This is a genomic window from Streptomyces showdoensis (assembly GCF_039535475.1).
GTDB classification, from domain to species: domain Bacteria; phylum Actinomycetota; class Actinomycetes; order Streptomycetales; family Streptomycetaceae; genus Streptomyces; species Streptomyces showdoensis.
On record NZ_BAAAXG010000012.1, the window covers coordinates 1 to 55,800 of the forward strand.

At 74.2% G+C, this 55,800-nt stretch carries 55 protein-coding genes, 1 tRNA gene, 1 pseudogene and 1 riboswitch (1 of these 58 only partly in view); of the genes and pseudogenes, 28 read left to right on the plus strand and 29 right to left on the minus strand.

Translation table 11 applies throughout. From position 1 onward, the window contains the following. Positions 1–108: 108 nt before the first annotated feature. Positions 109–920: pseudogene (locus ABD981_RS06665) on the minus strand (3-hydroxyacyl-CoA dehydrogenase family protein). A gap of 168 nt (positions 921–1,088) precedes the next feature. Between ABD981_RS06665 and ABD981_RS06670 the strand changes: the two are divergent. The 7 genes from ABD981_RS06670 to ABD981_RS06700 all read left to right on the plus strand — a co-directional run bounded on the left by ABD981_RS06670 (position 1,089) and on the right by ABD981_RS06700 (position 10,432). After that, entirely contained in the window at positions 1,089–2,432 is a 1,344-nt protein-coding gene (locus ABD981_RS06670) for a vanadium-dependent haloperoxidase (protein ID WP_345528322.1), read from the plus strand. Between the two features lie 11 nt (positions 2,433–2,443). Then, positions 2,444–2,959: an HPP family protein gene (locus tag ABD981_RS06675; protein WP_046912107.1), complete on the plus strand. Its 516-nt coding sequence runs from the start codon at positions 2,444–2,446 to the stop codon at positions 2,957–2,959. A 5-nt stretch (positions 2,960–2,964) separates the two neighbouring features. Continuing rightward, positions 2,965–3,888, plus strand: coding sequence for a sulfurtransferase (locus ABD981_RS06680; protein ID WP_046912120.1), 924 nt, complete (start codon positions 2,965–2,967; stop codon positions 3,886–3,888). Beyond that, on the plus strand, positions 3,881–4,312 hold the full coding sequence (locus ABD981_RS06685) for a cupin domain-containing protein (protein ID WP_205628325.1): 432 nt from the start codon (positions 3,881–3,883) through the stop codon (positions 4,310–4,312). The genes ABD981_RS06680 and ABD981_RS06685 overlap by 8 nt, the downstream gene beginning before the upstream one ends. Before the next feature lie 422 nt (positions 4,313–4,734). Next, positions 4,735–5,238 carry a cobalamin B12-binding domain-containing protein gene (locus tag ABD981_RS06690; protein WP_046912108.1) on the plus strand — a complete coding sequence of 168 codons (504 nt, stop codon included), beginning with the start codon at positions 4,735–4,737 and terminating at the stop codon, positions 5,236–5,238. Next, positions 5,235–8,522, plus strand: a complete 3,288-nt coding sequence (locus tag ABD981_RS06695) for an FAD/NAD(P)-binding protein (protein ID WP_046912122.1) — start codon at positions 5,235–5,237, stop codon at positions 8,520–8,522. The genes ABD981_RS06690 and ABD981_RS06695 overlap by 4 nt, the downstream gene beginning before the upstream one ends. Then, a complete protein-coding gene (locus tag ABD981_RS06700; RefSeq protein ID WP_123955222.1) occupies positions 8,519–10,432 on the plus strand; it encodes an acetate--CoA ligase in 1,914 nt (637 codons plus the stop codon). Before ABD981_RS06695 ends, ABD981_RS06700 begins: the two co-directional genes overlap by 4 nt. A 99-nt stretch (positions 10,433–10,531) precedes the next feature. On the opposite strand, the gene ABD981_RS06705 is transcribed toward ABD981_RS06700, so the two are convergent. Further along, complete coding sequence (locus ABD981_RS06705; RefSeq protein ID WP_046912109.1) at positions 10,532–11,137, minus strand: TetR/AcrR family transcriptional regulator; 606 nt, start codon at positions 11,135–11,137, stop codon at positions 10,532–10,534. Positions 11,138–11,256: 119 nt separating this feature from the next. Between ABD981_RS06705 and ABD981_RS06710 the strand changes: the two genes are divergently transcribed. Next, positions 11,257–12,156 (plus strand): NAD(P)-dependent oxidoreductase, encoded by a 900-nt coding sequence (locus ABD981_RS06710; protein WP_046912110.1) that lies wholly within the window; start codon positions 11,257–11,259, stop codon positions 12,154–12,156. Between the two features lie 201 nt (positions 12,157–12,357). On the opposite strand, the gene ABD981_RS06715 is transcribed toward ABD981_RS06710, so the two are convergent. After that, positions 12,358–12,942, minus strand: coding sequence for a TetR/AcrR family transcriptional regulator (locus tag ABD981_RS06715; protein WP_046912111.1), 585 nt, complete (start codon positions 12,940–12,942; stop codon positions 12,358–12,360). Positions 12,943–13,083: 141 nt separating this feature from the next. On the opposite strand from ABD981_RS06715, the gene ABD981_RS06720 reads away from it, so the two are divergent. Beyond that, positions 13,084–13,632 (plus strand): carboxymuconolactone decarboxylase family protein, encoded by a 549-nt coding sequence (locus ABD981_RS06720; protein WP_046912112.1) that lies wholly within the window; start codon positions 13,084–13,086, stop codon positions 13,630–13,632. A gap of 150 nt (positions 13,633–13,782) precedes the next feature. Further along, the gene (locus ABD981_RS06725) at positions 13,783–14,796 is read left to right on the plus strand and encodes a LysR family transcriptional regulator (RefSeq protein WP_276205619.1); all 1,014 of its coding nucleotides are present in this window, start codon (positions 13,783–13,785) and stop codon (positions 14,794–14,796) included. A 99-nt stretch (positions 14,797–14,895) separates the two neighbouring features. Here the strand turns inward: ABD981_RS06725 and ABD981_RS06730 are convergent, their stop codons facing one another. The 4 genes from ABD981_RS06730 to ABD981_RS06745 form a co-directional block, all read right to left on the minus strand. After that, a complete protein-coding gene (locus ABD981_RS06730) occupies positions 14,896–15,351 on the minus strand; it encodes a tellurite resistance TerB family protein (protein WP_046912114.1) in 456 nt (151 codons plus the stop codon). A gap of 176 nt (positions 15,352–15,527) precedes the next feature. Beyond that, positions 15,528–16,973, minus strand: coding sequence for a glyceraldehyde-3-phosphate dehydrogenase (locus ABD981_RS06735; protein WP_046912115.1), 1,446 nt, complete (start codon positions 16,971–16,973; stop codon positions 15,528–15,530). Between the two features lie 163 nt (positions 16,974–17,136). Next, the gene (gene metE / locus ABD981_RS06740) at positions 17,137–19,470 is read right to left on the minus strand and encodes a 5-methyltetrahydropteroyltriglutamate--homocysteine S-methyltransferase (RefSeq protein ID WP_046912116.1); all 2,334 of its coding nucleotides are present in this window, start codon (positions 19,468–19,470) and stop codon (positions 17,137–17,139) included. A gap of 163 nt (positions 19,471–19,633) precedes the next feature. Continuing rightward, positions 19,634–19,862: riboswitch (cobalamin riboswitch) on the minus strand. Positions 19,863–19,961: 99 nt separating this feature from the next. Continuing rightward, complete coding sequence (locus ABD981_RS06745; RefSeq protein WP_345528333.1) at positions 19,962–20,720, minus strand: hypothetical protein; 759 nt, start codon at positions 20,718–20,720, stop codon at positions 19,962–19,964. Here ABD981_RS06745 and ABD981_RS06750 point away from each other — a divergent pair. Both ABD981_RS06750 and ABD981_RS06755 read left to right on the plus strand, forming a co-directional pair. Beyond that, entirely contained in the window at positions 20,707–21,099 is a 393-nt protein-coding gene (locus tag ABD981_RS06750) for a hypothetical protein (protein ID WP_345528335.1), read from the plus strand. The genes ABD981_RS06745 and ABD981_RS06750 overlap by 14 nt on opposite strands. Positions 21,100–21,185: 86 nt before the next feature. Then, the gene (locus tag ABD981_RS06755; protein WP_046912118.1) at positions 21,186–22,052 is read left to right on the plus strand and encodes a DUF3592 domain-containing protein; all 867 of its coding nucleotides are present in this window, start codon (positions 21,186–21,188) and stop codon (positions 22,050–22,052) included. 22 nt (positions 22,053–22,074) lie between these two features. On the opposite strand, the gene ABD981_RS06760 is transcribed toward ABD981_RS06755, so the two are convergent. Both ABD981_RS06760 and ABD981_RS06765 read right to left on the minus strand, forming a co-directional pair. Next, entirely contained in the window at positions 22,075–22,698 is a 624-nt protein-coding gene (locus tag ABD981_RS06760; RefSeq protein WP_345528650.1) for a sigma-70 family RNA polymerase sigma factor, read from the minus strand. 123 nt (positions 22,699–22,821) lie between these two features. Then, positions 22,822–23,637, minus strand: a complete 816-nt coding sequence (locus tag ABD981_RS06765) for a hypothetical protein (RefSeq protein ID WP_046908088.1) — start codon at positions 23,635–23,637, stop codon at positions 22,822–22,824. 286 nt (positions 23,638–23,923) lie between these two features. On the opposite strand from ABD981_RS06765, the gene ABD981_RS06770 reads away from it, so the two are divergent. From ABD981_RS06770 to ABD981_RS06780, 3 genes are all read left to right on the plus strand, one after another. Further along, on the plus strand, positions 23,924–25,051 hold the full coding sequence (locus ABD981_RS06770; RefSeq protein WP_123954506.1) for an MFS transporter: 1,128 nt from the start codon (positions 23,924–23,926) through the stop codon (positions 25,049–25,051). Next, complete coding sequence (locus ABD981_RS06775) at positions 25,048–26,166, plus strand: hypothetical protein (RefSeq protein ID WP_046907994.1); 1,119 nt, start codon at positions 25,048–25,050, stop codon at positions 26,164–26,166. Before ABD981_RS06770 ends, ABD981_RS06775 begins: the two co-directional genes overlap by 4 nt. Positions 26,167–26,270: 104 nt before the next feature. Continuing rightward, a tRNA-Trp gene (locus ABD981_RS06780) sits at positions 26,271–26,344 on the plus strand. Positions 26,345–26,432: 88 nt separating this feature from the next. Here the strand turns inward: ABD981_RS06780 and ABD981_RS06785 are convergent. Further along, complete coding sequence (locus ABD981_RS06785; protein WP_240495228.1) at positions 26,433–26,972, minus strand: hypothetical protein; 540 nt, start codon at positions 26,970–26,972, stop codon at positions 26,433–26,435. 12 nt (positions 26,973–26,984) lie between these two features. Further along, the gene (locus ABD981_RS06790; protein WP_046907996.1) at positions 26,985–28,181 is read right to left on the minus strand and encodes an acyl-CoA dehydrogenase family protein; all 1,197 of its coding nucleotides are present in this window, start codon (positions 28,179–28,181) and stop codon (positions 26,985–26,987) included. A 149-nt stretch (positions 28,182–28,330) separates the two neighbouring features. Between ABD981_RS06790 and ABD981_RS06795 the strand changes: the two genes are divergently transcribed. Then, positions 28,331–30,301: a CoA transferase gene (locus ABD981_RS06795; RefSeq protein WP_046907997.1), complete on the plus strand. Its 1,971-nt coding sequence runs from the start codon at positions 28,331–28,333 to the stop codon at positions 30,299–30,301. Further along, the gene (locus ABD981_RS06800; protein WP_046907998.1) at positions 30,298–31,986 is read left to right on the plus strand and encodes a class I adenylate-forming enzyme family protein; all 1,689 of its coding nucleotides are present in this window, start codon (positions 30,298–30,300) and stop codon (positions 31,984–31,986) included. The genes ABD981_RS06795 and ABD981_RS06800 overlap by 4 nt, the downstream gene beginning before the upstream one ends. Before the next feature lie 59 nt (positions 31,987–32,045). On the opposite strand, the gene ABD981_RS06805 is transcribed toward ABD981_RS06800, so the two are convergent. Genes ABD981_RS06805 through ABD981_RS06815 form a run of 3 tightly spaced genes read right to left on the minus strand, consistent with a single transcriptional unit; the run spans position 32,046 to position 34,326 of the window. Beyond that, positions 32,046–32,867 carry a metal ABC transporter solute-binding protein, Zn/Mn family gene (locus ABD981_RS06805; protein WP_046907999.1) on the minus strand — a complete coding sequence of 274 codons (822 nt, stop codon included), beginning with the start codon at positions 32,865–32,867 and terminating at the stop codon, positions 32,046–32,048. Next, positions 32,807–33,694 (minus strand): metal ABC transporter permease, encoded by an 888-nt coding sequence (locus ABD981_RS06810; protein ID WP_046908089.1) that lies wholly within the window; start codon positions 33,692–33,694, stop codon positions 32,807–32,809. The genes ABD981_RS06805 and ABD981_RS06810 overlap by 61 nt, the downstream gene beginning before the upstream one ends. Then, complete coding sequence (locus ABD981_RS06815; RefSeq protein ID WP_046908000.1) at positions 33,691–34,326, minus strand: metal ABC transporter ATP-binding protein; 636 nt, start codon at positions 34,324–34,326, stop codon at positions 33,691–33,693. The genes ABD981_RS06810 and ABD981_RS06815 overlap by 4 nt, the downstream gene beginning before the upstream one ends. Positions 34,327–34,778: 452 nt before the next feature. Between ABD981_RS06815 and ABD981_RS06820 the strand changes: the two genes are divergently transcribed. Continuing rightward, a complete protein-coding gene (locus ABD981_RS06820; protein ID WP_046908001.1) occupies positions 34,779–35,513 on the plus strand; it encodes a DJ-1/PfpI family protein in 735 nt (244 codons plus the stop codon). 25 nt (positions 35,514–35,538) lie between these two features. Here the strand turns inward: ABD981_RS06820 and lysA are convergent, their stop codons facing one another. Further along, the gene (lysA, locus tag ABD981_RS06825) at positions 35,539–36,873 is read right to left on the minus strand and encodes a diaminopimelate decarboxylase (RefSeq protein WP_046908090.1); all 1,335 of its coding nucleotides are present in this window, start codon (positions 36,871–36,873) and stop codon (positions 35,539–35,541) included. Positions 36,874–36,887: 14 nt separating this feature from the next. Further along, positions 36,888–37,373, minus strand: coding sequence for an SAV_915 family protein (locus ABD981_RS06830; RefSeq protein WP_240495229.1), 486 nt, complete (start codon positions 37,371–37,373; stop codon positions 36,888–36,890). Between the two features lie 237 nt (positions 37,374–37,610). Here ABD981_RS06830 and ABD981_RS06835 point away from each other — a divergent pair, with 237 nt between their 5' ends. Continuing rightward, entirely contained in the window at positions 37,611–38,729 is a 1,119-nt protein-coding gene (locus ABD981_RS06835; RefSeq protein WP_046908002.1) for a hypothetical protein, read from the plus strand. 118 nt (positions 38,730–38,847) lie between these two features. Beyond that, positions 38,848–39,507 carry a phosphoribosylanthranilate isomerase gene (locus ABD981_RS06840; protein ID WP_046908003.1) on the plus strand — a complete coding sequence of 220 codons (660 nt, stop codon included), beginning with the start codon at positions 38,848–38,850 and terminating at the stop codon, positions 39,505–39,507. A gap of 267 nt (positions 39,508–39,774) precedes the next feature. On the opposite strand, the gene ABD981_RS06845 is transcribed toward ABD981_RS06840, so the two are convergent. From ABD981_RS06845 to ABD981_RS06880, 8 genes are all read right to left on the minus strand, one after another. Further along, a complete protein-coding gene (locus tag ABD981_RS06845) occupies positions 39,775–40,548 on the minus strand; it encodes a maleate cis-trans isomerase family protein (protein WP_123954498.1) in 774 nt (257 codons plus the stop codon). Next, positions 40,545–41,933, minus strand: a complete 1,389-nt coding sequence (locus ABD981_RS06850) for an MFS transporter (RefSeq protein ID WP_046908004.1) — start codon at positions 41,931–41,933, stop codon at positions 40,545–40,547. Before ABD981_RS06850 ends, ABD981_RS06845 begins: the two co-directional genes overlap by 4 nt. A 35-nt stretch (positions 41,934–41,968) precedes the next feature. Beyond that, positions 41,969–42,709 carry an HAD family hydrolase gene (locus ABD981_RS06855; protein WP_123954499.1) on the minus strand — a complete coding sequence of 247 codons (741 nt, stop codon included), beginning with the start codon at positions 42,707–42,709 and terminating at the stop codon, positions 41,969–41,971. Then, positions 42,706–43,659: a pseudouridine-5'-phosphate glycosidase gene (locus ABD981_RS06860; protein WP_046908005.1), complete on the minus strand. Its 954-nt coding sequence runs from the start codon at positions 43,657–43,659 to the stop codon at positions 42,706–42,708. The genes ABD981_RS06855 and ABD981_RS06860 overlap by 4 nt, the downstream gene beginning before the upstream one ends. Before the next feature lie 108 nt (positions 43,660–43,767). After that, positions 43,768–44,487 carry a DsbA family oxidoreductase gene (locus ABD981_RS06865; protein WP_240495230.1) on the minus strand — a complete coding sequence of 240 codons (720 nt, stop codon included), beginning with the start codon at positions 44,485–44,487 and terminating at the stop codon, positions 43,768–43,770. Continuing rightward, positions 44,484–44,972: a nucleoside deaminase gene (locus ABD981_RS06870; protein ID WP_046908006.1), complete on the minus strand. Its 489-nt coding sequence runs from the start codon at positions 44,970–44,972 to the stop codon at positions 44,484–44,486. The genes ABD981_RS06865 and ABD981_RS06870 overlap by 4 nt, the downstream gene beginning before the upstream one ends. Positions 44,973–44,980: 8 nt before the next feature. Continuing rightward, entirely contained in the window at positions 44,981–45,298 is a 318-nt protein-coding gene (locus ABD981_RS06875; RefSeq protein ID WP_046908007.1) for a DMT family transporter, read from the minus strand. A gap of 73 nt (positions 45,299–45,371) precedes the next feature. Then, the gene (locus tag ABD981_RS06880) at positions 45,372–45,785 is read right to left on the minus strand and encodes a DMT family transporter (protein ID WP_240495231.1); all 414 of its coding nucleotides are present in this window, start codon (positions 45,783–45,785) and stop codon (positions 45,372–45,374) included. Positions 45,786–45,914: 129 nt separating this feature from the next. Here ABD981_RS06880 and ABD981_RS06885 point away from each other — a divergent pair, with 129 nt between their 5' ends. The 8 genes from ABD981_RS06885 to ABD981_RS06920 all read left to right on the plus strand — a co-directional run bounded on the left by ABD981_RS06885 (position 45,915) and on the right by ABD981_RS06920 (position 52,013). Then, positions 45,915–46,370: a MarR family winged helix-turn-helix transcriptional regulator gene (locus ABD981_RS06885; protein WP_046908008.1), complete on the plus strand. Its 456-nt coding sequence runs from the start codon at positions 45,915–45,917 to the stop codon at positions 46,368–46,370. A gap of 367 nt (positions 46,371–46,737) precedes the next feature. Continuing rightward, the gene (locus ABD981_RS06890) at positions 46,738–48,195 is read left to right on the plus strand and encodes an AMP-binding protein (protein WP_046908009.1); all 1,458 of its coding nucleotides are present in this window, start codon (positions 46,738–46,740) and stop codon (positions 48,193–48,195) included. Further along, positions 48,192–48,461, plus strand: coding sequence for an acyl carrier protein (locus ABD981_RS06895; protein WP_046908010.1), 270 nt, complete (start codon positions 48,192–48,194; stop codon positions 48,459–48,461). Before ABD981_RS06890 ends, ABD981_RS06895 begins: the two co-directional genes overlap by 4 nt. Positions 48,462–48,591: 130 nt before the next feature. Then, positions 48,592–48,966: an ectoine synthase gene (locus ABD981_RS06900; RefSeq protein ID WP_046908011.1), complete on the plus strand. Its 375-nt coding sequence runs from the start codon at positions 48,592–48,594 to the stop codon at positions 48,964–48,966. An 85-nt stretch (positions 48,967–49,051) separates the two neighbouring features. Continuing rightward, a complete protein-coding gene (locus ABD981_RS06905) occupies positions 49,052–50,203 on the plus strand; it encodes an acyl-CoA dehydrogenase family protein (RefSeq protein WP_240495232.1) in 1,152 nt (383 codons plus the stop codon). 18 nt (positions 50,204–50,221) lie between these two features. Continuing rightward, positions 50,222–50,941 (plus strand): transglutaminase-like domain-containing protein, encoded by a 720-nt coding sequence (locus ABD981_RS06910; RefSeq protein WP_046908012.1) that lies wholly within the window; start codon positions 50,222–50,224, stop codon positions 50,939–50,941. A gap of 12 nt (positions 50,942–50,953) precedes the next feature. After that, the gene (locus ABD981_RS06915; RefSeq protein WP_046908013.1) at positions 50,954–51,763 is read left to right on the plus strand and encodes a maleate cis-trans isomerase family protein; all 810 of its coding nucleotides are present in this window, start codon (positions 50,954–50,956) and stop codon (positions 51,761–51,763) included. 4 nt (positions 51,764–51,767) lie between these two features. Beyond that, positions 51,768–52,013 carry a DUF6253 family protein gene (locus ABD981_RS06920; RefSeq protein ID WP_046908014.1) on the plus strand — a complete coding sequence of 82 codons (246 nt, stop codon included), beginning with the start codon at positions 51,768–51,770 and terminating at the stop codon, positions 52,011–52,013. Between the two features lie 113 nt (positions 52,014–52,126). Here ABD981_RS06920 and ABD981_RS06925 read toward each other — a convergent pair whose 3' ends face one another. From ABD981_RS06925 to scpA, 5 genes are all read right to left on the minus strand, one after another. Next, entirely contained in the window at positions 52,127–53,464 is a 1,338-nt protein-coding gene (locus ABD981_RS06925) for an esterase-like activity of phytase family protein (RefSeq protein ID WP_046908015.1), read from the minus strand. A gap of 162 nt (positions 53,465–53,626) precedes the next feature. Continuing rightward, positions 53,627–53,842, minus strand: a complete 216-nt coding sequence (locus ABD981_RS06930) for a DUF397 domain-containing protein (protein WP_046908016.1) — start codon at positions 53,840–53,842, stop codon at positions 53,627–53,629. 109 nt (positions 53,843–53,951) lie between these two features. Then, complete coding sequence (locus ABD981_RS06935; protein ID WP_046908017.1) at positions 53,952–54,317, minus strand: hypothetical protein; 366 nt, start codon at positions 54,315–54,317, stop codon at positions 53,952–53,954. 103 nt (positions 54,318–54,420) lie between these two features. After that, complete coding sequence (meaB, locus tag ABD981_RS06940; protein WP_046908018.1) at positions 54,421–55,410, minus strand: methylmalonyl Co-A mutase-associated GTPase MeaB; 990 nt, start codon at positions 55,408–55,410, stop codon at positions 54,421–54,423. 4 nt (positions 55,411–55,414) lie between these two features. Then, a protein-coding gene (gene scpA, locus ABD981_RS06945) for a methylmalonyl-CoA mutase (RefSeq protein WP_046908019.1) crosses the window boundary here: on the minus strand, positions 55,415–55,800 show its 3' portion. Its footprint extends 1,831 nt past the window's final position; the window shows 386 of its 2,217 coding nt (coding positions 1,832–2,217); its start codon lies beyond the right edge, outside the window; the stop codon is at positions 55,415–55,417.

Here is a 55,800-nt window from a genome sequence, read left to right on the forward strand (position 1 = left end):
CCTCCGTTGTTGTTGTTGAGAGAGATCACTCACGTGTGATATGAGGGGCGATGGTGCGGGGGGCGGTCGGACCCCTGTGCGGACTCCGCACCGACCCCCCGAGCGGAATCAGTACGTGTAGAAGCCCTGCCCGCTCTTGCGCCCGATGTCACCCGCGTCCACCATCCGGCGCATCAGCTCCGGCGGGGCGAACTTCTCGTCCTGGGTCTCGGTGTAGATGTTGCTGGTGGCGTTGACGAGGATGTCGACGCCGGTGAGGTCGGTGGTGGTGAGCGGGCCCATCGCGTGCCCGAAGCCCAGCTTGCAGGCGATGTCGATGTCCTCGGCGGTGGCCACGCCGGACTCGTACAGCTTGGCGGCCTCGACGACCAGCGCCGAGATGAGGCGGGTGGTGACGAAGCCGGCGACGTCGCGGTTGACGACGATGCAGGTCTTGCCGACGGACTCGGCGAACTCCCGCGCGGTGGCGAGGGTGGCGTCGCTCGTCTTGTAGCCGCGGACGAGCTCGCAGAGCTGCATCATCGGGACCGGCGAGAGAAGTGGGTGCCGACCACGGACTCCGGGCGCTCCGTCACCGCGGCGATCTTGGTGATCGGGATGGCGGAGGTATTGGAGGCGAGCACGGCGCCGTCCTTGGCGACCTTGTCGAGGGCGCGGAAGATCTCGTGCTTGACCTCCAGCTTCTCGAACACCGCCTCGACCACGATGTCGGCGTCGGCGACGGCCTCCAGCTCGGTGGTGGCGGTGATCCGCCCGAGGGCGGCCTCGGCCTCGGCGGCGTCCAGCCTGCCCTTGGCGACGAAGCGGTCGTAGGAGGCCTTGACGGAGTCGGTGCCCCGGGTCAGCGCGGCGTCGGTGACGTCACGCAGGACGACGTCCCAGCCTGCCTGGGCCGAGACCTGCGCGATACCGGACCCCATGAGTCCGGCCCCGATGACGGCGAGCTTCCCGCCTCCGCCGCCGCGGCCGGCGCCTTCGCGCTCGCCTCGGGGACCAGTACGGCCTGGGCGGCGGCCCCCGTCGCACGGTTCGAGGCGGAGACCCGCACCGGCCGCAGGGCCCCCGGAGCCGCCGCCGAGCCCAGCGTCGTGGTGCGCTGGAACCAGGCCGCCATGGACGCGATCCTCGGCCGCTACCAGGCCGCCGGAAACCGCTTCGGCCCCGCCACCGTCAACGCCCGCGCCCTCGCGATCATCCACAACTGCATCTACGACGCCTGGTCCTGTTACGACCGCGTCGCCACCGGCACCCGCTTCGGCGGCTCGCTGCGCCGCCCCCGCGCCGAGCGCACCCTCGACAACAAGAACGAGGCCGTCAGCTACGCCGCCCACCTGGCCCTCCTCGACCTCTTCCCCGAGTACAAGGTCGCCATCGACTCGATGCTGCGCAGCCTCGGCTACGACCCGGCGCTCACCGACCCGCGCCGCAACAGCCCCGCGTGGATCGGCCGCCGCACCGCCCAGGCCGTCCTCGACTACCGGCACGCCGACGGCGCCAACCAGCTCGGCACCCCCGCATACACCGACACCACCGGCTACGTCCCGAAGAACCCGCCGCAGACCGCCGGCGCCTTCGACCCGTCGATCGTCGTCGCGCCCGAGCACTGGAGCCCGCTGATCGTCGGCGGCAAGACGCAGCGCTACCTCACCCCGCAGTTCGCCGTCATGAAGCCCTTCGCGCTCAGCCGCCCCGACCAGTTCACGGTCGCCGCGCCGCCCGCGTACCCCTCGGTCCGGATGACCGCCGCGATCGAGGAGCTCCTCGACATCAGCGCGAACCTGACGGACGAGCAGAAGTGCATAGCCGAGTTCTGGCTGAACGACGACGTCACCCCGCCCGGTGCCCAGCAGATGTGGGGCCGCTTCGTCTCCGCCCGCGACGGCCACGACGTCGACGAGGACGCCAAGCTGTTCTTCGGCCTCAACATGGCCGAGTGCGACGCCGCCATCGGCTCCTGGGCGGTCAAGGCACAGTACGACTTCGCGCGCCCCTCCACCCTCATCCCGTACGACCGCCGGGGCGAGCAGGTCCGCTCCTGGGGCGGCCCCGGTCAGGGCACCGTCACCATGAACGGCGTCGACTGGCAGGCCTACGTGGCCGTGCCGCCGTTCCCGGCCACCGTCTCCGGGCACAGCACCTTCTCCGGCGCCGCCGCCGAGTTCCTGCGCCGCTTCACCGGCACCGACGCCTTCGGCGACTCCTACCGATTCAAGGCCGGCGCCTCCACCGTCGAGCCCGGACTGACCCCGCGCACCGACACCGTCCTCACCTGGCCCACCTTCAGCGAGGCCGCCCGGCAGGCCGGCATCTCCCGGGTGTACGGCGGCATGCACTGGAGCTTCGACAACGAGCCCGGCATCGAGATGGGCCACCGGATCGGCAAGGTCGTCCACCGCCAGGCCCAGTGCTACTTCACCGGCACGCACCGCTGAGGAGACGAACGATGACCCAGACCCAGAACGCGACCCCGGCCCGGACGGGCAGCGGCGCCCCGCCCTTCCCGGGCGCCAAGGCCACCGTCCTCGGCACCCTCGTCACCGTCGTCTCGCTGCTCGTCCTCGTGGCGCTCGGCGAGGCCACCGGCCACCTCCTGATGATCGCGCCGCTCGCCGCCACCGCGATGATCATCTGCAGCACGCCCGCCCTGCCGCCCGCCCAGCCCCGGGGCGTCCTCCTCGGCCAGGTCGGCTCCGGCGTCCTCGGCCTGGCCGCCGTCGCCCTCTTCGGCCACTCGCTGTGGGTCGCGGCCGTCGCCGCCGGCCTCAGCGTCGGCCTGATGCTGCTGCTGCGCGCCATCCACGCCCCGGCCGCCGCCACCGCCGTCCTCGCCGTCCTCCAGGACCCGGCGCCGCTGCGCTTCCTCGTCCTGCTCACGGTCGGCAGCGTCCTGCTCGTCCTCGTCGGCCTGATCGCCTCCAAGGCCGGCGTGATCGCCAAATACCCGACGTACTGGTGGTGAACCCGATGACCCGAGACACCCTCCTCGTCAGCACCGAGGCGCTCCAGGACCACCTCCGGCAGCCCGCCGGCACCGTCCCCGGCCTCGTCCTGGTCGAGATCACCGACGGCGGCAACGACGGCGGCGGCCGCGAGGGCCGCATCCCCGGCGCCGTGCGCCTCGACTGGACCGGCGACCTCCAGGACCCGGTACGCCGCGACGTCATCGGCCCGGAGGCCTTCGCGGAGCTCCTCGGCCGGCACGGCATCGGCGCCGACGACACCGTCGTGTTCTACAGCGGCAACAACAACTGGTGGGCGGCGGCCGGCTACTGGCAGTTCCGCCTCTACGGCCACCGCGAGCTGCGGATCCTCGACGGCGGGCGGGCCCGCTGGGAGGCGATCGGCGGCGCCCTCACCCGCGAGGCGCCCGAACGGCCCGCCACCCGCTACCCCGTACCGGCAGGGGCGGACGAGTCCATCCGGGCCCGCCGCGAGGACGTGCTCGACCACATCGGCCGCCGCACCCTGCTCGACGTCCGCTCCCTGGAGGAGTACCTCGGGCAGAGCAACACCCCGCCCGGCGTCCCCGAGGACGTCGGCGTCCGCTGCGGCCACGCCCTCTCCGCCGAGCACCTGCCCTGGCACACCGCCATCCACCCCGACGGCACCTTCCGCGACGACGAGGAGCTGCGGGCCGCCTACGGGGCGCTGCCCGCCGACCGCGCCACCGTCGTCTACTGCCGGGTCGGCTGGCGCTCCGCCCACAGCTGGTTCGTCCTGCACGAGCTGCTCGGCCTGTCCGACGTGCGCAACTACGACGGCGCCTGGCGGGAGTTCGGCTCCCTCATCGGCGCGCCCATCGTCAACGGCCCGCAGCCCTGGGGCCCCGACGGCATCCCGTCCATCGTCGCCCAGCGCGCCCCCTCGGAGGTCACCGCCCGTGCCTGACGTCACCGTCTTCCGCGATGTCCTGCGCAACGGCTTCGACCAGACCGACCTGCCCTGGGTGCCGTGGACCGAACCCGGCCGCGAGGGCGTCGAGTTCGTCGTCCTCTGGGGCCCCGGCCACGCCGGCGAGGAGGACTCCGCGTCCCTCCTGCTCCGCTTCCCGCCGGGCGCCCACGGCGACTTCCACGAGCACCTGGGCCACGAGCTGATGCTGGTCCTCGACGGCACCCTCGACCACAGCGACGGGCGCCGCTTCCACCGCGGCGACCTCGTGATCGAGGAGCCGGGCACGCGCCACCAGATGTCCAGCGCGACCGGCTGCACCGTCCTCGCCGTCCGGGCCCGCCCGGCCTCGCCGCGCACGCCGCTGGCCGGCGAGATCACCACGGGCGTGGGCGCGGGCGCCCCCGCCGACGCGGCCTGACGAAGGGCCTGACGGAGGGCCCGACGGAGGGCCGGCGAAGGGGCTGGTCCTGCCGACCGACCGGGGGCCGGCACCTGGGCGCCCCGACCGCGGGGCTCCGGCCCCGGGGCCCCGAGCCCGAGGACCGGTCCAGGGGACCGGTCCCGGTCCGGTACCCGAGCCGCACGTTCGATCCCGGGGCCCGTCCGAGCGCCCGTTCCGGGGCCCGGCCGTCACGGCCGGGCTCGCCGGGGGCCTCCCGTACGCGCCCGTGCGACGCCGCGCGCCACGTCACCGCCCGTACGGCACGCACGACCCGTACGCCACCGCGCCACCCACCCCGCGCGCCGAGCGCCCTTTGCGCACCATCCGCGCGCCCCGAACCACAGCCACCACCCGCACCTCCCGCACCACCCCGCATCCGCACCGTCATTGGAGTCGCCATGCACCCCTCGTACAGTCCGGACAGCGACAGTCCGCGCAGGGTCCTGCTCACCACCGGATCGTCCGACGCGCACACGTGGAACCTCGTCCACCTCCAGCTCTTCCTGGAGGAGCACGGGCACTCCGTGCTCAACCTCGGACCGTGCGTGCCCGAGCGGCTGCTCGTCGACACCGCCCGGATGACCCACCCGGACCTCGTCGTCCTGTCCTCCGTCAACGGACACGGCCACCAGGACGGCCTGCGCGCCGCGCGGGCCCTACGCGCGGACAAGGGGACCCAGGGCATCCCCATGGTCATCGGCGGCCTCCTCGGCATCTCGCCCGAGGGCGCCGAACAGCGCACCGCCGAACTGCTCGACGCCGGCTACGACGAGGTGTACGCCGACGGCACCGCCCCCACCGCGCTGCTGAAGCGGCTCGCGGCAACCGGCGGGACCGACAGGGGAACCGGGGCCCCCACCGCCCGGCTGAGAGGCGCGTGTACCGGGCGGGCCGCGGCGTGACCCCTGCCGCGCAGCCCGATCTCGGCGCGTTCGTCCAGGAGGCCGCCCAGGCCGGAGAGCTCGTCGTCCAGCCCCGGATGGGCATGGTCGCCCCCGAGGACATGGCCGCCGGCGTCACCGCCGTCGCCGACCTCCCCGAGCGGACCGTGGCCACCCTGACCATCGACAGCTACACCCGCGTCGGCGACCACGCCGCCGCCACCGCCGCCCTGCGCACCGGTCATCCGCTCAACGGCTTCCCGCTGGTGAGCCACGGGCCCAGGACCACCGCCCGGGTCGCCGCCGCAGCAGGCCGCCGCACCCCGGTCCAGGTCCGGCACGGTTCCGCCGACCCGATGGCCATCTTCCGCACCATGACCGCCGCCGGACTCGCCGCGAGCGAGGGCGGCCCCGTCTCGTACTGCCTGCCCTACGGGCGCACCCCGCTCGCCGAATCCGTCGCCGCCTGGCGGGACTCCGTGCAGTTCCTCACCGAGGAGAGCCGGAACCAGGGCCGCCGCGCCCATCTGGAGTCCTTCGGCGGCTGCCTCCTCGGCCAGCTCTGCCCGCCGTCGCTGCTCGTCGCCGTCTCCGTCCTGGAGTGCCTGTTCTTCGCGCAGAACGGCGCCGCCAGCGTCTCCCTCTCGTACGCCCAGCAGACCCACGCCGCGCAGGACGCCGGCGCGCTCGCCGCGCTGCGGCTGCTCGCCGACGAGCTGCTGCCGCCCGCCGTGGACCGGCACATCGTGCTCTACACGTACATGGGCGTCTACCCGCGGACCGTGCCCGGCGCCCGGCTGCTGCTGCGCCGCAGCGCCGAACTGGCCGTACGCGGCGGGGCCCAGCGCCTGATCGTCAAGACCGAGACCGAGGCGCACCGCATCCCCACCGTCGAGGAGAACCTGACCGCGCTGAGGGTCGCCGCCGACGCGGCCCGCGCGGCCCGGGCCCGGCCGCACGCCCTCGGCCCGCCGGGCGGCGGCCCCGCCGGGGCGGACACGGAGGAGATCCTGGCCGAGGCGCGCGCCCTGGTCGGCGCCGTCCTGGCGCTCTCCGACGACATCGGCGTGGCGCTCCTGAAGGCCTTCGACCGGGGACTGCTCGACGTGCCGTTCTGTCTGCACCCGGACAACCGGGGCGAGGCCCGCTCGGCCGTCGCCGCGGACGGCCGGCTCCAGTGGACCGATCTGGGCGCGCTGCCGCTGCTCACCACCAGCCGGAGGACCACGCCGATGACCTCGCGCCAACTCTCCGGGATGCTCGGCCGGGTCGCCCGCGAGCACGACCTGGCGGCCGAGACCGACCCGCCCCCCGAGCCCGCGCCGCCGCCGGTGCAGCGCTGCCTCGCGGACCCGGTCCGCCCGCCGCTGCGGGTGGCCTTCGCGGGGATGGGACCGCGCGGCCTGTCCGTCCTGGAACGGCTCGCCGCCCACTGCGCCGCGCACCCTCCGGGGCGCCGGATCGAGGCGTACGCGATCGATCCGCACGAGGCGGGGGCGGGCAGGATCTGGCGCACGGACCAGTCGCCGTGGTTCCTGATGAACACCCCGGCGCAGGAGGTCACCATGTTCTCCGGCCCGGCCGACGCCGGCCCGCACCGGCCCGGCGCGGGGCCCAGCCTCGCCGAGTGGTGGGCGGAGGACGACCCGGAGCACGCGGAACCGGAGGGGTACGCGCCGCGCAGGGTCTACGGGCGCTACCTCGCGTACGTGATGGAGCGCGTCGAGGCGACCCTGCCGCCGTGCCTGACGGTGCACCGCGTACCGGCCCGGGTGATCTGCGCCGACCGCGTGCCGGGGGCCGAAGGGGCCGCAGGCGCCACAGGGGCCGAAGAGGCCGGTGGGGTCGCCGGGACCGGGGGCGGCGGGATCCATCGTCTGCGGCTCGACCGGGGCGACGTGCTCACCGTCGACCGGCTGGTGCTCACCACCGGCCACCCGGTCAACGAACCCGACGCGCAGCAGCGCGCGTGGCAGGAGTTCGCCCGCACCCACTCCACCCCCGCCCGGCCGGTCCGGTACGTGCCCGGCGGCTCCGCGAACGAGATGCCCCTCGCCGACATCCCGGCCGGCGCGAGCGTCGGCGTCATCGGCATGGGGCTGACCTTCTACGACGTGCTGGCCGAACTCACCCTGGGGCGCGGCGGCACCTTCACGGACGGCGGCGACGGGCTGGTGTACCTGCCGAGCGGCAAGGAGCCCCGGATCCTGGCCGGTTCGCGCGGCGGGGTGCCGCTGCTGACCCGGGGCGTCAACCAGAAGGACCCCCTGCACCGCTACCGCCCGGTGCTCTTCACCCCCGAGCGGATGGCCCGGCTGCGCGCCGGGCACGCGCCGCTCGACTTCGAGCGCTCCGTGCTGCCGTGGCTGCTCGCCGAGGTGAACACGGTGCTGCTCGCCACCCGGATCCGCCAGGTCCACGGGCCGGACGCGGCACGGGAGTTCACCGAGCGGGCGGAGGAGGCGCTGGCCCTCGCCCCCGAACTCCCGGTGCTCCAGCGGCTCGCCGCCGGATACCGGATCGACCCGCTGCCGCTGACCGGACTCGACGCGCTGGCCCGGCCGTTCGGCGAGCGCCGGTTCGGTTCGCCGGCCGAGTTCCACAAGGTGCTCACCGAGTGGCTGCGCGCCGACCTCGGCGACGCCCGGCTCGGCAACGCGGACGGCCCGATGAAGGCGGCCGCGGACGTCCTGCGGGACGTCCGCCAGACCATCCGCTCGGTGGTGGACTTCGGCGGGCTCACCCCGGACTCGCACCGCTGGTTCCTCACCACGTTCGGGCCGGTCGCCTCGCTCGTGTCGACCGGTCCGCCGCAGCTGCGGTCCGAGCAGTTCCTGGCGCTGCTGGCGGCCGGGGTGCTCGAACCGGTCGGCCCGGGCGCCCGGTTCGGGACCGATCCCGTCGAGGGCCGCTTCACGGTCGAGTCGGCGCGGGTGGAGAACTCCTGGACGCCCCTCGACGTCCTGATCGACGCCCGCGTCCCCGGCACGGACCTGACCGCGGACCGCGACCCGCTGATCCGCGGCCTGCTGGCCGACGGGCGGGTGCGGCCCTTCGTCAACGCGACGGAGCGGCACGAGGGCGACGGCGCGGAGTTCGCGACGGGCGGCATGGACTGCACGGACGCGCCCTTCCACCCGGTCGGCGCGGACGGCGAGCCGGACCGGGCCACCCATGTGCTCGGCATCCCCAGCGAGCACACCCGCTGGTTCACCCAGGTGGGCAGCGGGCGTCCGGGCCCCTGGGGCTCCTTCACCAAGGACGCCGACGCGATCGCCTCGGCGCTGATGGGAGCGGCGGAATGAGCACCACCGGGAGCGGCGCGACGGCCACCACCACGGGGGGCGGTGGAACGGCCACCCCTGGGAGCGGTGGAACGGCCACCCCTGGGAGCGGTGGAACGGCCACCCCTGGGAGCGGCGGGACGGCCGCCCCCGGGAGCGGCGGGACGCCCGACGGTGCCCGGCACGGCGCCGCCCACGCCGAGCACCGCGCGACGGCCGCGCACGAGGAGTACCGGGCCGCCCGGGACCTGCTGCTGCGGCTGCGCGGCGACCGCGAGACGGCCTCGGCCGCCTTCCGGTGGCCGCGCGCCCGGCACTTCAACTGGGCCCTGGAGTGGTTCGACGTGGTCGCCGAGGGGAACGAGCGGACCGCCCTGGAGATCCTCGGCCGCCCGGCGCCGGACGGCACGGTGCCGGTGGCCGACCGGGTCACCTTCGCCGAACTCGCCGCCCGCTCCGACGAGGTGGCGGTGACCCTGGCCGAGGCGGGGGTGGTGCGCGGCGACCGGGTGCTGATCCTGCTCGGCACCCGTACGGAGCTGTGGGAGACCCTGCTCGGCTGCATCAAGCTCGGCGCGGTCGTCGTCCCCGGCTACCAGGACCTCACCCGCGACGAGGCCGCCGACCGGATCGCCCGGGGCGGCATCCGGCACGTCGTCTGCGCACCGGAACTCGTCTACCTGCTGGGCGAGTTGCCGGTGCCCGGCCTGCGGATGGCGCCGGGGACGGCGGGGCTGCCCGGCTGGACCCCGTACCCCGAGACCCGCGACACCGCCCGGCGCCGTCCCTTCCTTCCGGCCGGCCCGACCCGCTCGGCCGACCCGTCCTTCTGCTACTTCACCTCCGGCACCACCTCGCTGCCGAAACTCGTCGAGCACTCCCACGCCGGGTACGGCGTCGGCCACCTCTCCAGCCTCTACTGGAGCGGGCTGCGCCCGGGCGACCGGCACCTCAACCTGTCGGCGCCCGGCTGGGCCAAGCACTCCTGGTCCAGCTTCTTCGTCCCCTGGACGGCCGGCGCCACCGTCGTCGCGCCCCCCGACGGCGGCCTCCCGCCGTCCGTGCTGCCCGGCGTCCTCGCCACCCAGCGGATCAGCAGCCTCTGCGCCCCGCCGAGCGCCTGGCGGGCGATGCTCCCGTACGTGGCGGAGGGCCGGGGCGCGCCCCGGCTGCGGGAGGCGACGGCGGCGGGGGAACCGCTGACGGCGGAGGTCACGGACCGGATCGAGGCGGCCTGGGGGGTGCGGGTCAGGGACGGCTACGGCCAGACGGAGGCCACCGCCCTCATCGGCCGCGCCCCCGACACCCCGCCCCCGCTCTCCCCGCTCGGCCACCCGCTGCCGGGCTACCGCATCGTGCTCCGCGACCCGGAGACCGGTCTCGCGGGGGACGCGGGGGAGGTGTGCGTGGACCTGACGGAGCGCCCGCCGGGCCTGATGCGCGGGTACGTGGACCGGACCGCGGACGCCGACGCCGCGGGAGCACCCGGCACCGGGGGAGCGCCCGGCGCCGACGACCGTACGGCGGCCGTCTTCGCGGACGGGCTCTACCGCACCGGCGACCGGGGCGAGCGCTGCGCCGACGGGTCGATCCGGCTGCTCGGGCGGATGGACGAGGTGTTCAAGTCGTACGGGCACCGGGTCTCCCCGATGGAGATCGAGGCCGTCCTGCGCGCGCACCCGGCGGTGGCCGACGCGGCCGTGATCCCCTGCCGGGACGCGTACGGCGGCCTCGCCCCGTACGCGGTGGTCGAGACCCGCAACGCGTACCAGCCCGAGCTCCTGGAGCGGGAGTTGATCGCCCTGGCGGCGAAGCGCCTCGCCCCGGTCTTCGTGCCGCAGGGCGTGGACGTGGTCCCGAGCCTGCCCCGCACCCGCTCGGGCAAGGTGCGGCGGGGCGCGCTGCGGCCGGGCGGCGGTGTCGTCGCCTAGGCGGTGTCCCCGCACCTCGTCCCCGGGGCCGGACCGGGCCCACGGCAGCCGTCACGCCCGCATCACTCCTGATGCGGGCGTGACGCGTGAGGGCGGCGCTCAGGCCCGGCCCGCTCCGGAAGACAGGGCCTGGACCTCGGACGCGCGGACGAGGAGGGCGAGTTGGCGCCCGGCCACGTGGAGGGGCTCCTCGCTGCGGGCCACCTGGGCGGTGACCTCCGCGCCCTCCAGCGCCGAGATCACGACGCTCGCCAGTTCCCGGGCGCTCTCGGGGGAGAAGCCGCCGCGCAGCAGCTTGTCGTGGACCAGCTGCTGCCAGTCGCGCAGGGCGTCGCCGCACGCCCGCTGGATCTCCGAGTCGGTGCCCAGCGTCTCCAGGGCCGCCGCGGTGACGGGGCAGCCGTCGATCCAGCCCGAGTCCCGCAGCTCGTCCGCGAGCCGCCGGGTGCAGGCCACGATCGCCTCCGCCGGCTCCTCCTCGCTGTCCAGCGCCGTCCGCAGGAGGCTCCCGAACTCCTCGCTGCTGTGCCTGATCGCGGCGACGGCGACGGTCTCCTTCCCGCCCGGGAAGAAGTGGTAGACGGAGCCGAGGGTGGCCTGGGCCTCCTGGGCGATCTGCTTGATTCCCGTGCCGACGTAGCCCTGGCGCTGCAGGAGTCGCGCGGCGGCGACGACGATCCGGTCCCGTGTGCTGCTGGTCTGCATGCGCCCACCCTATCCGGCGACTAAGTAGAGCGCTCGTTCTAGAGCTGTGCTACGTTCTCACCACGCGCTAAATAGAGCGCTCGTTTTAGTCCTTGTGTGAGTGAAGAGCGGAGACCGTCATGCCCAGCACCACCCCTCGCACCACCCCGCGCCGGTCCGTCACCGTCATCGGCCTCGGCCCCATGGGGCAGGCCATGGCCGGCTCCTTCCTGGACCGCGGTTACGACGTCACGGTCTGGAACCGCACCGCGTCCCGCGCGGACGCCCTGGTCGCCCGCGGGGCGACGCTCGCGGCGGACGTCAGGGGGGCCCTCGACGCCAACGAGCTGGTGATCCTGAGCCTCACGGACTACGGCGCCGTGTACGCCACGCTCGGAGCCGCCGAGAGCGCCCTGTCCGGCCGGGTCCTGGTGAACCTCAGCTCCGACACCCCCGAGAAGGCCCGGGCCGCCGCCCGCTGGGCGGCCGAGCGGGGCGCCGTCCAGCTGACCGGCGGAGTGACCGTGCCCCCCTCCGGCATCGGCCGGGCCGAGTCGTCGACCTTCTACAGCGGGCCCCTGCACGTCTTCGAGGAGCACCGGCCCGCCCTGGAGGTCATCACCGGCCGGGCCGACCACCGGGGCGAGGACCCGGGGCTCGCCGCGCTCATGTACCAGATCGGCATGACCATGTTCTGGACCTCGATGCTGAGCTACTGGCAGGCCGTCGCCCTCGCCGACGCCAACGGCCTGAAGGCGGCGGACATCCTGCCGCACGCCGTGGAGACCGCGAACTCGCTCCCCGGCTTCCTCGCCTTCTACGCCGAGCGCCTCGACGGCGCGCGGCACGACGGCGACGTGGACCGGCTCGCCATGGGGACGGCCAGTGTCGAGCACGTCCTGCACACCCACGGGGACGCGGGCGTCGACACGACGCTGCCGGCCGCGGTGGTCGAGCTGTTCCGGCGCGGCATGGACGCCGGGCACGCGGCGGACAGCTTCTCCTCCCTCGTGGAGCTGATGAAGAAGGCCGCGGCCTGACGGGCCGCCGTCGGCCGCGTCGAGGCGGGGTGCGGCCCGCCCCGGCGGTGGGTGGCCTTCACGGGGCCGTCGCCGCCCCCCGACGGTGGGCGGCCTTCGCGGGCCCGTCGCCGCCGGGGCGCCGACCGGCCGGGGCGGCGTCCCGGGCCGGGGTCCCGGGCACCGTCAGGCCGGGTCCCGGATCGGCGTCCCCGGCGGCCGTCAGGCCGGGTCCCCGGCCGGCTCCCGGTCCGCCGTGCGCAGCAGGACCGTGGCGACGGCGCGGGCGCGGACCGCGGCCTCGGTGGTGCCCTCGCGCAGGGCGGTGACGATGGCGCCGTCGCCGAGCAGGGCGAGCTGGCGGGCGAGGGCCTCGTGCTCGCGGTAGCCGCCCTCGGCGAGCAGCCCGTCGAGGCGGGCGATGACCTTCTCCTTGTGCTCGGCGGCCACGTGGTGGGCCGGGCTCTCGGGGTCGGCCGTCTCGACCATCGTGTTGATGAAGGCGCAGCCGCGGAAGTCGGCCGAGGCGAAGCGCTCGGCGAGTCCGTCGAAGAGGGCGAGCGGCAGTTCCTGCGGCTCGCGTCCGCTCGCCTCGATCCGGCCGTCGAGCCAGGCCCGCCACATGCCGTCGCGCCGCCGCAGCACCTCGACGACCACGTCGTCCTTGCTGGGGAAGTGGCGGTAGAAGGAGGCGCGGCCCACCCCTGATTCGGACAGGATCCGCTCGATGCCGACGGCCCTGATGCCCTCCTCGTAGAAGAGCCGCTCCGCCGCGCTGAGGAGCCGTTCTTTCGCGTTCGTGGCCATACCAGACGGTACCACTCGGTTCCGTCACGGCGGGATCCCCGTAGCGGATCGAGCGCCTCCCGTTGCGCAAGACGGAACCGATCAGTACCGTCAGGATGGTACCGATCGGTTCCGTCCTGCGTTCGGCTCAAGGAGAGCTCCATGCCCCGCCTGCCCCAACTGACCGTCGACACCGCCAACGAGGAGCAGCGCGAGCTGCTCGAAGGCACCCTCAAGCAGCTCGGCAAGCTGCCCAACCTCTACGCCGCCCTCGCCAACGGCCCGGCCGCCCTGCGCGGTTACCTCGCCCTGCGCGAGTCCCTGGTCGGCGGGAGCTTCAGCGCCCGGCAGCGCGAGCAGCTGGCGCTCTACATCGCCCAGCGCAACGACTGCACCTACTGCGTCTCCGCGCACACCCTGCGCGGCGGCAAGGTCGGCCTGTCCGAGCAGGAGCTGCTCGCCACCCGCCGCGGCACCGACGCCGGCGACCCGCACATGGACCAGGTGCTGCGGATCACCGGCGCGATCATCGAGAGCGGCGGCCGGGTGAGCGACGCCGCCCTCGCCGACGCCCGCGCCGCCGGTGTCACCGACGCCGAACTGGCCGAAATCGTCGGACATGTGGCGCTCAACGTGCTGTCCAACTTCTTCAATCACGTTGCGCAACCGGACTTGGACTTTCCGTTGGTCCCGGCCCAGCTCGCCGAGTAGAGTCCTTCGCGGCCGACCAGGGGTGCCGGCGCGCGAACGGCGTGCCGGCACCCCTGTGGTGTGACAGACCGACTGGGGCGATCGAACGGGTGGCGTGACCTGCCATCCGAGTGCCAGCTGCCGCCGGGGGGCGGCAAGGGGGTTATTCACGTGGACATCGACGCAAGAACCCTTCGTACCTTCCGTGAGGTGACCCTGACCGGGTCCTTCACTCAGGCGGCCCGCCGCCTCGGGTACTCGCAGTCCAGCGTCACGGCGCAGATGCGCGCACTGGAACGGCAGGTGGGCGAGCCCGTCTTCGAACGGCTCCCCAACGGCGTGCGGCTCACCCGGGCCGGCACCGTCCTGACCGAGTACGCGCGCCAGATCCTCACCCTCGTCGGCGAGATGGAGACGGCCCTGCGCCGCCCCGCCGCCAACCCGCCCCGGATGACCGTCGGCATCGTCCCCGCCCTCGCGTACGGGCAGCAGCTCGCCCGGGTCACCCACATCGGCCGCCGGCTGCTCTCCGGCGTCCAGCTGGCCCTGCGGGTCATGGGCACCGCCGAGATCCACGACGCCTTCCGCGCCGGATCGATCGACGGCGCCCTGGTGCTCACCGTCGTCGAGTCCGACGACCCCACCGCCCTGCCGGCCGGTCTGCCCGACCAGCCGCGTGCCGAGCGCCCCGACGACTTCACCGAAGTGCGCCTCCAGGAGGTCGAGTTCGTGCCCGTCACCGGCGTCTCCCGGGCCCGGGGCCGCGCCTCGGCCGGCCGCCAGGTGGTCATCGCGGACCCCGACTGTCCCTCGCAGCGCTGGCTGCCCGAATTCCTCCGGCTCCGCTCCGACGGGCCGCCCGAGATCCACGAACTCGGCTCCATGGCGGGCGTCCGCGCCGCCGCCCAGTCCGGGCTCGGCTGCGCGATGCTGCCCATGGCGCTCGCCGCCTCCCCGCGCGAGGCCACCGGACTGCGCCCGCTGCCCGGCGTCCCCCGGATGCGGTGGAACGCCTCGCTCGTCTCCGCCCGCGCCGACGACCGTCCGGCGCTCGACTGGGAGAACCTCACCGAGACGCTCCGTCAGGCCACCGCGCTCGCCTGCGCGGTCTACCCGGACCGCCGAGAGGACCCGGCCGTGCTCCCCGCCCTCGACCCGGGCGTCGCGGGCCGTCCCACCCCCTGAACGGGTGCCACGGCACACCGCACCCTCCCCGGACCCACACCCCCGACCGGGCCCAGAGGGCTGCGGTGCGCCGTGGCACCTCTCCCGTCGCGCCCCGCGCTACAGGTCGAACTCGTGCGGCGGCAGGTCGAGCGCGAAGCAGGCCTCGCGGACCACGGCCTGCTCGGTCTTGTCGAAGTCGCCGTCGGCGCCGCCGATGACGATGCCGATCTGCACGACCGCGCGGGCCTCGGCCGGCTTCTTCTTCGCCTTGGCGATCTCCTGGAGCACGCTGACCTTGCCGAAGTCGAAGTCGGCGGCCAGCTTGTCGAGGTTGGCGTCGAAGCGGCGCTGCAGATCGGTCGCGTCGAAGTTCTGCAGCACCTCGTTCGTGGCGATGAGCTGGGCGACGCGGCGGCGCTCGGACGGGTCGATCGACCCGTCCGCGGCGGCGACCAGGGCGCACATCGCCATGCTCGCGTCGCGGAAGGCGCCGCTCTTGAGGTCGTTCTTCTTCGCGACCAGCTGGGTCTGCATCGTCGATGCGGACTCCTTGATGCGGTCCCACAGGGCCATGTGAAAGCACTCCAGACGTCGGTTGTTTCTACTGGCTTGTAGAACGTACCAGCGGAGCCGGAGGTTCCCGTCCGCTCCCGTGAACGCCGAACGGCGGTGGGGCCTTGGCCCCACCGCCGTTCATGCCGTGCAGTGTCCTGCGGTCCCGCGGTCCCGCGGTCCTGCGGTTCTCCGGGTCAGACCGCCGGAGCCGGGAAGGTCGGGTACTCGACGCCCGAGACGTGCTGGACGACCCGGATGACCTGGCAGGAGTAGCCGAACTCGTTGTCGTACCACAGGTACAGGATCGCGTTGTCGCCGTCGACCTTGGTCGCGCCGGCGTCCACGATCGACGCGTGGCGCGAGCCCACGAAGTCCATCGAGACGGCGTCGGGGGCCGTGGTGAAGTCGATCTGGCGCTTCAGCGGCGAGTGCAGCGAGACGTCGCGGAGGTACTCCAGGACCTCCTCGCGGGTGGTCTCGCGGCCCAGGCGCAGGCTGAGGATGGCGATCGAGACGTCCGGGACGGGGACGCGGATCGAGCTGCCGGTGATCGGGGCCTTCAGCTCCGGCAGCGCCTTGGCGACGGCCGAGGCGGCACCGGTCTCGGTGATCACCATGTTGAGCGGCGCGGAACGCCCGCGACGGTCGGCCTTGTGGTAGTTGTCCAGCAGGTTCTGGTCGTTCGTGAACGAGTGGACGGTCTCCACGTGACCGCGCAGCACGCCGTACTCGTCGTCCATGGCCTTCAGCGGCGGGACGATGGCGTTGGTGGTGCAGGACGCGCAGGACAGGATCTGCTCGTCCGGCTTGATCGTGTCGTGGTTGACCCCGTGCACGATGTTCGGGACGTCGCCCTTGCCCGGAGCCGTCAGCACGACCTTGTCGATGCCGGGGCGCAGGTGCTTGGACAGGCCCTCGCGGTCGCGCCACTTGCCGGTGTTGTCGATGAGGATGGCGTTCTCGATGCCGTACGCCGTGTAGTCGACCTCGGAGGGGTCGTTGGCGTAGATCACGCGGATCGAGTTGCCGTTGGCGACGATGGTGCTGTTCGCCTCGTCGACGGTGATGGTGCCCTGGAACTGGCCGTGGATCGAGTCCCGGCGCAGCAGCGAGGCGCGCTTCACCAGATCCTGGTCGCCGCCGCCGCGGACGACGATGGCGCGGAGGCGCAGACCGTTGCCGGAGCCGGCCTTCTCGATGAGCAGGCGGGCCACCAGGCGACCGATGCGGCCGAAGCCGTACAGGACGACGTCACGGCCGTCACCGCGCGCGATCTTGTTGGCGCCGATGGCGCCCGCGACGGCGTCGGCGGTGAAGTCCGCCACCGACAGGCCGCGGTCGTCGGCCTTGTACTCGGCGGCCAGCATGCCGATGTCGATCTGGGACGGGCCCAGGTCGAGGGTGGTCAGCGCCTCAAGGAACGGCATCGTCTCGGTGACCGAGAGCTCCTCGCCGTCGATCTGGCGGGCGAACCGGTGGGTCTTGAGAATGCTCACCACCGACTTGTTCACCAGGGAGCGGCTGTGCAGGAGGACGGTGACGTCCTGCTCCCGGTGCAGCCTCCCGATGATCGGGATCATGGACTCCGCGATCTCCTCGCGGTTCTTCCAGTTTGTGAACGAGTCCTCGTTGACAGTCACAGAAAGCATCTCTCGATCGAGCTAGGCAGTGCTCATATGCTAACCCGACGGTCCTCCGGTCCTTCAAGGGGTCCCCGGGGAGGCGGTCGTCACGTCCCCGGGAACCCTTCACCCCTGTCGCCTCACGGCACCGTGGTCACGGCGCCGCCGTGACGGCGCCCCCTCACCGCGCCGCCGCTCCCTCCCCCCGCGCCGCCAGCTCCGCCCGGACGGTGCGCGCCGCGGCCACCAGGTTCTCCAGCGCCGCCCGCGTCTCCGGCCAGGTGCGCGTCTTCAGGCCGCAGTCCGGGTTGACCCACAGCCGGTCGGCGGGGATCGCCGCGAGCCCCGTCCGCAGCAGCTCGGCCGCCTCTTCCGGGCCCGGCACCCGGGGGGAGTGGATGTCGTACACCCCGGGACCCGCCTCGCGCGGGTAGCCGTGGCCGGCCAGCTCGCGCGCCACCTGCATGTGCGAACGGGCCGCCTCCAGGCTGATCACGTCCGCGTCCAGCTCGTCGATGGCGCCGATGACGTCACCGAACTCGGCGTAGCACATGTGGGTGTGGATCTGGGTGTCCGGCCGCACCCCGCTCGTCGCGAGCCGGAACGCCTCCGTCGCCCACGCCAGGTACTCCGCCCGCCCCGCCGCGCGCAGCGGCAGCGTCTCCCGCAGCGCCGGCTCGTCCACCTGCACGACCGAGGTCCCCGCCGCCTCCAGGTCGCCGACCTCGTCCCGCAGCGCGAGCGCCACCTGCCGGGCCGTCTCCGCGAGCGGCTGGTCGTCCCGGACGAACGACCAGGCCAGCATCGTCACCGGCCCCGTCAGCATCCCCTTCACCGGCCGCGAGGTCAGCGACTGCGCGTACGCCGTCCAGCGCACCGTCATCGGCGCCGGCCGCGACACGTCCCCGGCCAGCACCGGCGGCCGGACGTACCGCGTGCCGTACGACTGCACCCAGCCGTGCCGAGTCGCGAGATAGCCGTCCAGCCGCTCGGCGAAGTACTGCACCATGTCGTTGCGCTCGGGCTCCCCGTGCACCAGGACGTCCAGGCCCGCCTTCTCCTGGAACGCCACCACCTCCCGCACCTCCGCCTCGATCCGCCCCTCGTACGCGGCCGCGTCGATCCGCCCCGCGCGCAGGTCGGCCCGGGCCGAGCGCAGCTCCGTCGTCTGCGGGAAGGAACCGATCGTGGTCGTCGGCAGCAGCGGCAGCCGCAGCTGCGCCCGCTGGGCGGCGGCCCGCTCGATGTACGGCTGCGCCCGGCGGGCGTCCTCCTCGGTGACCGCCGCCGTCCGCGCCCGCACCGCCGGGTCGCGGGTCAGCGCGGAGGCGGTACGGGAGGCCAGCGCGGCCCGGTTCGCGGCGAGCCGGGCGGTGACCGCGCCGGGCCCCTCGGCGAGCCCCCGGGCCAGCGTCGCGACCTCCTCCGACTTCTGCCGGGCGAACGCCAGCCAGCGCGCGACCTGCGGATCGACCTCCCGCTCGGCCGCCGCGTCCAGCGGCACGTGGAGCAGCGAGCAGGAGGCGGCCACGTCGACCCGGCCGGCCAGCCCGAGCAGGGTCGCCAGGGTGGCCAGCGAGCGCTCCAGGTCGTTGATCCACACGTTGCGGCCGTCCACGACGCCGGCGACGAGCCGCTTGCCCGGCAGCCCGCCGACGGCCGCCAGGTCCGCCAGGTTCGCCGCGGCCGGACCGGTGAAGTCCAGGGCGAGGCCCTCGACCGGCGCCTTCGCCAGGACCGGCAGCGCCTCGCCCAGCCGGTCGAAGTACGAGGCGACGAGCAGCTTCGGCCGGTCGGCGAGCGCACCCAGGTCGCGGTACGCGCGGGCGGCGGCGTTCAGCTCGGCCGGGGTGCGGTCCTGCACCAGGGCCGGCTCGTCCAGCTGCACCCACTCCGCGCCCGCCGCCCGCAGGTCGGCCAGCACCTCCGCGTACACCGGCAGCAGCCGGTCCAGCAGGGTCAGCGGTACGAAGTCGGTGGGGGCGTCCGCGGCCGGCTTGGCCAGCAGCAGGAACGTCACCGGCCCGACGAGCACCGGCCGGGCCGTGAGGCCCAGCGACAGCGCCTCGGCCAGCTCGCCGACCTGCTTGCGGGAGTCGGCGGAGAACACGGTGTCGGGGCCCAGCTCCGGCACCAAATAGTGGTAGTTGGTGTCGAACCACTTGGTCATCTCCAGCGGGGCCACGTCCCGCGTCCCGCGCGCCATGGCGAAGTAGCCGTCGAGCGGGTCGGCGGCGACGGCGGCACGGTGCCGGGCGGGCACGGCACCCACCATCACGCTGGTGTCCAGGACGTGGTCGTAGTACGAGAAGTCGCCGGTCGGCACCTCGCGGACGCCGTCCCCGACGAGCTGCCGCCAGGCCGCGCGGCGCAGCCCGGCCGCCGTCAGCCGCAGCTGATCCGCCGTCACCCGGCCCTGCCAGTAGCCCTCGACGGCCTTCTTGAGCTCCCGGTCCGGGCCCTGGCGCGGGTACCCGTACACGGTGGTGGTCGTCGTGGTGGTCGTGCTGGTCACGGAACTCTCCTTCGCGAGTCGTGTGGGGGGACCCCGGATGGACCCGCGAGGGCGCGCACGCACGAAGGAGGCAAGCAAGAGGCAGGGGACACCGCGTGGAAGAACGCCGTGCCCGTCCTGTCGCCGACCCGCCCTCGAGGTCACCGGAATCTCCGCGCGCGGTCGTCACGCACGGGCAGTGGCAGGTCTTCGGACTCGCGAGCACGTCTCGTCGGACGAGACACCTACTGGCCGTCGCTTCCCGGACCGTACGGTCCAGTGCTGTTGACGGCGGTCGTTCCCACTCACCGCTGCGGGGCAGTCCCGGATTCCCACCGGGTTCCCTCTTGCGACGCATCCCGCCTGGCGGACGGGGCGAACCAGCTGCAACGGCCACCCTACGCGCAGCACATGGCGGACGTGCAAGGTTTCCGGGCGACGACCTGGTGACGGGGTGCGCGGGGGTCGGCTTGGTCCGGCCTCGGGGCCGGCCGATGTGGCGCGGCGGACGCCTACCGGTCGCCGCCCGGGCCCGACACAATCCCCGTATGACGATCACGCCGGTCACCACGAGCGCGCCGCCGACGCGCCGTAGCCCCCTCGACTTCGTCCGCGGGTTCCTGACCGGCGCCGTGATCGGGAGTTCGCTCGCCGCCCTCGTCGTCGGCGTCGTCGTCGAGAGGGTCCCGCTGTTCGTCGCGGGGCTCGTCGTGCCCGTGGTCTACGGGCTGCTGATCCTCCTCGCCGGGGCACCGAAGCGCGCCCGCGAGGCGGCCGTCGTCCCCCGTACCGCCCTCGCGATGATCGAGGAACGGCGCGCCACCGGCGGGGACACGAGCGACGTGCCCGTCCGCTTCGACCTCACCGTCGCACCGGACGACGGACCCGCCTACCGCGTCGTGTTCGTCCAGGACGTCAACCTCGTCGACCTGCCCGACTACCGGCCGGGCGGCATCCTGGTGGTCCGGTACCCGCCGGACCGGCCCTGGCAGGTGAAGATCGTGAAGCGGCCGACCCCGGAGTGGGAGGACCGCGCGGCCACGGCCCGCATCGACTCGGCGCCCGGGCCGGCCCTGGCCGCCGCACCCCCGGAGACCAGCGCCGTCGGCTGCGTCACGCTCCTCGCCCTGCTGCTCGCCGCCGCCGCCGTGGTCTTCCTCTTCCGCGCCGAACTCTTCGGCCCGGACCCGGCCGAGCGGCCCCCCCGCGCCCGCCGGCCCCACCGCCTCCGCCACCTCCTCCACCACCGTCGTCTCGGTGGGCTCCGGCACGGTCTCCCTCGGCCCCGGCCAGTCGATGCTCGACGAGGGCGCCCTGCGCCGGGCCGTCGACGGGCTCACCGGGGGCGAGGAGAAGCGCCGGGCGCTCACCGTCGTCGTCCAGGACCGGCAGCTGACCGTCGTGTTCGCCCCCACGGGTTCGCAGGCCCTCGGCTTCGACCCGGGCGCGCTGCCGTATTCCCGCGTCCCCGCCCTCGTCCGGGAGGCCAGGACCACCCTCGGCGTCCGCGCCCCGCAGACCTGGCAGCTCACCGCCGAGCGCCTGACCGGCGCCCTCACCCTGCGGATCGGCGTGACCGGCGCCGACGGCGCCGCCGTGCTGGAGGCGGACGGCGACGGCACGGTGGTGCGGCGGATCCCGGCGCACTGAAGCGATACGCCGAAGAGGCGCGGACGAGACATCGACGAGACGCCGACGAGACGCCGACGAGGCATGCGGTACCGAAGGGAGCACGGATGGGCTGGCACGGTTATCTGGCGTTGTGGTGCGCGGTGTTCGGCACGGTGGCGCTGGTCGGGTACGGGCGGTCGCTCGCCGGGGTGACCGGCGCCCAACGGGCGGTCCGGGTCACCGGCCGGATCGAGCGGGTCACCGAGCCGCGGCACGGCAGCTCCGGCCGCGAGGGGATAGCGGTCGTCGTCACCTTCCGGGACCCCGCCACGGGGGAGGAGTTCACCGTCACCAACGACGGCGAACGCGGCGATCTGATCCGCGCCGCCTGGCTGGGGCGTGAGGTCGGCATCCGCTACCCCCCGGGCCGGCCGCACGCCTTCCGGTTCGTCAGCGACCTCGAGGACGGCCGGCGCGGACTCGGCTGGCCGAACTTCGCGGCCTTCCTGGTCTACGCGGGCCTGGTCGTCGTCGCCGTGGTCGACTGGGGCTGGCCGTGGGCCCTGCTCGGCTTCGGCGTGCCCTGGACCCTGCTGGGCGTCGCCTACGCGCCCGGGTCCCTGCGCGTCACGCGCGAGCGCGCCGCCGCACTGGCCTCCGTGGCCCCCGTCCCCGGCCGGGTGATCGCCGTGCTCGAGGACGTCACCGTCGACGAGGACGGCGACACCCTCACCCACCGCCGGCCGGTCGTCTCCTTCACCACGCACGAGGGCACGGCCGTCATCGCGTACTGCCCCGACGGGCTGAGGGACCCCGCCAGGGCGTTCGGACGCGAACTCACCGTCCACTACCGGCCCGACGACCCGGCGGTCTTCACCCCGGACCTCGCGAGCGAACACCGCTCCCGCAGGCTCGACTTCGGCTGCAGCGTCGTGGCCGTCCTGGCGGGAGTGGCGGCGCTCGTGGTGGGCGGTGTCGCGCTCGCGTCCTGAAGCGGGCCGGAGCGACGTCCTGTCAGGCGGCGGCCAGTGCGGGCCTGTCGGCTGTTGTTTCTTCGGTGTTGAGGAGTGTGAGGAGGGCGGCGCGGGCGCGGGCGACGCGGGAGCGGATGGTGCCGACGGGGCAGCCGATGGCTTGGGCGGCTTCGGCGTAGGGCAGGCCGAGGAGCTGGGTGAGGACGAAGGCGTCGCGGCGTTCGTCGGGGATGGTGTCGAGGAGTTCGGTCAGGGCGATGCCGTCCTCGAAGCCGGGCAGGTCGCGGGGCTGGGCGTGTTCGGCGGCGGTCTGCCAGTCGTCGTGGTCGCACAGGCGGGGGCGGGCGGCGGCGTGGCGGAGGCTGTCGACGACGGTGCGGCGGGCTATGGACAGGAGCCAGGTGCGGGCGGAGGAGCGGCCCTGGAAGCGGGGGAGGGCGGCGAGGGCTCTGAGGAAGACCTCCTGGGTGAGGTCGTCGGCGGCCTGGCGGTCGGCGCTGAGGTAGGCGACGTAGCGCCAGACGTCGCGGTGCAGGGCGCGGACGAACTGGTCGGCCTTGGCGGGGTCGCCGTCACGGGCGGCCAGGGCCAGCAGGGTGGTGGCCGCGTCGGATTCGGGGGAGTGGTGGGGGCTGTGTGCCGGGTGGATGCGGGCAGGTGTCATCGCCACGGGTCCTCGGGTCCTTGAGAGGGAGGCAGGAAGGGGGTACGGCCGGCACCAGGGCGCGGCCGGGGCCCGAGCGGCGGCCGCGGGGCGGCCGGCGGGCTCGGGGGACCGGCTGTCGGATCAGACGACAGCGACTGCCTGGGGAGGACCCCGGGAGACCAGGGAATGCGCGAGGTGGAGCCGCCGCGGCACACGCGCGTCACCCGGACGCACCGGACGCACACGCGGCCGGCCCACCACGACCGGCACCACGGCCAGCAGCAGCGACAACGGCCGGAACAACCCCGCCGGCAACGCCCGCAACAACCGGAACGCCCCCCGCTCCCCGTACGCCAGCCACACACCGCTCAACAGCGCGGCCAGCACGTGCGCCGCGAGCATGCCGAAGGACGAGGAGAGCGAGAAGTCCGTCAGGTCGGCGGCATGCGCCAGGGAGGAGACCATGGACGCCATGTCATGGGCGTCGGACGCGACCGGGAGGTGGGCCATGGCCACATGACCCGCGTCGCCCACCTGGACGACGTCGACGCCGAGGCCGGGCAGGTGCGCCATGTCGGCGGGACCCATGTCGGCGGGACCCATGTCCGGGGCCCCCATGGCCGGATGCGCCATGTGCGCCGAGGACAGGGTGCCGGAGGCGGCGGACACGGAGCCGCCCCCGCTTCCCGTACCGGCACCCGACCCCGACCCCGCACCCATGCCGGTGTGCGCGGCGCCGCCGCCCGACTGGGCCCAGGAGAACACCGAGTGCAGCACCGTCTGGACCGCCACGGCAGCCGCCGTCACGGCGAACAGGCCGCGCTCGCGGGCGGCCGTCGCCCAGGCCGCCGCCGCGGTCGCCGCGAAGGCCGCGCCCAGCACCCAACCGGCCACGGGACGGCCCGACATGAGGATGTGGCCGGTGGCGGCGAGCAGCACGCAGACGGCCGCGAACAACGCGGCCCGTACCCCTCGCGCTAATCGGCCCGGTCTCATGGCGTGCCCATCCTTGCACCCCTCCCCGTCGACCCGCCCGCCCCCTCGTCGCGTGCGGAACATGCCGCGGAACATGCCTACGCGAGATGTGGTCCGTCCCACAAGAGGGCCCGGGAACTCCCCGGGCGCCCCGTCCGACTCCTCTCCCCGGAAGCGGCCGGAGACACCGGGCGCGGGTACGGGGGAGGGGTGGCGGTTGAGCGACGAGCGCCCGGCGCGCGGGCTGACCGCGCTGCTGACGACGGCCATGGCGTTCTCGATGATGCAGCTCTTCCTGCTCGGCGCGCTCGGTCCGCGCCTGGTGGAGCGGCTCGGCGTCTCCGAGACCCTGCTCGGTCTGACCACCACCGTCGGCTTCGGCACGGCCGCCGTCCTGTCGCCGCTCGGCGGACGCATCGTCGACCGGGTCGGCCCGCGGCGCGCGCTCGTCGCGCTGCTCGCCGTCTCGGCGCTCGCCCTCTCGCTCATCGGCGCCGCGCCGGGACCGGGACTGCTCCTCGCCGCCGTCGCCCTCGGCGGCGTCCCGCAGGCCCTCGCCAACCCGGCGACCAACAAGGCGATCCTGGCCGCGGTCCCGCCGGCCCGCCGCGGCGCGGTCACCGGGACCAAGCAGTCCGGGGTGCAGCTGGGCGCCTTCGCCGCCGGGCTGCCGCTCGCCTCCGCCGCGGGCGTGCTGGGCTGGCGGGGCGCCGTGTGGGTGGCGGCCGCGGCCGCGGCGCTCGCCGCCGTGTGGGCCTGGCACAGGGTGCCTCCGCACATGGCTCCCGCACCCACCACCCCCGGCGGCCCGGCGACCACGGACCGCCGCCCCGTGATCTGGCTGGCCGCCTTCTCGGTCTTCCTGGGCGCGGGCATCGCGTCCGTCAACACCTACCTCGCGCTGTACGGCGCCGGGCGGCTCGGGATGGGCCCGGCGGTGGCCGGCGCGCTGGTCGCCGTCCTCGGCGTCGCCGGCATCGCCGGCCGGGTCGGATGGTCCCGCGCCGCCGTCCCCGGCCGCGCCCCGTGGCTGCCCGGGGGGCTCGCCGCCGGAGCGGTGGCCGCCGCCGTGCTCCTCGCCCTCGCCGAACGGGCCACGCCCCTGGTGTGGGCGGGAGCCGCGGCGGTCGGCGTGTTCGCGGTCGCGGGCAACGCCGTCTCGATGGTGCTGGTGCTCCAGCGCTCCGCCCCCGGCCGCGCCGGGCAGGACTCGGCGCTCGTCGCGGCGGGCTTCTTCGCCGGGTTCGCCGTGGGGCCGCCGCTGTTCGGGACGCTCGCGGCTCGCGGCCGCTACGACCAGGGCTGGGCGCTCGTCGCGGCCGAGTTCGCCGTCGCCGGCGCGGTGGCCCTCACCTGGGCGCTGCGGGACCGACGTACGAGGGAGCGGGTGGCATGATCGCCCCGGACTGGGCCGAGTCGGCCCTCGCCCTGCTCGTCCACCGGGTGGGCCGGACCGCCGAACAGGTCGGCTCCCGCTTCCCGTTGTACGCCGAACCCGGCGACGGGCGCTGGACGACGACCGGCCGCGGCTCCTGGACCGGCGGCTTCTGGGCCGGCCTGCTGTGGCTGCGCGCCCGGCACCGGGCCAGCGGCAGCCCCTCCGACACCCTCGCCGCCTCCGCCTGCACCGCCCGCCTCGCGCCCTGGGCCGAGGCCGACACCGCGACCCGCGGGCTCATCCTCTGGTACGGGACCGCCCTGGCCTTCGACGACAAGGGCGCCGACGCGCTGCGCGACCGCGCGGCCCGGACCGTGCTGGGCGCGTGGGAGCCGCGGCACGGCCTGGTCCCCTGGGGCGCGGCGCTCGGCGGGGAACGCCTGCGGGCCCGCGCGGACGGCGTGCCCGGCCTCGTCCCGCTGCTCGCCGCCGCCGGCCCCGAGGGCGAACGGGCGGCCGACGCGCACCTGCGCCGCCACCTCGACCTGTGCCTGCCCGGGGACGGCCGCCGCCCCCAGCCGTCCTGGCGCTACGACGAGACGGCCGCCACCTGGACCGCGGAGCCCGAGCCCGGTCCCGGCTGGACCCGCGGCGAGGCCTGGCTCCTCCTCGCGGTCGCCGACGGCCTGCTGCGCGTCGGCAGCCCCGGGGGCACGCCCGCCCCCGGCCACGGAACGGGCGCGGCGACCCTGGCCGATGCCGCCGAACAGCTCCTGTGCACGGCCGAGTTCCTCACCGGCCCGCTGGTCCCGCCCGCCGACGCCCGGCACCGCGACGGCCCCCTGGACACCTCGGCCGCCGCCATCGCCGCGGTCGCCCTGCGCAAACTCGCCCTGGTCCCCGACGCTCCCTGGGCGACCGCCTGCAACGCCCGCTCGGACGCGATCCTCCACCGCCTCGCCCACGCCCACCTCACCCGCCCGGGCGGGATGCGGCCGGGCGGCATGCTCCTGGACGGCTGTTACGACTCGACGCAGCGCACGGCCGTCTGGAACGAACTCGTGTGGGGCGACTTCTTCCTGGCCCTGGGCCTCGCCGCCCTCCGCGGCGACGTGGACCTCACGCGGGTCTAGGCCGTGTCTTCCGGATCCGGCCTGATCCGGAAGACAGGGTCCTGCGCCCGGCGCACAACCCGGTGGCGGCCATGCCCCGGCGGATGGCATGCTTGTGATCGCCGAGGGGTGTAGCTCAGATGGCCAGAGCGCCGGTCTCCAAAACCGGATGCCGCAGGTTCGACTCCTGTCACCCCTGCCGACGACCGCGCCCCCACCCTTCCGGGTGGGGGCGCGGTCGCGTACGGGGAGGAGGGAGGGGCGCGGCTCCGCCACCACCCCGGGCGTCAGCCCAGCCACTCCCGCAGCAGCTCCTCGCGCTCCGAGCGCCGGGGCGTCCCGCCCTCGTGGGTGCGGCCCCACCGCGCCATCGTCGCCAGCGTCGTCTCCAGGGTTGCCTGACCCTCCGTCAGGCGGGACAGCAGGGCGCGGGAGAGCTCCGTCTCGTTCTGCGAGTAGCCGGCGGCCGCCGCCACGTACGCCGCCAACTCGTGGACGCCGTCCGGGGACTCCACGCCGACCCTCATCAACGGCGGGACCTCCCCGCCCAGTCCCGTGCCGCCGGCCATCGCCAGCTCCAGCACCGTGCCGATCGCCAGGTCCTTCACCGCCTCGACCTGCCGCATCAACGTCCTCACCGGCACGTCCGACACCGTCAGGTCCCGCACGTCCTCCCACAGGTGCAGCCGGGACTGCCCGTCGCCGAGGCCCACCACCGCCTCGGGGGTCAGACGGACCCCGGGACCGTGCCCGGACGGCTTCGCGCCCACGTAGACGTCGCCCTCGGCGATCCAGAACAGGCCCACCATGGCCATGGCTGTGCTCACTTCTTCCAATGATCAGGTCGCCCTCGGCAACGGGCGGAGGGCCGTCGGAGTTCCCGCGTCGCGCAGCACCCTGCGGGCCACCGAGGTGATGTGCATCTCGTCGGGGCCGTCCAGCACCCGCGCCGTGCGCCCGGTCCGGAGCAGGGCCGGGAGCGGGGTGTCCGGGCCGAGGCCCGCCGCGCCGAAGACCTGGACGGCGCGGTCCGCCACGTCCTGCAGGGCCCGGGCCGCGGCCGTCTTCGCCAGACCCACCTCCACGTGCGCGTCTCGCCCCCCGGCGACCAGGGCCATCGCCTCGTGGACCAGGGGGCGGGCGGAGCGCAGGGCCAGCAGCGCCTCGAAGACGTGCCGCTGGACGAGCTGGTGGCCGGCCAGCGGGCCCCGGGCGCCCCGCCGTTCCACGGCCCGCGCGCAGAGCAGGTCGAAGGCCCGCTGCGCCTGGCCCAGCCAGCGCAACGCGCGCAGCGTCCTGCCCAGTTGGAGCCGCTCGCCCGCCACCGCCAGCGCCCCGCCCTGCGGACCCACCAGGTGGTCCTCGTCCACCGGGACCTCGTCCAGGGCGATCTCGTACTGCCCCGTCGCGCCGAACACCGGCAATTCGCGCACCACCGTGAAACCCGGGGCGGCGGTGGGGACCAGGAGGAGGGAGAGGCCCTCGCGGTCCCCGGGCGCACCGTCCGTCCGGACCAGGACGGTCATCAGGTCGGCCTCCCGCGCGTTCGACACGAACCACTTGCGCCCGCTGACCCGCCACCCGCCGCCCGGCCGCCGCTCCGCCCGCGTGGCGGTCAGGGCGGGCTCGGTGCCCGGCGTGTCCGGCTCCGTCATCGCGTAACAGGTGCGCAGCCCACCCGAGACGAGGAGGGGGAGGACGTCCGCGCGCACCCGCGGCGAGCCGTGCCGGGCCAGCATCGTCACGTCCAGGAGCGGGGCCGAGCCCAGCGCCACCGGGCCGTGGTCGCTGGCGCCCTCCGCCTCGGCGAGGGCGGCGTACGCCGTCAACGACAGCCCCCCGCCGCCCAGTTCCGCGGGCAGCGGCAGCGCCCACAGGCCCGCCTCCCGGGCCCGCTCCCGCAGTTCCGCCCGGATCCGCGCGGCCTCCGGGCCGCCGGCGTCCAGCAGCGTCTCGTACGGGAACACCCGCTCGCGCACGAACCTCGCGACCCGCTCGCGCAGCTGCTCCACGTCGCTCGTGGTCGGCTCCGTCACCGCTCTCCCCTCTCACCGGGAACTCGGCAGAACACGCGTCCGACTGTCTGCCCGTGGGAGTGGTCGGGCGTACCCACCCACCGGTTCCCGCCCCCACTCCCACACCCGCCACACCCCTCACCCCCGACACGCGCCAGGAGACCAGCAGCATGGCGTCAGCGACGACGAACCCGGGGCCCCCGCGACCCCTCGACGGCCTTCGCTTCGAGCTCGCCGGATCCGCGGCGCTCACCCGGGTGGCCGACGACCACCTCCGGCGCCTCGGCGCGAGCGCGGCCGAGCCGGGTGAGCCGGGCGAGCCGGGCGGGGCCGGCAGCGGCCCCTGCCTCCCCGGCGACGGGCACGTCCGCCTCGGCGGCGGCGGCCTCGGCTCCGTCCGCGCCCGGGCCGGCTGGGGCGCACCCGGCTCCGGGGCCGAGGACGAGGCCACCGCCCAGGCCGTCACCGGCGTGATGGCCGTCCACGGGCGCCGCCACGGCACCCCGCGCGGCCTCGGCGTCGACCTCCTCGCCACCGCCACCGGCGTCCTCACCGTCCAGGGCCTGCTCGCCGCCCTCATCGGCCGGGCCCGCGGCGGCACCCCCGCCGCACGCGTGGAGACGGCCGCCGACCGCACCGGGCTCCTCCTGGTCTCGCAGTACCTCGCCGCCGCCGGCGCCGACGAACCCGAGGCCGTCGAACTCGCCCCGGGCGGACCGCCGTTCACCTCGCGCGACGGCGTCGTCTTCGAGCTGGAGACGCTGGACCCCGGCGCCTGGGCGGAGTTCTGGAGGGACCTCGACGCACCCGCCGACGCGGTACGGACCGGATGGCGCCCCTTCCAGTTCCGCTACGCCACCGCCTGCGCGCCGCTCCCGCGCGCCCTGCACGCGACCGCCCTCGCCCACGGCATCGAGCGCGTCCGGCAGGCCGCCGCCCGCTCGGGCGCCGAGGTGTGCCGGCTGCGCACCCTCGCCGAACGGGCCCGCGAGGACGACGGGGCCGACCCCTGGTCCCTGCGCCCGCTCGGGCGCCCGGAGCCCGGAGCACCGGCGGCAGCGGCGGGCAGGGCGGCGCCGGCGGCCGCACCGGCGCCGGCGGACCGGCCGCTGGAGGGACTGACCGTCCTGGAGGCCGGGCGGCGCATCCAGGCGCCCCTCGCCGCGCACCTGCTGGGCCTGCTCGGGGCCCGCGTCATCCGGATCGAGCCGCCGGGCGGCGACCCGCTGCGCGGCATGCCCCCCGCCTGTTCCGGCGTCTCCGCCCGCTGGCTCGCCCTCAACCGGGGCAAGGACGCCGTCGAACTCGACATCAAGTCCCCGCGCGACCGCGACGCACTGCGCGGACTCGCCGCCGACGCCGACGTGTTCCTGCACAACTGGGCCCCCGGCAAGGCCGCCGAACTCGGTCTCGACGCCGAGGACATGAGCGCCGCGAACCCGGCCCTCGTCTACGCGTACACCGGCGGCTGGGCCGACCGGATCCAGGACGCCCCCATGGGCACGGACTTCATGGTCCAGGCCCGCACCGGCGTCGGCGAGGCCGTCCACCCGGCGGACGAGCCGCCCGTGCCGTCCCTGATGACCCTGCTCGACCTCCTCGGCGGACTGCACGGCACCGAGGCCGTCCTCGCCGGCCTCCTGCTGCGCGAACGGACCGGCCACGGCGTACGGGTGGACTCCTCGCTGCTCGGCGCGGCCGACACCCTCCTGGCACCCGCCCTGCGCCGGGCCGCCCGGGGCGACGCCCCGCGCGTACCGGCCGGCTTCCGGGCCACCCTCCCGACCGCCGACGGCCGGATCGCCCCCGCCGACCGGTCCGCCGCCGCGGCCGCCGCGTACGACCTGAGCACGCTGCCGACCGCCCGTGCCCTGGCCCTGCTCCGCGAACGCGGACTCGCCGCCACCCGTGTCGTCACCGACCTCGGCGAACTGCTGGGCGCGGGGCGGACGGAGGCGATCCGACCGTCGGCGGCCGGCGGGGCGGGGAGCCGCCCCCCGACGGCGGGCACGACCACCACCACTGCCGTGGCCACCCGCGCCCCGGCCCCCGCCGCCACCCTCCGGCCGCGCCCGTCCGGCCCGATCGGCCGTGACGAGCACGGTGCGCCCACCGTTCCCGACCCCTGGAGCTTCGCGTGACCGTCGCCCTGCACGACCTGCTGCCCGCCCGGCTCCGCCGTTCCTGGGCGGTGGAGGGGCTCTGCCCCGACCTCGACCTGTACAGCCTGTTCCGGGCCCGGCAGATCGCCGACCCGCACCGGACCGCCGTGATCGACGCCAAAGGGGCGCTCTGCTACACGGCCCTCGACCGCAAGGTCCGATGTCTCGCCGAGGGGCTGCGGTCGCTGGGCATCGGGGCCGGGGACGTCGTCGGGGTCCAGCTCCCCGACGGGCGCGGGGCGGTCACGGCCGATCTCGCGCTCGCCGCCCTGGGCGCCGTCGCCCTGCCGTTCCCCGTCGGCCGCGGGGCCCAGGAGGCCGAGGGACTGCTCCGGGGTGCCGAGGCCGTCGCCGTCATCGCCGCCACCGAGCACCGGGGGCGGACCCGCGCGGCCGGTCTGCTCGCCCTCGCGCCCACGCTGCCCGCCCTGCGGCACGTGATCGCGGCCGGGCCGGGAACCGCCCCCGAAGGAACGATTCCGCTGGCCCGGCTGCTCCGTACCGACCCCACCGGCTTCGTCCCCGCCCGGCCCGACCCGGACGGCGCCGCGCGCATCCTGGTCTCCTCCGGCTCGGAGGCCGCGCCCAAGATGGTCGCCTACTCCCACAACGCGCTCGCCGGCGGCCGCGGCAACTTCCTCGCCTCCCTCATGCCCGACACCACCCCGCCGCGCTGCCTCTTCCTCGTCCCCCTGGCCTCCGCCTTCGGCTCCAGCGGCACGGCCGTCACCCTCGCCCGGCACGGCGGCACCCTCGTCCTGCTCGACCACTTCACCCCCGAGGCGGCGCTCGCGGCCGTCCGGGCGCACGCCCCCACCCACGTCCTCGGCGTCCCCACCATGATCCGGATGATGCTCGAACGCCTGGAGCTGGAGGGACCCGGCAGCGGGACGCTCCCCGCCCCCACCGCCCTGGTCCTCGGCGGCGCCCCCCTCGACGAGGCCACCGCCACGGCCGCCACCGAGGGCTTCGGCTGCCCGGTCGTCAACCTGTACGGGTCGGCGGACGGCGTCAACTGCCATACGGGCATCGAGGTTCGACCCGAGCCCACGGACCCCGCCGCCCCCGCGCCCGCCGCCTCCCTCGGCATCGTCGTCGGCAGGCCCGACCCACGCGTCGCCGACATCCGCATCGCCGACCCCGACACCCACCAGCCGCTGCCCGGAGGCCGGATCGGCGAGATCGTGTCGCGCGGCCCGATGACCCCGCTCTGCTACGTCGCCGCCCCCGAGCTCGACGCCCGCTACCGCACCCCCGAGGGCTGGGTCCGCACCGGCGACCTGGGCTACCTCGACGCCGACGGCCTGCTCCACGTCGTCGGACGCCTCAAGGACGTCGTCATCCGGGGCGGCGCCAACATCAGCCCCGCCGAGGTGGAACGCGAACTCGCCGCCCACCCCCGGATCCGCGACGTGGTGTGCGTCGGCGTCCCCGACCCGCTGATGGGGGAGCGGCTCGCCGCCTGCGTCGTCGTCCGGGGCTCCGGGCCGGCCCCCGGGCTCCCGGAGCTCGGCGCCCACCTGGACGCGCGCGGCCTCGACCGCCACAAGCACCCCGAGCTGCTCCTGCTCCTCGACGCGCTCCCGCTCACCGCCGCCGGCAAGCCCGACCGCGGCGCACTGCGACGACGGGCCGCCCTCGCGCCCGTACCCGCGGAGGCGTGAGGGCGGGGGCGGGCCGCGCACGGCCCGCCCCCGTCATCCGTTCCGAAGCCCCGCCGGGCTCACCCGACCCCGCCCATCCCCTTCTTCAGCTCGCGCGCCGCGCCCCGGTAGACCGCCAGCAGGTCCAGGTCCTCGCCGGGGTAGTTGACGATCTCGACCTGGCGCACGCCCGAGTCCGGCAGCACCGTGCCCGTCGTCATGTGGGCGTTGTCGAGGACGAGCGCGGGCTTCTTCGCGGCCAGGGCCGCGAGCTGGGCAGGGGTGACCGGCTCGGGGCCGTACGTGCCGACCGTCGTGGCGCCCGCGAGGCCGGCCGCCCAGGTGGTGAAGACCTGGGCGACGACGGACGGGCTCCGCCCGCCCGGCCAGGCGGCGCGCAGTTCGCCGCGCAGCCTCGCCACCTCCGCGTCGAGGCCCGTCTTCCACCGCCCGGCCGCCTCCTTCGTGCCGAACAGGGCGCCCAGGCGGGCGACTTCGGCGGCGGCCTTGGCGGGCTCGTTGTCCAGGTTCACCTCGACGAGCCGGGCCTTCGAGCCCGCCGCCTCCTTGATCTTCGCGGCGTACGGCTCGAACGGCGCGTACAGCACGAAGTCCGCCCCGGCGACGGCCGCCAGGTCGGAGGGCTTCGGGTCGTAGTCGGGGGCGTGATGCACCGACTGCGGCACGATCACCGTGACGTCCTCGGCCCCGGCCGCCTTGGCGAAGGCGCCCTCCCAGGTCGTCGTCACCACGACCACCGGCTTGCCGTGCCGCCCGTCCGCCCCGTGCTCGGGGGCCGGGTCCGCCGTCCCGCAGCCGGTGGTCAGGAGCAGGGCCGCGCTCAGTGCGAGGAAGGGAAGGAGGGGAGTGAGGCGGGCGGTTCGGACGCGGCAGCGCGCCATGGGCGGATTCTCCGTTCGGGGATGAGGTGGACGGCGAGGACGACGGCCCCCGCGGTCAGGACGAGGACCGGACCCGGTGGCCAGTCCAGCCACAGGGCCAGCAGGAAGCCCGTCAGGTTGACGCCGACGCCGATGCCCACCGCCCACGCCACGATCGACCGCAGCGAGCGGCCCAGGCGGCGCGCGGCGAGCGCGGGCAGCAGGGTGAGGGCGTCGACGAGCAGGGCGCCGGTGAGTTTGATCGCCCCGGCCACCGCCACCGCGACGAGGACCAGCAGCGCCGTGGTGAGCAGGCGGACCGGCACCCCCGAACACTGGGCGAGCTCCCGGTCGTACAGCAGCAGCGCGACCTCGCGCCGCCGCCACCACAGCAGCGCCGGCACGGTCACGGCGAGCCCGGCCAGGACGACGAGGTCCGCCGTGCCGACCGACAGGATCGACCCCCACAGCAGGGCGAACGCGCCCGAGGCGTTGACGCCCGAGACGGCCAGCACGAGCAGCGCGCCCGCGATGGCCAGGCTCATCAACAGGCCCATGGCGCCCGAGAGTCCGTCCGGTGTGCGGGCCAGCGGGGCCACCCCCGCGCCCGACAGCGCGCAGGCGACCAGCGCGCACAGCATCGGGTCGAGCCCGGTCAGCAGACCGACCGCGATCCCGAGCAGGGCCACGTGCATCATCGCGAAGCGCACCGGCATGATGTCGAGCCCGACGATGACCACCCCGACGACCGGGAGCCCCACGGCCGCGAGCAGCAGCGCGAAGCCGGCCCGCCGCACCGGCACCAGGTCGAGCAGCGCGCCCAGGTCGGCGGTCGCGAGCGTGCTCACCGCACCTCCCGCAGCCGGCCCGCCGCCATCTCCAGGACCCGGTCGCAGCGGGCGGCGAGGGCCCGGTCGTGGGTCACCACCACCAGCGTGACGGGCAGCGCCGCGAGCACGTCGGCGGCCTCCTCCTGGCCCGCGAAGTCCAGCGCGGCGGTCGGCTCGTCGGCGAGCAGCACCTGCGCGCCGGCCGCCACGCAGCCGAGGGCCCGGGCGAGGTACATGCGCTGCAACTGGCCCCCGGACAAGGTGTGTACGGGGCGGGCCGTCAGCCCGCCGACACCGAGCCGTCCGGCGGCCTCGGCGGCCTCGGCGGGGGCGCCGCCGCTCGCCAGCAGCTCGTCGCCGCGCAACGGGAAGCGCCCCGCCGCCGGCTTCTGCGGGATCCACGCGCAGGCCCGGCGCCGCGCCCCCCACTCGGCCGCCGAACGGGCCGTGCGGCCACCGACCTCGATGGTGCCGCTGGTCTGCGGGTGCAGGCCCAGGACGGCGCGCAGCAGCGTGGTCTTCCCGGAGCCGTTGGTGCCGGTGAGTGCCACGCGCTCGCCGGCCGCGATCTCCAGGTCGACGTCGGTCACCGCCTCCGTACGCCCGTGGCGGCAGCCGACTCCGCGCATGCGTATGTCCAGTCCGCCCATGTCCGGTCCTCCGTCCCGCGTCTCGGTACCGCCCCTCGGTCCCGTCGCGCACCGAGGCGGTGTGCCGGGCGGGGGCGGGGGAGAAGTCGGGCGGGGAGGGCGGGTGGTTCCCGTGGATTCCGGGCGGTTCCCGCGGCGATTCACCGGAACCCGGAGGCGCCGACGGCCGACCCACTCCCAGGACACGGACACCAGGGGCACCCGGGGCACCCGAGGCACCCGGGCCACCTGGAGAACCTGGGAACCCTGGAGAACGTGGGAACGCCAGGGCACCACAGGCACCACGAGCCGCTACAGGCACCACAAGCACGACGAGTTGCTACAGACACCTCAGGCACCACGAGCCGCTACAGACATCACAGGCACCACGAGCCGCTACAGACATCACAGGCACCACGAGCTGCCACAGGCACCACAGCCATCGTTCGTCACATGAACACCGGGAGTCCCTCATGAACCGCAGGCAGTTACTCCGCGCCACCACCGCCCTCGGCGCCACGGGCGCCCTCGCGGGCACGGCCGCGACCTCGGCCGCCGCCGCTCCCTCCGCCCCCGCCGCGGCCCCGAACCGGCCGCTGCGCGTGCACATCCCGCTCTTCGACGGCGTCGAGGAGCTCGACTTCGCCGCCCCTTACGAGATCTTCTCCGCCGCGGGCTTCTTCACCACCCGCCCGGTGGAGGTCCGTTACGTCTCCGCCACCGGAGCCCGCTCGGTCACCGCCGCGTACGGGACGGTCGTCCGCGGCCTCCGGCCCTGGGCGCCCGACGAGGCCGACCTCCTCGTCGTCCCCGGCGGCGGGTACGCGCGGCGGGACAGCCCGGGGGTCTGGGCCGAGATCGACCGGGGCACCCTGCCCCGGGCCCTCGCGGCCGCCGCCCGCCCGGGCCTCACGGTCGCCGCGCTCTGCACCGGCGTCATGCTCCTGTCGGCGGCCGGCCTGACCCGGGGACGCCCCTGCACCACCCACCACAAGGCCAAGGCCGACCTGGAGGGACAGGGCGGACGGGTCAAGAACGCCCGGGTCGTCGACGACGGCGACCTCGTCACCGCCGCCGGCGTCACCTCCGGTCTGGAACTCGCCCTGTGGCTGGTCCACCGCGAGCTCGGCTCCGACACCGCCACCGGTCTGGAGACGATGCTGGAGTACGAGGCCCGCGGCACGGTCTGGACCTCGTCCCCGGCCTAGGCCCGTCGGGCCGGGGCGGGGGCGGCTACAGTCCGACGTCGCGGGCCCGCAGGTCGGCCTGCGTCTCGCGGCGGACGAGCAGCCGTCCCGCCCCCGCCGCGACCGCCACCACCGGCGGGCGGCCGACCAGGTTGTACGAGGAGGCCATCGACAGGTGGTACGCGCCCGCCACCGGAACCGCCAGCAGATCGCCCGGGCGCACGTCCGAGGGCAGCGGCACGTCCTCGGCGAGGACGTCCCCGGCCTCGCAGTGCCGCCCCACCACCGTCGCCCGCCGCGGACCGGCGGCCGACCGGCGCCCGATGAGCCGGGGCGCGTACCGCACCCCGTACAGCGCCGGGCGCGGGTTGTCGCTCATCCCGCCGTCCACGGCGACGAAGAAGCGCTCCGGCGTCGCCTTCACCGCGAGGACCCGGTAGACGACCACCCCGGCCGGGCCCGAGATGGCCCGCCCCGGCTCGACGATCAGCCGGGGCACGGGCAGTCCGGCGCCCGCGCAGCTCTCGGCCAGCTCGGCCCGCACCCGGCGGGCCAGGGCGGCCGGGTCGAGGGCGCGGTCGCCGGGGCGGTACGCGATGCCGTGCCCGCCGCCGAGGTCGAGCTCGGACAGCACCACGCCGTGCGCGTCCCGGGTGCGGGCCATCAGCCCCACCAGCCGTCGGACGGCGACCAGATACGGCTTGACGTCCGTGATCTGCGAGCCGAGGTGGCAGTGCAGCCCGGTGAGCCGCAGCCGGGGCTGGCCGAGGAGGCGGGCGATCGCGTGCTGGGCGTGGCCGTCGCGCAGCGACAGGCCGAACTTCTGGTCGTCGGAGCCGGTGCGGACCTTGGCGTGGCCGCCCGCGCTGATGCCGGGGGTCACCCGCAGCATCACCCGCTGCCGCTCGCCCGGGCCGACGGCGGCGGCGATCCGCGCGATCTCGGCGGGGCTGTCGATGACGATCCGGCCGACGCCGAGGCGCAGCGCGGTCCGCAGGTCCTCCGGGGACTTGGCGTTGCCGTGCAGCAGGATCCGCTCGGGCGGGAAGCCGGTGGTGACGGCGAGTTCGAGCTCCCCGGCCGAGCAGACGTCGAGGCCGAGGCCCTCCTCCTCGACCCAGTGGGCGAGGGCGCGGCACAGGAACGCCTTGGCCGCGTAGTGGACATCGGCCCCGGGGAAGGCGTCCCGGTAGGCGCGGCAGCGGTCGCGGACCTCGGCCTCGTCGAGGACGTAGACGGGAGTGCCGTGGCTCTCGGCGAGCTCGTCGAGGGCCACTCCGCCGACGTACAGGCGCCCGTCGGGCCGCTCGACCGTACGGGCGGGCCAGACGGACAGGTCACCCGCGGGGACGGCGACCGGCGGCAGGGGCGTCACGGTCATCTCGGCGCCGCCCTTCAGCGCGCGGAGGCGGTCAGGGGGCGGGTGGCGGCCCTTCCCGGGCATGGCCCGGGCACGGCCGGACCAGGGGCGGCCGGAGCCGGAGGGACCGGGCCAGGGGCGGCCGGAGCCGGAGGGACCGGGCCAGGGGCGGCCGGAGCCGGGCGGACCTGAGCGGGGATGGCCGGAGCCGGGCGGATCGGAGCGGGGGCGGCCGTCAGCGTCGGGTCGACGGTCAGGATGTCGACGCCCAGCGGGCGGACGAGCGCCCGCAGCGCGGGCTCGGAGAGCGCCGTCCACGGCTGCTCGGCGCCGAGGACGGAGCGGAGCCGGGCGGGCGTCGTGAACGCGACCGCCGTACGGGCTCCGACGGGGGTGCGGAAGAGGCGGGCGGCGCAGCCGTGGGCGACCGGCCGGACGGGGACGCAGAGCCGTCCGGCCGGCGCATGTTCAGCCGGCTCGGGATCGTCGCCGTACAGGTCTCCGCACTGGACGTGGGTCATGGTTCCTCCCGGAACGGGCGTGCGTCCCGGCGTCGTTCGCGCCGGGGCCGACCCCGAAGCTACGCCCGCCGCGTCCGCCCGGGAGCTCCCCTGACGTACCCCTGACGGTGGTTTGACGCGAATCGTGCGCTGAAACGGCCAGGTCGGCCGAGGTGCGACGGGCGGGCCGCGGCCGGTCCGTGACGAGATTGCGCGATCACCTCGATCCGCGCGCGGTGAGCTGGCACGCTTGCCGTCGTGACGTACGTCGTAACCGTGGAAACGCGCATACCCGGCGGTGCTCCGGAGCTGGACGAGCTGAGCAGGGTCGGGGCCGGGACGCTGCTGGAGCGGGGGTTCGACTCCGTGGCGGGGGTCGAGGGGCCCGACGGGGTGGAGGTCGACGTCCTCGACGTCGTGGTCGGGGTCCATCCGGGCGGGGCGATCCTGAAGGTGTTCGTCGAGGCGCCCTCGCTGGAGGTCGCGGAGGACGCGGTCGGCTCCGTGACCCAGGAGGTGCTCGAACGCTCCGAGGTGCTGGCCGAGTGGGTGGTGGAGAGCAGCGAGGTCAAGCTGCACACCGATCTCGCCCGGGAGAGCCTGGAGGCCGCCGACGGGCCCGACGCCCCGCCCAGCGATCCGCAGGTGCGGCGCGCCCAGCACGCCCTGAAGGCCGCCGAGACCTTCGAGACGGCCGAGGAGACGCACGACCCCGAGGCGGAGATCCGGGCCATGGCCGCGCGGCTGCGGTCCTTCACCCCGGCCACGTTCGGGGTGGCCGACCCCGTGGACGAGTTCGGCGTCGGGCCCGGCGGCGCCGAACTGGCCGCCGGTGCCCTGGTGTACGGCGCCGAGGTGCTGATCGACGAGCTGTACGACGACGTGCAGGCGCTCGCCGATGAGGACACGAACGTCGCCGGCTGCGAGGGCCACCTCTGGCACCTGGACCAGCTGCCGGCGCGCTACGCCTCCCGGTACGACGAGCTGTTCGCCCGCCGCTTCCTGGTCACCGCCGTCGCCCTCACCACCCGTTTCACCGACGGCGGCTTCGAGCGGCTCGGCTGCCTGGCCGAGGAACTGGTCCTGAAGTTCCTGCTGGAACAGGCGCACGTCACCCTCGACCTCTACGGCCTCCTGGACGACGAGGTCACGGCGGCGCTGGAGTGCTTCGCCACGGAGGTCTACGAGGACGGGGACTTCGAGTGGCTCTTCGACGGCGGGGCGGAGGGGGCCGAGCGGGCCGAGGAGGCGGACGGAGCCGACGGGCCGGACGGACCCGCCCCCGGCTTCGGCACCTGGTTCACCCCTTTCGGTGAGGACCGTTACGTGCACCCGTACGCGGCCGACGAACACGTCCAGGAGCCCGAGGACGCGTAGGGCGCCCGGACGGGCCCGGTCCCGCGGTCCGGAAGTCGACCCGGTCCGCCGCCCCGGAAGTCGACCCGGGCGGTCCGGCTCAGTAGGCTCGGCGGGCCGTCCGGGAGAAGGAGAAGCAGTGTTCGTCAAGGTGTGCGGGCTCGCCACGACCGCCGACATCGACGTGGCCGCGGAGGCCGGGGCGGACGCGATCGGCCTGGTGATCAGCCGGACCAGCGTCCGCGGCCTCGACTGGGACCGGGCGGTCGCCCTCGCGGCCCACGTGCCCTCCCACGTACGGTCCGTCCTCGTCGTCAACGACACGGCCGCCGCCGACGCCGCCCGCGCGGCGAACGAGCTCGGCGTCGACGCGCTCCAGCTGCACGGCACGTACACCAGGGCCGACTTCGACGAGGCGGCCCGCACCTTCCCCCGGCTTTGGCGGGCCACCTCCCTGAACGAGAAGCCCGACACCCGCGTCGGCGCCTACGGCGAGGAGGTGCTGCTGCTCGACTCGCCGCGCGCCGGATCCGGCGCCCGCTGGGACCTCTCCCTGCTCGACGCGGCCCGCCCCGAGGGCGCCTGGCTCCTCGCCGGCGGCCTCGGCCCCGACAACGTCGCCGAGGCGATCCGGCAGGCCGACCCCTGGGGCGTCGACGTCTCCAGCGGCGTGGAGTCCGCCCCCGGCGTCAAGGACCACGCCCGCATCCACGCCTTCGTCACGGCGGCGAGGACCGCGGCGGGCCGGGACCATGGACAGCCTCAGGACCGGGGCCGGGAGCAGGACCGGGGCCGGTAGCAGGGCCCGGGCTAGGGCTCCCGGTCGCCCACCCAGCGCCAGAAGTCGACCGTCATCCGCTCGTAGCGGATGCCGAACTCCAGGGCCTCGCGCCGGCCCCGGCCCGCCCCGGCCCTACCGACGAGTTCGGGCCGGACGCGGGCATGACCGTGCCCCGGCGGCGGGGGACGGCGCGCCGGGGCACGGGGATCGGGGGAGAGAGCGGGAGGGGCGGGCGGGAGGCTGCCGGTGGGGTGCTGGGTCGTGTCCGGAAGGTCCCGACACGACCTAGCGCGCGCCGAAGAGCGTGCCGTGGCGTTCGTCGCCCCACTCGCCCGCCGCGCGCAGCCCGTACCAGAGCACGGACTGGTTGGCGGTGACGACCGGGACGTCCAGCACCTTCTCGAGGAGGGGGACCACCGCCTGGCTGCGGAAGCCGCTGCCGGGCACGAGCACCCCGTCCGCCCGGCCGCCCGTCGCCTCGAAGGCGGCGGTGGTCTGGCGCAGCACCTCGTCGGGGTCGATCGCCCAGCGGGCACCCTCGTCGAAGGCGTTGTACGGCGGGACGTGCGCCCACTCCGGGCCGAGCTCGAAGGGGTGGACGAACACCTCCTCGACGCCGTGCCCCGTCAGGTACGCCTCGGCGGCGCGGTGCGTCGGCGGGGTGAACCAGGGCGGCATCACCACCAGCGGGCGCCGTACGGAGACGGCGGCCAGCGCCTCGGTCAGGGCCTGGCCCGAGGTGTACACCGGCGTGCCGTGGGAGTGCGCGAGGGCGGCCTCGGCGAACTCGGCGTCGAATCCCTCCCCGCCGAAGAAGCTCGGCGAGCCGAAGCAGAACGCGATCCGGTCGACCCCGAGCCGGCCGAGGAAGTCCAGCGAGCGGACCACGTCGGGCGCGTCGGCGAGCAGCGTGGCCGTGCTGCCGGTGTACTCGGCGTCGTCGAGCCGCGGGCACTCGAAGCGGGCGGTGTGGACGCTGGTGCCCTCCGGGGCCGTCCGCCAGATCTCGGTCTCGGGGACGGGATCGTTGTGGATGACGAGGATGCCCAGCCGGGTCATGCCGCCGAGTCCTTTCCGCGCAGGCCCGCGAAGCCCCGCCAGCCCCACAGGGCGCCCACCACGGCGATGGCGGCGGCCAGCAGGAAGCCGGGCAGGAAGCGGGAGTCGGCCGGCTGGTCGCCCAGCAGGATGACCAGGACGGCCACGCCGAGCGCGCCGCCCGCGTACTGACTGGTCGTCATGAGGGCGCCCGCGACGCCCTGGTTGGCGTCGTCGACGTCCCGGGTGCCGCCGACGAACATCGAGGTGTAGATCATGCCGTGGCCCAGGCCGGAGACGATCAGGCCCGGCAGCAGGCCGGCCCAGTACGAGGTCTGGTGGACGCCGAGGGCGAGCAGCACCAGACCGGCCGCGCCGACCAGGAAGGCGATCGGCGTGCTGATCCCGACCCCCACCTTCGGGATGATCCTGCCGGCGATCATGTTGCCGAGGGTGATGCAGACCGCCAGCGGCAGGAAGGCGATGCCGGCGGCGAGCGGGGCCATGTCCCGGTTCTCCTGGAGGAAGAGCGTCACCAGGTAGAACTCGACGCCCGCCACGCTGGCCATGTACAGCGCGGTCGCGCCGCAGCCGACGAGCAGGGTGCGGGTGCCGCGCAGCGACCGCTCGATCAGCGGCACGGAGCTGCTGCGCTCCCGCAGCACGAACACCACCAGGCAGACCACCGCGGCGGCGAAGGAGATCAGCGTCGACGGCGCGGCCCAGCCCTCGCCCGCGGCGAAGGTGAGGCCGAAGACCGAGGCGAGCACGGTCGCCGTGCACACCACGGCGCTGAGGACGTTCAGCGGCTTCGCCGTGCGCACGTCCGCCTGGGCGAGGAAGCGCGGCGCGGCGAGCACGCAGATCAGCGCGAAGGGCAGGTTGACGAAGAAGGTCCACCGCCAGGACACCGTCGTGAGCAGGCCGCCCACGACGACTCCGGCGGCCAGACCGCTGGCGCCGACGGTGCCCCACACGGCCATCGCCCGGGTGCGTTCCCGGCCCGCCTCGAAGCTGGTGTTCAGCAGGGCGAGGATCGAGGGCTGCAGCGCGGCGGCGGCGACGCCCTGCGCGGCCCGGGCGAGCAGCAGCACGGCCGCTCCGGCCGCGAGGCCGCCGGCCAGCGAGGCCAGGCCGAAGAGGCCGAGCGAGGCGATGAACAGGGTGCGGGGGCCGATCCGGTCGGCGATCCGGCCGCCGAGGATCAGGAAGCCGGCGAAGAACACGCTGTAGGCGCTGACCACCCACTGCATCGCCGACCCGGACAGGTCCAGGTCCGCGCTCATGCTGGGCATGGCGACGAAGATGACGGAGAAGTCCAGCGCGATCAGGAACTGCGCGGCGGAGATGGTCAGCAGGCTGCCCGTGACGCTCCGCTTCGGTGTGGAGGTGAGTGTGGCTGTCATGTCCCCTGGTCTCTACGGTTCGCTGGTACGGGCTTCTAGTGCGGTGCGGACAGCGGCGGCGCGGTCGGCGGCGGTGCGGACAGCGGCGGCGCGGGCAGCGGTGTGGCGGACGGCGGTGCTGCGGTCAGCGTGCCGAGGACGGCGGTGAGCGCGTCGACGGAGCGGACGACGGTGTGCGCCCCCGCCTCGTGCAGCGCCTCCTCGGTGGCGACGCCGTAGGTGACGCCGACCGCGCGCATCCCCGCCGAGCGGGCCATCCGCATGTCGTCGACGGCGTCCCCGACCACCACGCAGGCCTCCGGGCCGCGGCCCAGTTCCCGCGCGGCCAGCAGGGCCAGGTCCGGGTGCGGCTTGCCGCGCTCGGCCATGCCGTGGCAGACGACGGCGTGGAACAGCTCGTACAGTCCGGCGGGCTTGAGGAGTTCCTCCGCGCTGGGCCTGATCTTGCTGGTCACGATGGCGATCTGGTGCCCCTCGTCGCGCAGCCCTTCGAGGAGGGCGCGGATGCCGGGGAAGACCAGCTCGCGGGCGCGCGGCACGGCCTGCTCGCGGAAGAGGCGGCGGAAGAGTTCGACCGCGGCGGTCACCTCGGCGTGGTCCTCGGGCAGCTCCGTCAGCTGGGCGAAGGAGGCGGCCAGCGGCCGGCCGATGGTCGCCCGCACCCGCGCGTCGGAGGCGCTGCGGCCCCGTTCGGCGAGGGTCGCGTGGAGGGTGTCGGCGATGGCGGACGGCGTGTCGAGCAGGGTGCCGTCCAGGTCGAAGAGGACCGCGCTCACCGCTGCTCCTCCTTGGCGAGGTGGACGGCGAACTCGGCCGCCAGCACGGTGGTCGACTTCAGCACCGAGCGGTTGGCGGCGGCGGTCCGGCCCTCGGTGGCCTCGGCGATGGCCTTGAGCAGGTACGGGGTGACGGCCGGGCCCGTGATCCCCTCGCGGGCGGCGAGCTCGGTCGCCTCGGCGAGGGCGTCGGCGATCTCCTGCGAGGGGATGCCGTCGTCCTCGGCGATGGGGTGGGTGACGAGGACGCTGGTGCCGTTGCCGGAGCGCCAGTGGGCCCAGGTGGCCCGGGCGACGTCGGACAGGTCGTCGAGGCGGTGCGGGTTGCGCACCCCGCTGGAGACCGACAGGTAGGCGGGGAAGTCGTCGCAGCGGTAGCCGATGACGGGGATGCCCGCGGTCTCCAGCCACTCCAGGGTCCACTGGGGGTGCAGCATCGACTTCGCCCCGGCGCACACCACCGCGGTCCGCGTACGGGTGAACTGGACGAGGTCGGTGGAGATGTCGTAGCTGGCGGGGGCGTCGCGGTGGACGCCGCCGATGCCGGCGACCGCGAAGACCCGGATCCCGGCCAGTTCGGCGGCGAGCAGCGACGAGGACACGGTGGTGCCGCCGGGGCCGCCGCCTGCGAGGGTGACGCCGATGTCCCGGGTGGAGACCTTCGGCACCTTCCCGTACGCGCAGAACTCCTGGAGGAGCGCGTCGTCCAGGCCGACCCGGAGCTTCCCGCCGAGCAGCGCGATCCGGGCCGGTACGGCGCCCTGGGCGCGGATCCCGGCGTCCATCTCCCGGGCCAGCTCCAGGTTCTCCGGGTACGGGAAGCCGGACAGGACGGAGGATTCGAGGGCCACGACGGGTCTGCCGTGGGCCAGGGCTTCTGACACCTCCTCGCTGAGTGCGAGCAGAGTCGGGTCGAACGCCGGCGCACGAAGGTGCGAGGAGGTGGTCATGAAGGATCCCCTTTGTGTTGCGTGGTGCTGTGCTGTGCGGTGCTGTCTCTCTGGTTCTCTCTGAATTTCTCCGGACGACGGGTGGAGACGACCGGTGAAGCGGACGCGCTACGCGCAGCCCGTGCCGTCGGCGCGACAGACCACGCCTTCGACCGTGACCGACGCGGCCAGCCTGGCGCGCTCGTCCAGGACGGCCTTGCGCAGCTGTGCGGTGCTGGGCACGCCCTCCAGACGGGTGTCGCCGACGAGGATGGTCGGGACGGCCTGGACGCGGTGGGCCTCGGCGTCGCGCAGGGCGTCCTGGTGGCGCTCGTAGTACGTGCCGTCCTCCAGGGCCTTGCGGTACGCGGGGCCGTCGAGGCCGATCTCCTCGGCGAGGCCGACGAGGACGTCGAGCCGGCCGAGGTCCAGGCTCTCCTGGAAGAAGGCCCGGAACATGCGGTGGTTGTACGCGTCGCCGAGGCCGTGCTCGACGGCGAACTGCCAGCCCTCGAAGGCCAGCCGGGTGTAGGGCTGCGGCGAGACGGTGGGCAGGGTGATGTCCACGCCCAGGCGGCGGGCCATCGGGTAGACGGCGCGCTTCCAGATCTCGGGCAGGTACGGGTCCTCCGGGCGGAGGGTGGCCTTGGGCTCGGCGCGGAGCTCGAAGGGCTTCCACTCGATCTCGACGTCGAGCCCCTCGACGGCCTCCTCCAGCGGGCCCTCGGCCAGCATGCAGAAGGGACACACGTAGTCGGACCAGATCTGGACGCGTACCTTGGCGGGGGCCTCGGCGTCCGTGGCGGCGGCGTCCGTGGTCCCGGTGGTCCCGGTCGTCTCGGTGCTCACGAGTGGATGCTCCCTCGGTTGGCCAGGTACTCCTGGAACGGCACCTCGTGTCCCTCGACCGGGAGGTGGGTGGTCCTGATGCCCCACTCGGTCGGGTCGGCGCGGTAGATGCGGTACGAGCCGGAGTAGTCGAAGCCGTACTGGGCCGCGGTCCTGCGGTCGGCGGCGTAGATGACGTGCTCGACGCCGAAGTACAGGGCGACCTGGTAGCACAGGGCGCAGGGCTCCCCGGAGGCGATCAGGGTCGCCCCGTGGACGGCGAACGACCCGTGCTGCTTCGTGGCGTTGCGCAGGGCGACCACCTCCGCGTGGGCGGAGGCGTCGCGGTCCTCGCGGACGCGGTTGAAGCCGGTTCCCAGGACGCGGCCGTCGTGGCGGACCACGATGCCCGAGAAGGGGATGCCGCCGGCGGCGACGTGTTCGCGGCTGATCCGGACTGCTTCTTCCACCTGCTTGGTCAGGTGGTCCTTGGCTGCGGTGGTCATGAGCGGGCTCAGACGGAGGTCACGCGCAGGATGATGGCGCCGCCGATGATCGACGCGAAGGACAGCAGCCGGGCGAGGGTGATCTTCTCCTTGAAGATGATGGCGCCGAAGACCACCGTGCCGACGCCGCCGATGCCGGTCCAGATCGTGTAGCCGACCGACACGTCCAGCTCCAGCAGGGCGTGGGACAGGGTGTAGATGCCGCCGGCCGCGGCGAGCAGGGTCAGCACGCTGGGCCACAGCTTGGTGAAGCCCTGTGTGGCGTTGGTGCCGAGCGCGAAGAGGATCTCGAAGACGATGGCGATACCGAGGTAGACCCAGGTCATGGGAGCGGCTCTCTCTACTGGAAAAGGAGGGTGGGGAGGCGGGGCCGGAAAGCGGTGGAGCGGGGGAGCGGGGTCAGACCGTGGCCTTGGCGCGCTCTTCCGCGACGCGCTCCTCGGCGACCTTCTTGTCCGCGGCGATCTTGTCCGTGATGCGCAGCGTGGTGCCGCCGCCGATGATCAGGACGAAGGCGAGGACCTTCCAGATGGTCATCGGCTCGTCGTAGATCAGGGTGCCGAAGATGACCGTGCCGACGCCGCCGATGCCGGCCCAGACCGTGTAGCCGACGCCGACGTCGACGTACTTGAGGGCCTGGGAGAGCGTGTAGATGCCGCACGCGGCGGCCGCGGCCGTGAGGAGCGAGGGGCCGAGGCGGGTGAAGGCGTGGGTGGCCTCGGTGGAGAGGGCGAAGGTGATCTCGAAGAGCGACGAGAACAGCAGCCAGGCCCAGCCGATGTTCTGGTTCTTCTGTGTCTGCTCGGCGGACACTATGCCTCCATTGTTGTTTGTGCGTGCAAGTTCCTTAGGATCATGAAGCTCCTAAGTACGGCACGGAGTTAGCTAGGATCTTGCATGGTCATATAACCTGTTGTCAAACCCCCTTTTGAGGAGAGGTACATGAACAACGCCACCACCGCGTCTCCCGCCCCCACCTCGGACCAGGCCGTCTGGGACCGCGTCCTCACCCTCCACGCGCGGGTGGAGCGGGAGCTCGCCAACGCGCTCCAGCGCCGGCACGGCATCGGCCTCTCGGAGTACCGGGCGCTGGAGAACCTGTCCTCCTCACCCACCAGCGAGCTGCGCATGCAGGAGCTCGCCGACAAGATCGGGCTGGGGCAGTCTTCGGTCACCCGGCTCGTCGAGCGGCTGAAAGGTGCTGGTTACGCCTTCAAGGACCTCTGTCCCTCGGACAAGCGAGGGGTCTACGCGGTGATCACCGACGAGGGCCGCAGCCGCTATGTGGCCGCCCGCGCCACCTACGCGGAAGTGCTCTCCGGCGCGCTCAACTCGCAGAGCGCCGACCCCGCGCTCGCGGCCACCGTGGCCTCGCTGCGCAGCGCCCGCCCCGTGTAGGCGACGCCCTCCCGGGCCCGTCCCGAGCGCACCCCCGTCCCCCCGGGCACGCCTCCGTCCTCCCCGAACCCTCCCCGAACCGCCGGCCGTCGCCTCCCGCCGTCTCCTTCCCCCGGAGACGGAAGGGCGCGGCCTTTCTGCGTTCACACGCCCGCAGCACCGCCTTAATGATCTTGACTTAGATTGTTAGTTGTATGTGCAAGCGGTGAGGTAGGTCACAACGCGACCGCTCGGTATATGCTTGACCCTGCATGGAAACTCGGTAATGTCTGGTCCGGCGCAGATCGGTTCGAACAGGGATCGAACAGAACCCCGAACGAATCGAACGGTGCTTGGCCCAGTCTTTTCCAGACCATGCGGGGGAAACGTGCCATCGCCCAGCCTTGCCCAGACCATCGCCGCGCACGCCGAGCGGCAGCCGTCCTCGACGGCACTCGTGCTCAACGACGAGCAGGTGACCTACGGCGAACTCGCCGACCTGGTGACGCTCTTATCGGAGCGGATCGGGGCGGCGGACCTCCCGGACGACCGGCCGGTCTGCATACCGGCCCGGAAGGACCCGGCGACCGTCGCCCTGATGCTCGCCGCGTTCGGCCGGCCCCTGGTCGTCCTCGCACCGTCCGCCGAACTCGGCGACGACGCGCTCGACCGGATCTGCCGCCAGGCCCGGGTCTCGGCGAGGCTGTCGGCCACCGCCGACGGCACGCTCACCGTCCGGGCCCAGGCCGGGGACGAGGCCGCCGCGGAGGGCTTCGGCCGGCCGACGGCCGACGCGGCCCGCCTGCTCCTGACCACCTCCGGCTCGACCGGCACCCCCAAACTGGTGCCGATCGGAACCGCGGCCTTCGACGCCTTCGCCGCCTGGGCCGTCGAGGAGTTCCGCATCACCGCCGCGGACAGCTCGCTGTCCTACGCGCCGCTCAACTTCGACCTGGCCCTGCTCGACGTGTGGACCTTCCTCGGCGCGGGGGCGCGGGTCGTCCTGGTCGACCGCGAGAAGGCCACCGACGCCCCGCACCTGCGGAGCCTCGTCTCGGGCGGTGCGGTCACCTTCGTCCAGGGGGTGCCGCTGCTCTACCGCCTCCTCACCGAGGGGGAGGGGGCTCACGAGGGGGTGCGCGAGGTCGTCCTCACCGGGGACGCCGTACCGCAGGACCTCCTGGAACGTGCAGCAGAATCGTTTCCGCGAGCGCGTTTCCACAATGTCTACGGGTGCACGGAGACCAACGACAGCTTCCTGCACCGCGTCGACCCGCGCACCGCGCGGGGCAAGATCCCCATCGGCCGGCCGCTGCCCGGCGTCGAGGCCGGCGTCCTCGACGACGAGGGGCGGGCGCTGACCGGCCCGGGCACCGGCGAACTCGTCGTCCGCACGCCCTTCCAGACCACCGGCTACCTCCAGGAATCCCTGAACCCGGACGTGTTCGTGGTCCGCGAGGGCCGGGTCTTCTACCGCACCGGCGACATCGTCACCCGCGACGCCGACGGCCTCCACTTCCTCGAAGGCCGCTCCGACTGGCAGGTCAAGGTGCGCGGTGTGCGCACCAACCTCCAGGAGGTCGAGTCCGTCCTCGCCCAGCACCCCGACGTCGAGGAGGCGGCCGTCATCGCCCTCCCCGACCCGGAGGCCGGAGTCAGGCTGCACGCCCGCCTCACCAAGCGGGCCGGAGCCGGTCTCAACTCCCTGGCCGTCCGCTCCTACGCGGGAGCGAACCTGCCCCGCCACGCCATTCCGTCCAGCGTCCGCATCAGCGAGATCCCCTTGCCGCGCACCTCGACCGGCAAGCCGGACCGCAACAAGATCAAGGAGGAGATCAGCGCATGAGCGCCCCCACCCGTGACATCGCCGGAGAGATCCGCGCCCACCTGCTCACGCAGTACCTGAAGGGCGAGGACGTCTCCGCCGAGGACCTGCCCGGCGACTACGAGCTGATCGAGTCGGGAGTCGTCGACTCGCTGGGCCTCGTGAAGCTCATCCAGTACATCGCGAACACCTACGGCGTGCCCGTCGACGACATCGAGATCGGGCCGGACAACTTCCGCACGATCGACGCCATCACGAAGACCATCACGGACAACACGTCCCTCTGAGCGTCCTTACGGACCCTCTCCGGACGTCTCTCCGGAACCTCTCCGGACGTCTCTCCGCACGTCTCTGCACGTCACCGCACGTCTCCGCACGTTCCTTTCAGGTATCCGCACCTCCTCAGAGGAGTCAGCCATGTTCACGCGCACGCTCGAGGACGTCACCCCGGTCGAGTGGGGCAACGGCACCAGCCACCGGCTGCTGACCGAGACCGACAAGATGGGCTTCACCGTCTGCAAGACGCTGGTCCGCAAGGGCACCAACTCCGCCCTCCAGTACCGCAACCACCTGGAGGCCTGCTACTGCGTGGCCGGCTCCGGCGCGGTCGTGCACAAGGACGGCACCGTCTTCAAGATCAACCCGGGCACCATCTACGTCCTCGACGAGCACGACCCGCACTACCTCATCGCCTCCGAGCACGAGGACCTGCACCTCATCTCGGTCTTCAACCCGCCGCTGACCGGCACGGAGCAGCACAGACTCTCCGAGGACGGCTTCTCCCAGTACTAGGCAGCCCCACGTTCCCCGGCCGGGCCTTCGGCGCGACACGGCCCGGCCGGGAACGCCCGCCCCGCCCGCACCAGGAAGGAAGACCGTGACCGCCGATGTACTGCCGCCCCTGACCGACCGGGACGGCCCGCTCACCGAACTCGTCGCCCCCTATGCCGACGTCCTGAACGCCGACCTCGCGGAGCTCGACGCGGGATCCGTCTTCTCCCGCGCCAAATGGCAGGCGATCAAGGACAGCGGCATCCTGCGCACCCCCTTCAAGGAGGAGCACGGCGGCAGCGGACGCAGCTTCACCGAGACGATGAAGGTCCTGGAAGGCCTCGGCTACCACTCCCGTGACGCCGGCGTCTCCTTCTCCACCTCCACCCAGATCGTGTCCCTCGCCACCCCGCTGGAGAAGTTCGGCTCCGCCGGACTGAAGGCCCGGTACCTGCCCCGCATCCTCTCCGGCGAGGCCATCACCGCCCACGCCATCACCGAGGAGTCCGGCGGCTCCGACGCCATGAACATCACCACCGTCGCCGTCCGCGAGGACGACCACTACGTCGTCGACGGCGGCAAGATGTTCATCACCAACGCCCCCGTCGCCGACCTCTTCCTGCTGTACGTGCGCACCGGCAAGCCCGGCCCGTTCGGCCTCACCTGCCTGCTCGTCGAACGCGACACCCCGGGCCTGGAGATCGGCGAGCCCCTCGACAAGCTGGGCCTGCGGACCTCGCCCCTCGGCCGGCTCACCTTCGACCGGCTGCGCGTCCCGGTGACCAACCGGGTCGGCGCCGAGGGCGGCGGCTTCCTCGTCCTGGACTACGTGATGAAGCGGGAGATCCTCTACGCCTTCTCCATCACCCTCGGCGAGATGCGCCACCGGCTCGACACCGTCATCCGGTTCGCCACCGAGCGCACCCAGTTCGGGCAGCCCATCGCGAGCTACCAGGCCGTCAGCCACAAGATCGTCGAGATGCGGATCGCCGTCGAGACCGCCGCGAAGTGGCTCGCCGACACCGGCGCCAAGGCCGAACGCGGCGAGGACATCTCCCTCGACCTGGCCTCCACCAAGATCGTCGTCTCCGAGGCCAACGTGAAGACCGCCCTGGACGCCGTCCAGATCCACGGCGGCCGCGGCGTCCTCACCTCGCACGGAATCGAGCGCGACCTGCGCAACTCCGTCGCCGGAACCATCTACTCGGGCAGCAGCGAGATCCAGCGCAACCGCATGGCCGCCCTCCTCGGACTCTGAGCTAGGAGCTCTCCCGTCATGAGCATCGCCCTCGACGAACTGCACGCACTGACCCGGCCCACGGACTTCCTCGACCACGAGTCCGACGAGGTCCAGAACTTCGTGGACTCCGTCGTCAAGGACCGTGCCGCCGACCGGCGCGAGAACGCCGTGAAGCTCTACTACGCCGTCCGGGACGGCCTCGACTACGAGGTCTACGACACCGACCTCAGCCCCGAGGGCCTCAAGGCCTCCAGCGTCCTCAGCGCCGGCCAGGGCTTCTGCCTCCACAAGTCGGTCGTCTACGCGGCCGCCGTCCGCGCCCTGGGCATCCCGTCCAAGCTGGTCTACGGCGACGTCCGCAACCACCTCGCCAGCCCCCGGCTGATCGCCCACATCGGCGGCGACGTCTTCTTCCACGGACTCACCCAGGTCTACCTGGACGGCCGCTGGGTCAAGGCCACCCCGGTCTTCAACAAGCTGCTCTGCCGCCTGTACGGCATGGAGGCCCTGGAGTTCGACGGCACCGCCGACTCCCTCCACCACCCCTACGCGGGCCAGGAGGGCAAGGGCTCCATGGAGTTCCTCAAGGACCACGGCTCCTTCGACGACGTCCCGTACGACTTCGTCATCTCCACCATGCGTGCCAAGCACCCCAACTTCCTGAGCAGCGAGGGAAGCGGCACGGTCAAGGGCGGCTCGCTGGCCGCCGAGGCCGACACCGTCACCGCCGCCGACCCCGCCGACTCCGGCAGATAAGGACCCGAGAGCATGAGCAGCGCCACCACCTCGCCGTCCGACGGCTGGGACGCCACCACCCGCATCGGCGTCGTCGTCCCCTCGGCCGACATCGGCCCCGAGGCCGAACTCCAGGCCGTGGCCCCGGACTCGGTGACGATCCACGCCTCCCGCATCGACTTCGGCGGGATGCTCCCCGGCGGGCACATGGTCGCGGAGAAGATCCCCCAGGACCCCATCACGGCGTTCGTCGAGCCCCCGGCCGTCGACAACGCCGTCAAGCTCCTGGCCGACTCGCCGCTGCACGCACTCGTGCTCGGCTTCACCAGCTCCTCGTACGTCCTTGGCGTTGACGGCGAGAACGCGCTCTACGAACGCCTCGCCCCCGTCACCCGCGGCATCCCGGTCACCGGCACCGCGAGGGCGGCCGTCGCCGGCTTCCGCGCCCTGGGCGCCGAGCGGATCGCGATCGTCAACCCGCCCTGGTTCGACGACAAGCTCTCCACCCAGGGCCAGGAGTACTTCGAGGCCCAGGGCTTCACCGTGGTCCACCACGGACCCGTCGGCCTGCCCTCCGAGCAGACCGCCATCACCCCGCAGAACCTGTCGGAGTGGATCCGCACCACCGTCGCCGACGCCCGCCCCGAGGCCATCCTCGTCGCCGGCAACGGCATCCGCGCCGTCGGCACGATCCGCGGCCTCGAGGACGAGCTGGGCTTCCACGTCCTGACCGCCAACCAGGCCGTCCTGTGGCACGCCCTGCACCTGGCGGGCGCCGCCGCGGCCGCCGCCCGGGTCACCGACTACGGGCGCCTCTTCCGCGCCGTCCCGAAGGAAGCGTGACCGGATGTTACCCGCCGACGGCTACGTCGCCGTGTTCACCACCCCCGAGGGCGACGTCTACCGCACCCCCCTGGTCTGCTGGCGCGCCGACGGACCCCACGTCTACGGAGTGACCCTCCACAAGGGCGGGCTGCGCAGGGCCGAGGAACTCCCCGGCTTCACCCGCTACGCCGTCAAGCCCGACTGCTCCTGCGACGCGACCGCGCCCGCCGTCCCGGCGCCCGTCGACAGGCAGCTCGCGAGCCGGTAGGTACGGTCCCCGGATCCCGGGGCAGTGCGAAGGCGCCGTACCCGCCACGAGGCCCGCCCTCTCCCCACCGAACCGGGGGAGAGGGCGGGCCGCGGCGCACCGGGCGCGGGAGCTCAGCGCAGCGGGCGGTCCAGCCGGACCTTCACCAGCCGGGTCTCGATCCCGCTGTCCACCAGCCGGCCGTCCCCGTCGAAGGCGCCGGTGCCGTCGGTCATGCCGAAGTCGTTGTCGTTGAGCAGCACAAGGGTCCGCTCGCCCTCGACCGCGATCCCCTCGATCTTGCCGGGTACGCCCTCGACCGTGCCCAGGTCGACCACCAGGCGCTTGGCCGGCACCGGGACGCCCGCGGCGGCCGGGTCGTCGAGCTGCTCCAGGGCCGGGCTGGTGCCGGCCGCGTCCCAGGCGGAGCCCAGGATGTCCGAGCCGCGCCGCAGCCGGATCTCGTAGAGCCGGGCGGCCTTGTCGGTGCGCTCCTGGACGAGCAGGCGGTCGCCGCCCAGCGCGACCAGCGCGGAGATCTTCAGCTCGGAGGTCTTGGTCTGGCCGGGCTCGACCACCCCGACCGGGTCGAAGCGGTACGCGTACTCCGCGGTGATCTGCCCCTTGCGCGGCGAGAAGCGCAGCAGCCGGGTGGTGCGGGAGTTCTCGCCGCTGTCCTTGTCGGGGTTGAGCAGCGGGCTCTGCAGCGCCATCACCAGGTCCCCGTCGGGCAGCAGGGCGAGGCCCTCGAAGCCGCGGTTGATCTTGCGCTGGAGGTAGATCGACGGCAGCGACTCGATCACCGGGTAGTCGGCGCCGGTGAGCCCGAGTCCCTTCGGCACGTGCCGCGCGAGCACCCGGCCGCGCGCGGAGACGTGCACGAGCGACGGGCCGTACTCGTCCACCAGCCAGAAGCTGCCGTCCCGGTCCCGCACCAGGCCCTCGGTGTCCAGGCCGTTCGGGTCGTGGCGCAGCGGCGTCTTCGCGTCGTACGTGTACGGGGCCTCGTCACGGCCCGGCTGGTTCGGCAGTCCGGTCACCGGGGCGCCGGAGGACGTGGTCAGCGGGATGGCCTTCAGCACCTCGACGCGGTCGCCGACCGCGCGGATCCTCACGATGGCCGGGTCGAAGCCGGGCACGGGGAAGGTGCGCCGCTTGTCCTTGCCGACGGCTATCTGCCCGTTCGGCCCGCGGTCGGTGACGGTCCAGTACTCGCCGCGCCGCCCGGCCGGGTACAGGTCGCTGCCGATGCCGCCCAGGTCGATCCCGCGGTCGTCGGCGACGCTGCCCGGCAGCAGCCGGTTGCTGAACTCCGCGAGCGGGAGGTCGGGCAGGGTCGCGGTGGAGACGACCCGGGCGGGCGAGCCGTGCGGGGCCGGCGCGCCCTCGGCGGGCCAGGCGGCCGCGGTGAGGGCGAGGGCGGCGGACAGCGGGAGTACGGCGCCGCGCAGTGCGCGGGAAGCGGTGGTCATGGCGGGGATGGTCCAGACCGCGGGTGAGGAACGTGTGGCGAGCGGGGGTCGACCGGGTGAACCGGAGGCGGCGGATGGACGATCCGCCCCGCGAACCCCGCCGTCCCACCACCCCGGCCCCGGCCCGCGAACGCCCTTCCGGCCCCGCCCGGGTCCCCTCCGCTAGCCGAACTCGCCGGAGCGCACCCCGGCGCAGAAGTCCGCCCACTCGGCGGCGGTGAACCGCAGGTCCCCGCCCCCCGGGTTCCGGGAGTCGCGCAACGCGACGGCCCCGGCACCCAGCCGGGTCACCTCGACACAGCCGTCGCTCCCGCTGTGACTGCTCTTGTGCCAGACGGCGTGGGTCAGGTTCTGCTCGTACAACGGGTCCTTGTTCATCTGGGTGTTCTCCCTTCGCCCCCAGCGTCACGGGGGCGAAGGAGTCCCGCAAACGCGGTTCGGCCGCTCGGACCAGGCGGCTCGGACCGGGCGGCTCGGACCGGGCGGCTCAGCCCAGGTCGGTCAGCTCGTCCGCGTAGATCTGCGACAGCGGCTGCGGGCCGACGTACTGCTGGCAGTTGCACTGGCCCGCCTCGTAGCGGACCGGCTTCTTGTTCTCGTCCCAGGCGGTGGGCACCTCGACGCGCTCGTGGCAACGGCCCTGCTTGTCGTGCTTGGCCAGGTGGTGCGTGCAGCCGCAGACCGGCTCCGGCGTCCGGTGGGCGGCCTCCAGGGCGAGCCGCTCCTGCCTGGCCGCCTCCAGGACCTCCATCTTGCGCTCGTGCCGGTGCTTCAGCGCCGTGCGGACGTTGTCGGCCGCCCACGCGAAGCCACCCGTCCAGAACAGGATGAGGATCACCCAGATCCAGTTCATGCCGTGCTCCCTCCCCGGCCTCCCCCGTGAAGCCCTCCGGGCAGTCTAGGCCCTGTCCTCCGGGTCGGGCCGGATCCGTCAGGACAGGGCCCAGGCCGCCCGCTCAGGGCGTGCAGCCGTCCCGGAACGCGCCCAGGATCCGCTCCGCCGCCAGCGTCGCCGTCAGCTCGCCGTCCCGCACCCGCCGTTCCACGTCGGGCGCGAGCGCCCGTACGGCCGGATCGGCGTGCAGCCGGCCCAGCAGCTCGTCGCGGACCATCGTCCAGGCCCAGTCCACCTGCTGCTCCCGGCGCCGGGCGGTCAGCCGGCCGGTGGCGTCGAGGATCGAGCGGTGCTGTTCGAGCCGCTCCCACACCGTGTCCAGGCCGGTCGACTCGCGCGCGCTGCAGCTGAGCACCGGCGGCGTCCACACCGCGTCCCCGCCGTGCATGAGCCGCAGCGCCCCCGACAGCTCGCGGGCCGCCGCGCGGGCGTCCGTGGCGTGCGGGCCGTCCGCCTTGTTCACCGCCACGACGTCCGCGAGCTCCAGGACGCCCTTCTTGATGCCCTGCAGCTGGTCGCCGGTGCGCGCGAGCGTGAGCAGCAGGAACGAGTCGACCATGTTCGCGACGGCCGTCTCCGACTGCCCGACGCCGACCGTCTCCACCAGGATCACGTCGTACCCGGCCGCCTCCATCACCACGATCGACTCGCGGGTCGCCTTGGCCACGCCGCCGAGCGTGCCCGCGCTGGGGGAGGGGCGGACGAACGCCGCCGGATCCACCGCGAGCCGCTCCATCCGGGTCTTGTCGCCCAGGATCGAGCCGCCCGTGCGGGTCGACGAGGGGTCCACGGCGAGCACCGCGACCCGGTGCCCGAGCCCCGTCAGCATGGTGCCGAACGCGTCGATGAAGGTGGACTTGCCCACCCCGGGCACCCCGCTGATCCCGATCCGGCGGGCCCGGCCGCTGTGCGGCAGCAGCCGGGTCAGCAGCTCCTGGGCGAGCACCCGGTGGTCCGGCCGGGTGGACTCCACGAGGGTGATGGCGCGCGCCACGAGGGCGCGCCTGCCGTCCCGTACGCCCTTCGCGTACGTCTCGATGTCGATCGCCATGGGATCAGCGGCCGTGCCCCTCGGCGGCCCCCGGCTCCGAGGCCCCCGGCTCCGTGTGGCCCAGCTCCGCCGACAGGCGCCGCACCAGGTCCGCCGCCGCGTCGGGGATGACCGTGCCCGGCGGGAAGACCGCCGCCGCGCCCATCTCCAGGAGGACCGGCACGTCCTGGGGCGGGATGACCCCGCCGACCACGATCATGATGTCCTCGCGGCCCTCCGCGGCCAGCTCCTCCCGCAGCGCGGGCACGAGCGTGAGGTGGCCCGCCGCCAGCGACGAGACGCCCACGATGTGCACGTCCGCCTCGACCGCCTGCCGGGCGACCTCCGCGGGGGTCTGGAACAGCGGGCCGACGTCGACGTCGAAGCCCAGGTCGGCGAAGGCGGTCGCGA

What these genes read in the sequence shown, in the direction of transcription:
- ABD981_RS06820 (WP_046908001.1), top strand. Translation starts at nt 34,779, where the DNA reads ATGAACCGCAGGCAGTTACTCCGCGCCACCACCGCCCTCGGCGCCACG.
- ABD981_RS06805 (WP_046907999.1), bottom strand. Translation starts at nt 32,867, where the DNA reads ATGGCGCGCTGCCGCGTCCGAACCGCCCGCCTCACTCCCCTCCTTCCC.
- ABD981_RS06775 (WP_046907994.1), top strand. Translation starts at nt 25,048, where the DNA reads ATGATCGCCCCGGACTGGGCCGAGTCGGCCCTCGCCCTGCTCGTCCAC.
- lysA (WP_046908090.1), bottom strand. Translation starts at nt 36,873, where the DNA reads ATGACCGTGACGCCCCTGCCGCCGGTCGCCGTCCCCGCGGGTGACCTG.
- ABD981_RS06675 (WP_046912107.1), top strand. Translation starts at nt 2,444, where the DNA reads ATGACCCAGACCCAGAACGCGACCCCGGCCCGGACGGGCAGCGGCGCC.
- ABD981_RS06730 (WP_046912114.1), bottom strand. Translation starts at nt 15,351, where the DNA reads ATGGCCCTGTGGGACCGCATCAAGGAGTCCGCATCGACGATGCAGACC.
- ABD981_RS06860 (WP_046908005.1), bottom strand. Translation starts at nt 43,659, where the DNA reads ATGACCACCTCCTCGCACCTTCGTGCGCCGGCGTTCGACCCGACTCTG.
- ABD981_RS06875 (WP_046908007.1), bottom strand. Translation starts at nt 45,298, where the DNA reads ATGACCTGGGTCTACCTCGGTATCGCCATCGTCTTCGAGATCCTCTTC.
- ABD981_RS06770 (WP_123954506.1), top strand. Translation starts at nt 23,924, where the DNA reads ATGGCGTTCTCGATGATGCAGCTCTTCCTGCTCGGCGCGCTCGGTCCG.
- ABD981_RS06920 (WP_046908014.1), top strand. Translation starts at nt 51,768, where the DNA reads ATGTTACCCGCCGACGGCTACGTCGCCGTGTTCACCACCCCCGAGGGC.
- ABD981_RS06690 (WP_046912108.1), top strand. Translation starts at nt 4,735, where the DNA reads ATGCACCCCTCGTACAGTCCGGACAGCGACAGTCCGCGCAGGGTCCTG.
- ABD981_RS06700 (WP_123955222.1), top strand. Translation starts at nt 8,519, where the DNA reads ATGAGCACCACCGGGAGCGGCGCGACGGCCACCACCACGGGGGGCGGT.
- ABD981_RS06925 (WP_046908015.1), bottom strand. Translation starts at nt 53,464, where the DNA reads ATGACCACCGCTTCCCGCGCACTGCGCGGCGCCGTACTCCCGCTGTCC.
- ABD981_RS06680 (WP_046912120.1), top strand. Translation starts at nt 2,965, where the DNA reads ATGACCCGAGACACCCTCCTCGTCAGCACCGAGGCGCTCCAGGACCAC.
- ABD981_RS06720 (WP_046912112.1), top strand. Translation starts at nt 13,084, where the DNA reads ATGCCCCGCCTGCCCCAACTGACCGTCGACACCGCCAACGAGGAGCAG.
- ABD981_RS06845 (WP_123954498.1), bottom strand. Translation starts at nt 40,548, where the DNA reads ATGACCCGGCTGGGCATCCTCGTCATCCACAACGATCCCGTCCCCGAG.
- ABD981_RS06710 (WP_046912110.1), top strand. Translation starts at nt 11,257, where the DNA reads ATGCCCAGCACCACCCCTCGCACCACCCCGCGCCGGTCCGTCACCGTC.
- ABD981_RS06895 (WP_046908010.1), top strand. Translation starts at nt 48,192, where the DNA reads ATGAGCGCCCCCACCCGTGACATCGCCGGAGAGATCCGCGCCCACCTG.
- ABD981_RS06930 (WP_046908016.1), bottom strand. Translation starts at nt 53,842, where the DNA reads ATGAACAAGGACCCGTTGTACGAGCAGAACCTGACCCACGCCGTCTGG.
- ABD981_RS06795 (WP_046907997.1), top strand. Translation starts at nt 28,331, where the DNA reads ATGGCGTCAGCGACGACGAACCCGGGGCCCCCGCGACCCCTCGACGGC.
- ABD981_RS06760 (WP_345528650.1), bottom strand. Translation starts at nt 22,698, where the DNA reads ATGACACCTGCCCGCATCCACCCGGCACACAGCCCCCACCACTCCCCC.
- ABD981_RS06705 (WP_046912109.1), bottom strand. Translation starts at nt 11,137, where the DNA reads ATGCAGACCAGCAGCACACGGGACCGGATCGTCGTCGCCGCCGCGCGA.
- ABD981_RS06815 (WP_046908000.1), bottom strand. Translation starts at nt 34,326, where the DNA reads ATGGGCGGACTGGACATACGCATGCGCGGAGTCGGCTGCCGCCACGGG.
- ABD981_RS06870 (WP_046908006.1), bottom strand. Translation starts at nt 44,972, where the DNA reads ATGACCACCGCAGCCAAGGACCACCTGACCAAGCAGGTGGAAGAAGCA.
- ABD981_RS06910 (WP_046908012.1), top strand. Translation starts at nt 50,222, where the DNA reads ATGAGCATCGCCCTCGACGAACTGCACGCACTGACCCGGCCCACGGAC.
- ABD981_RS06915 (WP_046908013.1), top strand. Translation starts at nt 50,954, where the DNA reads ATGAGCAGCGCCACCACCTCGCCGTCCGACGGCTGGGACGCCACCACC.
- ABD981_RS06755 (WP_046912118.1), top strand. Translation starts at nt 21,186, where the DNA reads ATGGGCTGGCACGGTTATCTGGCGTTGTGGTGCGCGGTGTTCGGCACG.
- meaB (WP_046908018.1), bottom strand. Translation starts at nt 55,410, where the DNA reads ATGGCGATCGACATCGAGACGTACGCGAAGGGCGTACGGGACGGCAGG.
- ABD981_RS06715 (WP_046912111.1), bottom strand. Translation starts at nt 12,942, where the DNA reads ATGGCCACGAACGCGAAAGAACGGCTCCTCAGCGCGGCGGAGCGGCTC.
- ABD981_RS06830 (WP_240495229.1), bottom strand. Translation starts at nt 37,373, where the DNA reads ATGACCCACGTCCAGTGCGGAGACCTGTACGGCGACGATCCCGAGCCG.
- ABD981_RS06850 (WP_046908004.1), bottom strand. Translation starts at nt 41,933, where the DNA reads ATGACAGCCACACTCACCTCCACACCGAAGCGGAGCGTCACGGGCAGC.
- ABD981_RS06935 (WP_046908017.1), bottom strand. Translation starts at nt 54,317, where the DNA reads ATGAACTGGATCTGGGTGATCCTCATCCTGTTCTGGACGGGTGGCTTC.
- ABD981_RS06885 (WP_046908008.1), top strand. Translation starts at nt 45,915, where the DNA reads ATGAACAACGCCACCACCGCGTCTCCCGCCCCCACCTCGGACCAGGCC.
- ABD981_RS06900 (WP_046908011.1), top strand. Translation starts at nt 48,592, where the DNA reads ATGTTCACGCGCACGCTCGAGGACGTCACCCCGGTCGAGTGGGGCAAC.